General features: G+C 57.8%; 42 protein-coding genes and 1 pseudogene. 19 read left to right on the plus strand and 24 right to left on the minus strand.

Going from position 1 to position 47282, the window contains the following annotated elements:
- Positions 1–469 precede the first annotated feature (469 nt).
- The 11 genes from BBA01S_RS35965 to gltP form a co-directional block, all read right to left on the minus strand.
- Positions 470–931 carry a hypothetical protein gene (locus BBA01S_RS35965; protein WP_245641696.1) on the minus strand — a complete coding sequence of 154 codons (462 nt, stop codon included), beginning with the start codon at positions 929–931 and terminating at the stop codon, positions 470–472.
- An 8-nt stretch (positions 932–939) separates the two neighbouring features.
- Entirely contained in the window at positions 940–1257 is a 318-nt protein-coding gene (locus BBA01S_RS46335; RefSeq protein ID WP_084162749.1) for an H-NS histone family protein, read from the minus strand.
- Between the two features lie 234 nt (positions 1258–1491).
- Complete coding sequence (locus BBA01S_RS47275; RefSeq protein ID WP_156966204.1) at positions 1492–2034, minus strand: hypothetical protein; 543 nt, start codon at positions 2032–2034, stop codon at positions 1492–1494.
- Positions 2035–2153: 119 nt separating this feature from the next.
- Positions 2154–2342 (minus strand): hypothetical protein, encoded by a 189-nt coding sequence (locus BBA01S_RS35975; RefSeq protein WP_027820657.1) that lies wholly within the window; start codon positions 2340–2342, stop codon positions 2154–2156.
- Positions 2339–3172 carry a hypothetical protein gene (locus tag BBA01S_RS35980; RefSeq protein WP_245641697.1) on the minus strand — a complete coding sequence of 278 codons (834 nt, stop codon included), beginning with the start codon at positions 3170–3172 and terminating at the stop codon, positions 2339–2341. The genes BBA01S_RS35975 and BBA01S_RS35980 overlap by 4 nt, the downstream gene beginning before the upstream one ends.
- Positions 3173–3282: 110 nt before the next feature.
- Positions 3283–4167: a hypothetical protein gene (locus BBA01S_RS35985; protein WP_042298458.1), complete on the minus strand. Its 885-nt coding sequence runs from the start codon at positions 4165–4167 to the stop codon at positions 3283–3285.
- A 220-nt stretch (positions 4168–4387) separates the two neighbouring features.
- Positions 4388–4570 carry a hypothetical protein gene (locus BBA01S_RS35990; protein ID WP_027820660.1) on the minus strand — a complete coding sequence of 61 codons (183 nt, stop codon included), beginning with the start codon at positions 4568–4570 and terminating at the stop codon, positions 4388–4390.
- 236 nt (positions 4571–4806) lie between these two features.
- Entirely contained in the window at positions 4807–5901 is a 1095-nt protein-coding gene (locus tag BBA01S_RS35995; RefSeq protein WP_156966205.1) for a DUF3800 domain-containing protein, read from the minus strand.
- A gap of 38 nt (positions 5902–5939) precedes the next feature.
- Positions 5940–6641, minus strand: coding sequence for a hypothetical protein (locus tag BBA01S_RS36000; RefSeq protein WP_027820662.1), 702 nt, complete (start codon positions 6639–6641; stop codon positions 5940–5942).
- 635 nt (positions 6642–7276) lie between these two features.
- Entirely contained in the window at positions 7277–8566 is a 1290-nt protein-coding gene (locus tag BBA01S_RS36010; protein WP_027820663.1) for an aminotransferase class V-fold PLP-dependent enzyme, read from the minus strand.
- Positions 8567–8614: 48 nt separating this feature from the next.
- Positions 8615–9940, minus strand: a complete 1326-nt coding sequence (gene gltP, locus BBA01S_RS36015) for a glutamate/aspartate:proton symporter GltP (RefSeq protein WP_027820664.1) — start codon at positions 9938–9940, stop codon at positions 8615–8617.
- A gap of 147 nt (positions 9941–10087) precedes the next feature.
- On the opposite strand from gltP, the gene BBA01S_RS36020 reads away from it, so the two are divergent.
- From BBA01S_RS36020 to BBA01S_RS36035, 4 genes are all read left to right on the plus strand, one after another.
- A complete protein-coding gene (locus BBA01S_RS36020; RefSeq protein ID WP_027820665.1) occupies positions 10088–10996 on the plus strand; it encodes a LysR family transcriptional regulator in 909 nt (302 codons plus the stop codon).
- Between the two features lie 842 nt (positions 10997–11838).
- Entirely contained in the window at positions 11839–12585 is a 747-nt protein-coding gene (locus BBA01S_RS36025; protein ID WP_027820666.1) for an SDR family oxidoreductase, read from the plus strand.
- A gap of 152 nt (positions 12586–12737) precedes the next feature.
- Positions 12738–13592, plus strand: coding sequence for a DJ-1/PfpI family protein (locus BBA01S_RS36030; RefSeq protein WP_027820667.1), 855 nt, complete (start codon positions 12738–12740; stop codon positions 13590–13592).
- A 124-nt stretch (positions 13593–13716) separates the two neighbouring features.
- Entirely contained in the window at positions 13717–14199 is a 483-nt protein-coding gene (locus BBA01S_RS36035) for a YybH family protein (RefSeq protein ID WP_027820668.1), read from the plus strand.
- A 55-nt stretch (positions 14200–14254) separates the two neighbouring features.
- On the opposite strand, the gene BBA01S_RS36040 is transcribed toward BBA01S_RS36035, so the two are convergent.
- From BBA01S_RS36040 to BBA01S_RS36095, 9 genes are all read right to left on the minus strand, one after another.
- Complete coding sequence (locus tag BBA01S_RS36040) at positions 14255–15202, minus strand: GlxA family transcriptional regulator (protein ID WP_027820669.1); 948 nt, start codon at positions 15200–15202, stop codon at positions 14255–14257.
- Between the two features lie 10 nt (positions 15203–15212).
- A complete protein-coding gene (locus BBA01S_RS46340; RefSeq protein WP_156966206.1) occupies positions 15213–15587 on the minus strand; it encodes a hypothetical protein in 375 nt (124 codons plus the stop codon).
- A gap of 127 nt (positions 15588–15714) precedes the next feature.
- Positions 15715–16257 carry a hypothetical protein gene (locus BBA01S_RS47280; protein WP_156966207.1) on the minus strand — a complete coding sequence of 181 codons (543 nt, stop codon included), beginning with the start codon at positions 16255–16257 and terminating at the stop codon, positions 15715–15717.
- A 141-nt stretch (positions 16258–16398) separates the two neighbouring features.
- Entirely contained in the window at positions 16399–17091 is a 693-nt protein-coding gene (locus tag BBA01S_RS36050) for a M15 family metallopeptidase (protein ID WP_027820670.1), read from the minus strand.
- Positions 17092–17383: 292 nt separating this feature from the next.
- Entirely contained in the window at positions 17384–19630 is a 2247-nt protein-coding gene (locus BBA01S_RS46345) for an nSTAND1 domain-containing NTPase (protein WP_156966208.1), read from the minus strand.
- A gap of 779 nt (positions 19631–20409) precedes the next feature.
- Entirely contained in the window at positions 20410–21129 is a 720-nt protein-coding gene (locus tag BBA01S_RS36075) for a hypothetical protein (protein ID WP_027820673.1), read from the minus strand.
- 185 nt (positions 21130–21314) lie between these two features.
- Positions 21315–22466, minus strand: coding sequence for a PDDEXK nuclease domain-containing protein (locus BBA01S_RS36080; RefSeq protein WP_027820674.1), 1152 nt, complete (start codon positions 22464–22466; stop codon positions 21315–21317).
- Complete coding sequence (locus BBA01S_RS45420) at positions 22463–23200, minus strand: hypothetical protein (protein ID WP_156966209.1); 738 nt, start codon at positions 23198–23200, stop codon at positions 22463–22465. The genes BBA01S_RS36080 and BBA01S_RS45420 overlap by 4 nt, the downstream gene beginning before the upstream one ends.
- A 1441-nt stretch (positions 23201–24641) precedes the next feature.
- Positions 24642–24887: a hypothetical protein gene (locus BBA01S_RS36095; protein WP_245641699.1), complete on the minus strand. Its 246-nt coding sequence runs from the start codon at positions 24885–24887 to the stop codon at positions 24642–24644.
- Between the two features lie 3540 nt (positions 24888–28427).
- Here BBA01S_RS36095 and BBA01S_RS36100 point away from each other — a divergent pair.
- From BBA01S_RS36100 to BBA01S_RS36110, 3 genes are all read left to right on the plus strand, one after another.
- On the plus strand, positions 28428–29111 hold the full coding sequence (locus tag BBA01S_RS36100) for a ParA family protein (RefSeq protein WP_027820677.1): 684 nt from the start codon (positions 28428–28430) through the stop codon (positions 29109–29111).
- A gap of 9 nt (positions 29112–29120) precedes the next feature.
- Positions 29121–30218, plus strand: a complete 1098-nt coding sequence (locus BBA01S_RS44325; RefSeq protein ID WP_084162753.1) for a ParB/RepB/Spo0J family partition protein — start codon at positions 29121–29123, stop codon at positions 30216–30218.
- Between the two features lie 282 nt (positions 30219–30500).
- Entirely contained in the window at positions 30501–31508 is a 1008-nt protein-coding gene (locus BBA01S_RS36110) for a hypothetical protein (protein ID WP_027820678.1), read from the plus strand.
- A gap of 213 nt (positions 31509–31721) precedes the next feature.
- On the opposite strand, the gene BBA01S_RS36115 is transcribed toward BBA01S_RS36110, so the two are convergent.
- Positions 31722–32939 (minus strand): RepB family plasmid replication initiator protein, encoded by a 1218-nt coding sequence (locus BBA01S_RS36115; protein WP_407668368.1) that lies wholly within the window; start codon positions 32937–32939, stop codon positions 31722–31724.
- Positions 32940–34349: 1410 nt separating this feature from the next.
- On the opposite strand from BBA01S_RS36115, the gene BBA01S_RS47290 reads away from it, so the two are divergent.
- Positions 34350–34598, plus strand: a complete 249-nt coding sequence (locus tag BBA01S_RS47290; RefSeq protein WP_156966211.1) for a hypothetical protein — start codon at positions 34350–34352, stop codon at positions 34596–34598.
- A 148-nt stretch (positions 34599–34746) separates the two neighbouring features.
- Here the strand turns inward: BBA01S_RS47290 and BBA01S_RS47295 are convergent, their stop codons facing one another.
- A complete protein-coding gene (locus BBA01S_RS47295; protein ID WP_156966212.1) occupies positions 34747–35376 on the minus strand; it encodes a hypothetical protein in 630 nt (209 codons plus the stop codon).
- A gap of 459 nt (positions 35377–35835) precedes the next feature.
- Here BBA01S_RS47295 and BBA01S_RS36120 point away from each other — a divergent pair, with 459 nt between their 5' ends.
- The 7 genes from BBA01S_RS36120 to BBA01S_RS36150 are packed head-to-tail and all read left to right on the plus strand — an operon-like array spanning position 35836 to position 41765.
- Positions 35836–36540 (plus strand): type IV secretion system protein, encoded by a 705-nt coding sequence (locus BBA01S_RS36120; protein WP_027820680.1) that lies wholly within the window; start codon positions 35836–35838, stop codon positions 36538–36540.
- A complete protein-coding gene (locus tag BBA01S_RS36125) occupies positions 36537–37406 on the plus strand; it encodes a TrbG/VirB9 family P-type conjugative transfer protein (RefSeq protein WP_027820681.1) in 870 nt (289 codons plus the stop codon). Before BBA01S_RS36120 ends, BBA01S_RS36125 begins: the two co-directional genes overlap by 4 nt.
- A gap of 2 nt (positions 37407–37408) precedes the next feature.
- Positions 37409–38689: a TrbI/VirB10 family protein gene (locus BBA01S_RS36130; protein WP_027820682.1), complete on the plus strand. Its 1281-nt coding sequence runs from the start codon at positions 37409–37411 to the stop codon at positions 38687–38689.
- Positions 38682–39515 (plus strand): transglycosylase SLT domain-containing protein, encoded by an 834-nt coding sequence (locus BBA01S_RS36135; RefSeq protein ID WP_407668367.1) that lies wholly within the window; start codon positions 38682–38684, stop codon positions 39513–39515. Before BBA01S_RS36130 ends, BBA01S_RS36135 begins: the two co-directional genes overlap by 8 nt.
- Positions 39512–40747 carry a TrbG/VirB9 family P-type conjugative transfer protein gene (locus tag BBA01S_RS36140; RefSeq protein WP_027820684.1) on the plus strand — a complete coding sequence of 412 codons (1236 nt, stop codon included), beginning with the start codon at positions 39512–39514 and terminating at the stop codon, positions 40745–40747. The genes BBA01S_RS36135 and BBA01S_RS36140 overlap by 4 nt, the downstream gene beginning before the upstream one ends.
- Positions 40747–41175, plus strand: a complete 429-nt coding sequence (locus BBA01S_RS36145; RefSeq protein WP_174479200.1) for a lytic transglycosylase domain-containing protein — start codon at positions 40747–40749, stop codon at positions 41173–41175. The genes BBA01S_RS36140 and BBA01S_RS36145 overlap by 1 nt, the downstream gene beginning before the upstream one ends.
- Before the next feature lie 29 nt (positions 41176–41204).
- Positions 41205–41765 (plus strand): toxin co-regulated pilus biosynthesis Q family protein, encoded by a 561-nt coding sequence (locus tag BBA01S_RS36150; protein WP_042298464.1) that lies wholly within the window; start codon positions 41205–41207, stop codon positions 41763–41765.
- 51 nt (positions 41766–41816) lie between these two features.
- Here BBA01S_RS36150 and BBA01S_RS48705 read toward each other — a convergent pair whose 3' ends face one another.
- On the minus strand, positions 41817–42824 hold the full coding sequence (locus tag BBA01S_RS48705) for a hypothetical protein (RefSeq protein WP_167336082.1): 1008 nt from the start codon (positions 42822–42824) through the stop codon (positions 41817–41819).
- Positions 42825–42828: 4 nt separating this feature from the next.
- Here BBA01S_RS48705 and tnpB point away from each other — a divergent pair, with 4 nt between their 5' ends.
- Together tnpB and BBA01S_RS47305 are read left to right on the plus strand one after the other, a co-directional pair.
- On the plus strand, positions 42829–43272 hold the full coding sequence (gene tnpB, locus BBA01S_RS48710; RefSeq protein ID WP_156966214.1) for an IS66 family insertion sequence element accessory protein TnpB: 444 nt from the start codon (positions 42829–42831) through the stop codon (positions 43270–43272).
- 32 nt (positions 43273–43304) lie between these two features.
- Positions 43305–44353, plus strand: a pseudogene (locus tag BBA01S_RS47305) (IS66 family transposase); the annotation flags it as partial.
- 239 nt (positions 44354–44592) lie between these two features.
- On the opposite strand, the gene BBA01S_RS36165 reads toward BBA01S_RS47305, so the two are convergent.
- The gene (locus BBA01S_RS36165) at positions 44593–45489 is read right to left on the minus strand and encodes a LysR family transcriptional regulator (protein WP_027820687.1); all 897 of its coding nucleotides are present in this window, start codon (positions 45487–45489) and stop codon (positions 44593–44595) included.
- Positions 45490–45647: 158 nt separating this feature from the next.
- Here BBA01S_RS36165 and BBA01S_RS36170 point away from each other — a divergent pair, with 158 nt between their 5' ends.
- Positions 45648–46469: an enoyl-CoA hydratase/isomerase family protein gene (locus BBA01S_RS36170; protein ID WP_027820688.1), complete on the plus strand. Its 822-nt coding sequence runs from the start codon at positions 45648–45650 to the stop codon at positions 46467–46469.
- 16 nt (positions 46470–46485) lie between these two features.
- Positions 46486–47282 (plus strand): alpha/beta hydrolase (locus BBA01S_RS46370; protein ID WP_042298470.1); only part of this gene is annotated, 797 nt, incomplete at its 3' end.

Here is a 47282-nt window from a genome sequence, read left to right on the forward strand (position 1 = left end):
ACGCTTTTATTGCGCTTGGAGTGGAAGCAAAACTGTCACTTCGGCGACTCGGGAAGCCGTCCGGTCAATCCGGCGCCGGTGACACATTTATTGCGTCCTACGGGTGTCCGCATCGCTCACGTCCGCGCTCGATCCGCTTTCCGTGGAAGTTGTGCCCAGTGCACTGACGGCGAAGGGCTGACTCGAAACCTGGGGCGCAAGATGGAACCAGCCAACGTTTGTAACAATATCGCCGGCGCTCTGCGCGAAAGTCGACGTGCTTGAAATGAGCGCAGCGGTCGCTGCGAAAATGTGGCGCTTGGCCATACGTCTCCTCTTCTTTTGTTGTGGATGCGAAAACGATTTTATTCGCTAAGCGTTCCATTCAAAAGGAGATCGTCTGGTAGGGATACTCTGGAATTCTGGAAGGCCTTTCGTGGTAACCGGCGCTGTCCGTTCAGCTCAACGGTGCATTTCGCCGTCGTATGTTTCAGCTGGTAAGCGCGGCGCGTATGCAGACTGCGGTGCCGTTGGTATCGTCGCACTCCCAGAATTCCACATCCGGCGGCACCAGATGCGCATACGTCCGGAGATAGTAATCAGCCAGCGTCAAGCCACGTTTCCGGCATTCATCGCGAAGAACAAACATTACCTTGCGATATTCACCCGGAGCCAGACTGAAGTAATACATCGCCTCGTTCCAGACCGTCAGCTTTGCCACGGGAATCCGGGCGCCGCGGGTCCATCGATGGGACTTGCACTCGACCAGAATCTTCTGCTCCTCGCATCCGAGATCAAACGCATGATCCTTCTTCGTCATGCCGATGCCCAGCATGACCTTGAGGCTGCCTGGCAAGGCGACTCCCTGTCCCGCAAAGAAGTGCCGCGCCATGACCTCGAAGTCGCGTCCCGCATGGGCATTTGAGCGGGCACCGACACGCTGATGGGTCATGTCACGCGTCATTTTTCGCCCGGCCACCAGGGTTGAGGCTGAGGCGCGTCGATCGCGTAATCCTCAAGACGTTTGCCCGCGAGCCACCTGGGGCGCGGTCCCCTTCCAGACCATTTGTGACCAGTCGCGGGATCGTAATATCGAGCGGGCGCCCGCTCCGGCTTGTCGTAACCTAACGCCCGGCGTACTTCCTGTTCTGTAATGCAGAGAAGCTTGACGTCCTCCCGGAAGCGAGCCAGTGCGGCGGCAACTTCTCGCGCTCGGGCATCGGCCAGCAGTTCGTTGACGTGACCGAGTTCGGCACGCAGGGTCTTCAGTTCAGACATGGTCCGTGGGATGAATGCCGGCAAGGCGGCGACGGGAAGATTCTATCGCTGCACGGGGGCGTCAACGCTGACACGCAACCACAGCGTCACGCCTGGAGATATCGCTGAATGGCGTGATTCGCGAGACCGTCCGCCGTGATCTCGCGATGCTTCTACGAGGTGTTCTCCGCCGTCCGGCCGCGAATCTGGACGGTGGGCGGCGCCGGCACAGCGTTCAAGGCACGGACGATCCGGCTACCCGGCATCCTCCGGCGCGTCCAGCAGGCCAAGTCGAGGGAGCGCCCGCGACCAGATGTAATCCAGCAGGAGGACGAGGCCAGGGCCGGATATGCTGTTGTGTGGCGTCCGGACCATGATTTCATCCTGTCCGCGCAGTTCGTGAACCGTAGTTTCGGGATCGACCTGAAACTCGATACGGGTCAACACTTCGAGTCCGGTGTCGTGTCCAACCTCGAAATGTTTGGCCGCGGTTGCAAGCTGAAAGCACACATTCATCCACGGGCTGTTGTCGATCAGAAACGTGCCGAAGTCTTTCGGACCACGGATAGTGCGGCCGGCGAACTCGTCAAGGCGATTAAGCGCGTGTACCTGACGAAGTGCTTCGTAGACCCAATCCTTCATCTGCCACGCGGTGGTCACCGCGTTCATGACCGCATAGGCCCGGTGCTCGAGGTCAGCAGGTGGATTGTGGTGAAGCGCCAGTGCTTCAAAGTTGAGCTTTCTGTAGAGGTCGGCAGGTGTCTGGAGTGAAAATGTTCGACGATTGGACGTAACCATAACGAATCAGGCTCCGTTTCGCATGCGAAATCACTGATCGGATCAATACGGCACGCGATACCCGGATGGTAGTGAGTCCAGAAATAGGAAACGGGCCTTACGGCCCGCTTTCCTGTCGTTCAGTATTCCAGACGCCACTCAGGCAGTTCCGGGAAAGAGCTACGAGTCGATGTCTTCGCCTTTGCGCGCAACCGCTCCTTCATGGCGGGCGTCACGACCGGCATCGTCTTCGAACGGGCACGGCGCACGACCACCTTCGGCTGCTTGGCAGCGTCAGCCGGTTTTTTCGCCTTCAGTGCTTCGCTCATATCAACTCCTTCTGTTGCAGGTAGTCTAGCAGTTTTTCCCAGCAGCGGCTGTCGGCCCCCAGATCGAACTCCATCAGGCGCTGGGAGCCATTTTCCCGCCACCAGGTCTCGTCGATCGCGATCACATCCTGCACCGTGATACAGGCTGCGAGGTCAGGCTGTCCATCGGTTTCCCCGTGATCGAGTAGGGCGTCGAACCCCAATTTAGGCCAGACAAAATAGCCAATCATCCGCGGGTCATGTCCACGTCCCCCACCGGCGATCAGCGAGATACGGGTGTAGCCCATGCGGTGCGCGGTCATCGCGCAGAGCGCAAACGCAACGGTGCCTAGCCCTTCGGGCGCCTGATGACGCAGATAGAAATGATCAACGTGAACGGCACGCGGCGGCCCGATCTCCTGGGCAGGAAAGGCATCATCGTCGCCAGCCAGGACATCATCAAGAAACAGTGCCTCCCCGGTGCCCTCCTCGTCATAAATGCCAACGCGGTTCTTGTGCCCTTCATGGACCAGTTCGGGATGGATCGTCGTGAAGTAGGTGCCCGGCGGTGCGTCATCGTCGCCGTAGTCGTACTGGTCCTGCTCGTGCACGCGGGCGCCGTCAAACACCATCAGCAGCTGGGCGGCCTCACGGCTGGATATCACCACCCCGAACAGTTCGAACACATCGCCTTCTTCGAGTTGCACCCCGTCGTAGCGGAATGTCCCGTTCAGGTGAGCGATCGCCTGTGGTGTGCTGCACAACGCGTCGTACGGTTCGCGCAGCACGCGGTTGAAGAAGTCGGTCGTTGGAAGCGGCATGGTGCGGTATTCAGTAAAAGTGGCCTGCAAGACATCGTGTGCGCGCCGCGTTATGGGCGACGGCGGCACCGTGGCCACCATCCTTCTGAAACTGGGCCGACGCCGCCAGTATGGCTCGACAGGCGCCGCCCCGATTCCTTTTAGCTTGGCGCCGCGGCGTTCTCCGTCGATCCGGCCGGACTCATGGCATTCGCGCCTTCCTCCGGTTTGACGACGGGGGGATCGAGCAGCGACGGGTCCAGGACCGCCTGTTCCAGAACGAGTTCGGCTGTCTTTTGTGCGGCGCTCACGTCCAGAATGACTGACTCGCCCGCGTGCGACAGGTCTGAGCGAACTTTGTACAGATCACGGGCTTGTTTGTCCCAGTTCTCGATTTCCTCCGGCTCGTATCCCTGCGCCTTCGCCGCGCGTGTCACGAGCGCGCGCACAGCGGCCCCGTGCGAAACCTTCTTCAGGTTGCCCAGCGCACCTGACAGCGACTTATCGTTAACAGCGACCGTCTCCTTCCGCTTTTCGTTAATCCAGGCAATGGCCGCCGCGTCACGGGACCATTGCACCGCGAGGGAGTCGAGGATGGTGAGATAGGTCAGGAACTTCGAGCGCGGCAGTGCTTCATCCTTTGCGCTGACATAGAGGCTGAGTGCAGCGAGCAGCCCCTCGTCCCTGATTGCCGGGCAATTGTCCAGCCAGTCCTGCCAGCCAACCTGCTCACTCGTCATTGACGCGTCCATCCACAGCGGGGTAGGCCGGAAGCTTGCGGGGATAAGCGTCGGTGCCGGACCGTTATACGTTTCCACATTCGTTGTAGCGAGTTCTGTGTAGGGGCCGATGCGGAACGAGGCCCGCATGCGCAGGGACAATACCGGCAGTCTGGCTTTCAGCTCCTCGAACAGGGTCTCCGCCTCAGCCTTTTCCATCGGGTTGAAGAGGAGCCACTGGTGCGCAGCAGCCGCACTCACCGCGCCATGCTTCTGCGGAATCGGATCGCGCGTGTGCAACTGGGCCGTTTTGCCCAGAACGACCATGGAGTTTCCCTCCTTGCCGAGCAGGTTTCCCCGGCTCGCAGTCAGGGGGACGTGAAGCCAGTACAGATCTTGGGTTTCCGATATCGATTCAGACACAATTCCTCCAGGCGTAGTGTCAGGGACTAGGGGTGAAAGAATATAACGCGAGTGCTTTTAAAAGGGACTTAAAGCCCGAAGCACCCATCCGGATACCTACTCCCGTCTCGCGTTCAGGTGAGCGTCATTCTTCTTCCCGCCAGGCCCCTGCGTCCGGTTCCTTGCCGTTCAGGGGCGCTCCAAACGACTCGTCGCACGCATCGAGGTCAGCGATCTGCCTGTCGTCAAGTCGTCGAGCCTGGCCCGCACCGATGGCCCATTCACTCCGGTTCGCGAGTCGCGCGATCAGCATGCCGTACTGGCCCATGTCGAGCGGACGCCTACACAACGACGAACGCGGTGGCCACCTGTCCAAACTGCCATCGTCGCGCGCACTACAGACGCGCCGATCAGGCAGCTAGGACAGGGGCATAATGGCCGCCGACCAGCAGAGTTCGGCGAGCGCTGTCCGGTTGGAGCGGGGTCACCTCGACGGGCTGAAAGGAAATGGACATTCCGGTTATCCAAACCACGTGACGCCCGCTATCTTTGGACTCATCCTGCTCAGCCTGTATCACCCCAGGATGCCTGTTCGAAATAGCCGATTTCTTTCAGAAAACGGGCTTTGCCATCAACAAGGCTGAACTGCCCGGGCTCACGTTCATTGTTCCTGCGAACGTTTTCCGGCGAGGGCAACATGCCGTCGACGACGAGATCGGCCAGCCGGGTGTTTCGCATGGACTCGTGAAAATCGGTTGCTGCCTTGCGGCCGGACCACGCGAGCAGACAGTCGATCGTTGCGCCCGCAATCAGGTCGGCGACCTGAAGCTGTGGGTGCGTAACGGAGTTGGAAAAGGTCAGTTTGCGGATTCTCAGCGGTAATTCGGTCTGCCGCGCCCCATAGCCAATAATCCTCGGTGCCGCCGGCGTCATGAGTGCCCGCAAGAATGGCTCGCTTCTCTTCAAGGGCTTTGACTGGTCATGCGTAACGTCAAAAAAGCCGGTTTCTTCCTTCATCCACTTGTCGATCATCATGGAGAACAGGTCCGGGGCAGGATCAAAGGTCTGGAGCGGGAACGGCGTAAGAAATTCACGCATACGTCCGTATGCAAGAGCGAGTCCTGTCGCAAGATCACGGTTTCTCTCAGGAGCAGCAAGGAATGCGGTGCGAAGTGTCTGGTCGAAGCTGGAATATGCAACCGAGCTACGTTCCCGGATCGCGCGAAGAAATGCATGTAACAATTTTTCCCAGCCGCCATTCGGGAAAATCGTGTGTCCAGCGTAGTACCAGACGTTCGCCAGTCCGACATGACCGTCCCCATCATAGAGATCGAGGCCGTTCTCATAGACGGGCGGCTCGATCAGCTTGTCGACGAGCTGCGCGATCAGGTAGAACCGCTTGTCCACCACCAGCGCTTTTGCGGTCGCCGTCGTGAGATCGGGTAAGGAAAAAAACTGCAGCAACGCCGCCTGCCCTTCACGGCTCCCACGGAGCTTCGTGTACTTTGCCTCAACCTGCTTCTGGCGCAGGAGTGGTCGCACCATCTCAGCAGCGCGATCGCTGTCCAGACACGCGCTGGCCAGTGCAAACAGAGGCTGCTCGGCGTTAAGCAGGTCAACGCCCGTGTTGCCCGATTCATCACAAAACAGCTCCCGCATTTCTTCTCCCAAGATCGACGCGTCAACGGCCACGACTATTACGCGAGTGCGTCTGCAAACTCGTCCCAGAATGCAATCGCCGCGTGGCCGTACTCACGCAGATCGGTGAGCGTCAGATACAGGTCTTCGCCGGACATCGGATAGTAGACACGACGCGGATAGGCAGGAGTCGTCAGGTTCACCCCCCTCGCGCGATTGATCTGGAAGAGATCCGGTCGCGCGGTCTTCAGTCTGTCAGCCGATTCGCCGTCTGCGTGTTTGACCGTATTCGCCACCAGCTTCAATTCCTCGAGAGTCGACCAGGACTGCAACCGGCGGATATCCAGTCCAGCGTCCATCAGGCGCTTCTGCAAAACCTTGACCTGAAGAAGCCGGTTATCGTTTTCCTCCTTCGGTCCCAGTACCTCTTTGCGGTGAAAGGCGATGAGTTGCTGTTCCCACGTATGGTAAAGCAGTGGAGCAAAGGCGTTGATAAGCGCCTGCCGTACGGTGTCCATCCCGGAATAGTGATCGTAGCCGGCTTCAAACGCTGCTTCGGCAAGCATGCTCTCATCCGTCATGTCGGGATCTAGCGGTAGGGACATCAGATCCGCATAAGCCTTTTCTTCTATCGCTTTGGCTTCCGCCTCAATGTCATCAAACGTGGGGAGCAGACGTGTTTCAAGCACCTGAAGTGTGCGCTCCAGATGGGGCTGAAACATGCGCCTGAAGTAGCCGCTCCAGAATAATTCATTGTGCATCGCTGCTCCTTTCGCTGTGCTGTACGTTGAATGTCTGATGAGTTGTGCACATACGATGCACCCGGTGTTCCGAGCCATCAATTAAGCAGGGCTTTATGTATCTCGACTTGGTTCCCCGTGCCCAGAGTCTGATGGAGCAATCGTGCCACCGCGCGCATGAACTCGGACTCGGAACTGAACCCGCACGCGAGAGCCTGCCGCTCGGCCGACTCATCAATCGCCAACGCATTGAGCGCTGCCCGCGCCATTGCTTTGGCTTCATTCGCGTTGTGCGTGAGATTGCCATTGAATACGACGCTCTTCGAAAGGCGACTGCCGTAGACCGAAATAAAAGTGACACCGTTGCGACTATAAATGTGTCACAACGCGGCGGACACCCGGCCCGGTGCCGAAAGATTAGCGCTGAGGCGACCCCAGCAAGCACATCGCCGCTCTCTGCGAACTTCCGGTATCGACCCTTAACTGCCCCTCGGCGCGCCGTGTCGGCAGTCGGGTGTTGGCTGGAACTCGGCCATTCGTTTGGAAGCGATACCTGTGAATCTCCCAACATGCAAACTAGCGGCCCCGCCGACGTGGCTATGGGGACGCACCGAGCATCACAATAAAATCTCGATGCGTCTCTGTCTCACCCTCCGCTATCCGGCAAGCCGACTCGCGATCGCAATGTCCTCCGTCACTGCCAGGAACCTCGCAACGTCACTCGGCGCATGGCAATGCAACGGAGAGATGCGCACCGCACCGTCGAGGTTGAACGATTTCAACATCCGCCCCGAGTAAAGGCTCGTCGCAATCCGCTCATAGACGATCACGCCCCGCTCTTCATAGGCGCGTACGGCGGCGGTCGGGTCAAGGTTATCGAAGCCGATACCTGCGATCAGATCGCGGCGCGTCAGATCGTCGTGATCCCAGAACACGCGTACGCCTTCGATCGCTCGCAGCCCGCGCTGTCCGTCAACGCCGTCGAGCAACAACGAAAGCAGCGCGCGCTCGTGCTCTTCGATGCGCTGCATGCCTTGTACGAACCGTTCGCGCCGGTCTTCGGCGTCGCTAAACTGGGCGCCGATCCACGCGACATAATCGACGATCGCGCTCACCACGGCGAATTGCGCGGGCGCGGGGCTGCCGAGTTCCCAAACCCCTTTGTCCTTGGCCGCGAGCCGATGATGCGGAAGTTCCGCAAGCCGTTCGGACAGCCATGACACGCCCGAACCCCGGCACCCGAAGAACTTGTACGGCGCGAAATTGATGCCGTCCACAGGGGTCTTTTGCAGATCGATAACCGCATGTGGCGCATGCTGAACCGCATCGACGATGATAAAAAGATCCGGCTTGCGCGCCCGCGCACGTTCGACGATGGTCGCAATATCGAGCTTCGCGCCCGAGATATTCGATGCGTACATCACGCTCAAAAGTGCCGTATCGTCGTCGATGAGCGCGACGATGGCATCGGTATCGACGCCGCCGGTTTCGGCATTGCTCGGTGCGATGCGAAGCTCCTTGCTCGTACGCTCGCAGTACATCGTCATCGCATCGAAAGACGACGGATGCTCGAGAATCGTGGTGACGGCGTTCGTGCCCGGCACGTTCTCCATCACCGTGCGGACCATGTCGAACATCGCCGCCGAAGCGGTCAGCGAGAGGTACACACTTCCGCCACGCACGTTGAGGATGCGGCGCACGTCGTCTTCGCCGCGCGCCTGAATACCCTGCAGAAACAGCGCGCGCTCGTGGATACGCTCGGGACAGTCCGGCAGCGCATCGATTTGCGCGAATGCTTCCAGTGCCGATTTCAGTCTGAACGATCCGCCTGCGTTGTCGAAGAAAAGACGTTCACGGTTGTCGATATCGCGATCGACGTAATGAAAGCGCTGCTTGATGGCTTCCATCATCGATGCTGAAAACAACTGCCCGCGATTGCTGCTCATCGGATCTGTTCCTCGTTCCATGTTAGTCATTCCTGAATTCAACGAATCTCATGCGTCCAGCGACGCGATATACGCCTTGCCTTTCTCCGCGTCGTACTGGCCTTCCCAGCGGGCGATGACGAGCGGTGCGAGCGCGTTGCCCACCACGTTCAGCGCGGTGCGTCCCATGTCCATGATGCGGTCAACGCCTGCGATGAACGCGAGCCCTTCGAGCGGCAGTCCCGCGCTGGCGAGCGTCGTGAGCAGGATCACGAACATGAAGCCGGGCACGCCTGCCGCGCCTTTGGAGGTCACGACCATCGTGAGCACGAGCACGATCTGTTCTTGCAGGCCCAGATGCACGCCATAGAGCTGTGCGACGAACAGCGTGCCGATGCCGAGATAGATCGACGCGCCATCCAGATTGAACGTGTAGCCTGTGGGCACCACGAACGTCGTGATGCTCTTCGGCACGCCGAAGTCTTCCATCTTCTTCATCAGTTGCGGCAAAACCGTCGCCGAACTGCACGTCGAGAAGGCGATGATCAATTCGTCCTTGATGACGCGCACCAGCGTGAAAATGTTGAAGCCGAAGAGGTGTGCCGTAATGCCGAGCACGAACACCGCGAACAGCACGATCGCGAGATACGTCACCGCAACCAGCTTGATGAGCGGCAGCAGCGAACCGAAGCCGAAACTCGCGACTGTCACTGCGATTAGCGCACACACACCGAACGGCGCGTAACGCATCACCATGCCGGTGACCTTGAACATCGCGTCGCTGATGCCTTTGAAGGTTGCGAGCACCGGCTGGCGATATTCGGCAGGCACGGATTGCAAGCCCAATCCGAACAGCACGGAGAAGAAGATCACCGGCAGCAGATCGCCGCGCCCCATCGCCATGACGATGTTGTCGGGAATGATGCTCAGCAACAGCGCCATGAAGCCGTGATGACCCTGCGTTTGCTGCGTGGTCTGCTGATAGCGCGAAATATCGGTGTGTCCGAGTTGGGACAGATCCGTGCCCAGCCCCGGATGCAGCACGTTGCCGAGCACGAGTCCCAGCACGATGGCGATCGTCGTGATGACCTCGAAGTACACGAGCGTCTTCAGGCCGACGCGCCCGAGCGAGCGCCCGTCGCCGACGCCCGCGATGCCCATCACCATGCTCGTGAACACGATGGGTACGACCACCATCTTGATCAGACGAATGAAGATATCGCCGGCCGGTTGCAGGAAGCCGTTGATGGCGGACTCGCGAAACTCCGGGAAACGGTTGAGGACCAGCCCGACCCCAATGCCGGCGATCAGGCCGATCACAATTTGCCACGCGAGCCCGATGCGAGGCTTGCGCGCCGCGCGCTCGGGGTGAGGTGTTTCCATGACGGATTCCATGCGCTCTCCAGACACGTATCGGTTGATATAGATGAGTCGAGCCTCTGCAGGGACTCGTTAGGGGGAAAAGTACCCAGTCAAAATGAACTAAAAAAGCGATTTTTTTCTATGAGAAACTATCGCTTTTAGTGATGTGAGTCCGGAGCCATGCTGACGTTCAAGCAAATGGAAGCCTTGTACTGGATCGTCCAGCTCGGTTCGTTCGAGGCGGCCGCGACGCGCCTGAATACCACGCAATCGGCGATCTCCAAGCGCGTGCAGGAACTGGAGCGGGCTTTCGACATGGCGGTGTTCGACCGCGCAAATCGCAGCGCGCGCCTCACGGAGAAGGGCGCGGAATTCTTCGAGCACGCGAGGGAATTGCTCGAGCGGCGCGACCAGATCGTCGAGCGCATGAGCTCGAAAGAGGCGCTGGTTCGACAAATTCGCATTGGCGTGACGGAACTCACGGCCCTGACGTGGCTGCCGCGCCTCATTGCCGCGATTCAGGCCGAATATCCTAAGGTCAAGGTCGAAGCGGAGGTCGATCTGAACGCAACCTTGCGCGAGCGGCTGGCGGCGGCCACGGTGGACGTGATCATCGTGCCGCAGATGCACGAGGTCGAGCCGTATGCATCGACGCTCGTCGGTCAGGTTCGGAATGCGTGGATGTGCGCGGCCAGTCTCGCGCCGGGAAAGCGTGCGATTCCGCTTGCCGATATCGCGAAGTTTCCGCTGATTTTGCAGGGCGGCCTGTCGGGTACGGGCTACGTGTATAGCCGGTTTCTCGAGGAGCAAGGGGTCGCGTTGCAGAAAGTGCTGGCGAGCAACAGCCTGATTGCGCAGATTGGGCTCACACTGTCGGGGCTTGGCGTTAGTTACCTGCCCGAAGCCTGTCTTGCGCGCATGGTCGAGCGACGTGCGCTCGTCGTGGTGCCGACGCGGCCCGCGCTCCCGCTAGTGCGGTACGTCGCCATGCATCGGGCGGAACAGTCACATTCGCTCAGTGCCGCCGTGGCGCGACTTGCGGCGCAATCGTGCGACTTCTCCTCTAATCTGCTTGATCCGGGAATCTAGGCATCAGCAAAAGCGGTCGAAGTCGTTGACTCGTAGAATCGAACGTACGCGGCGCTCGAAAGCACTTGATCTAGAGCTGGCAGCCATTGCTCTCCAGTCTGGCGGAGCGAGCCGCTTTCGTGTGTCTTCAATCGGGACTGGACCGGCCACTTGGTCCTTGCATCCGAAAGTCAGCTTGTGGCCGACTAGCGCCTGACGCAGCGTCAGAGAACTGCCACTGACGCCGGCATCCACTCGGCGACATCGTCATAAAAGTACAGCCCCGTCGCTAATCGGCGATTAGCGACATAGCTGCGTTTTTCAACGAAACTGCAAACACGCTGATCGAGCCGCCGGAACTCCGCCCTGCCTCACTGCGGGGCGAAGTGTCGAATTTAATACGGACTGAGCTGAAGTGACGTTTTTATTGCGCTTGGAGTGCAAGCAAAAGTGTCACTTTTGCGGGGTAAAGCGCCGTCTGGTAGGAATCGCGCCAGTGACACTTTCATTGCGTCCTACGGATTCCGTGCACCGCTGTGCCTTCTTGACACGTGGCGTCTGCTGCTTTTCGGAAGCTGCATGCCCGACACGAACGCGTCGAAGTTAATAGAAAGTGAGGCTTCGCTCGGTTTCCGGGCCAGCCGCTAGCCCCGCATTTTCGCGTACAAGGACCAGTGAACCCTAAAAGGTGTGTTCGTCATCAGATTAAATTGGATGGCGCTTTTTGAGGGTTATAAGTCCTTTGAGCCTTTCAATCAAGGTTCCATAATTTGCGCCGGAATCAGGTCGGAACACGAGCACAGACGCGATTGCGCCTTGTGCTTCCGGTTCGATCAATCTCGAGCAAAGAAAAGGAACCGAATATGAGGCTTAAAAGCAAGTCGGCTTTGATTACTGGCGGGACTAGCGGCATCGGTCTCGCGACAGCTAAGCTTTTCATTTCAGAAGGCGCCCGGGTAGCGGTTACCGGCCGCGACGAGGCCGCTTTAGAGCGTGTGAAGGCCGAGCTTGGCGAGAATGCGTTAGTTCTCAAGGGCGATGTGCGATCGATCGAGGACATGCGGGCGATTGCAGCTGAGATAAAAAAGAAGTTCGGCGGCTTGGATGTCGTGTTCGCCAATGCGGGCTGGGCATTTCCTTCCGCACTCAACGACATCGACGACGACCTCTACAGCGAGATCATGGACATCAACGTCAAGGGCGTGGTGTTCACGGTTCAAGCGGCGCTGCCGGTCTTGCGGGATCACTCATCAGTTATCCTGAATACGTCGTTCGTCGCCCAGACCGGCAAGCATGGCGTCTCGTTGACTGCAGCGGCGAAGGCCGCCGTGCGATCGCTTGCCCGCAGTTGGTCCTACGAGTTCCTCGATCGCAAGATCCGCTTCAACGCGATCGCGCCAGGCGGCATGGAAACGCCCCTGCTCAGCAAGTGGGGGATGTCGGACGAGGATGTCCACAACTTCAAAAGCGAGTTCGCGAAGACCATCCCGGTTGGCCATCTGGGAAAGGCAGAGGACATTGCCTACGCGGCGCTCTATCTCGCCAGCGACGAATCTTCCTACGTCGTCGGCACGGAACTGATTGTCGACGGCGGCGCCTCGCAGCTCTAAGCCTGCGCTTTCCGATTCACGAACGCTATAAGTCCTTCCTGCTCATCTACACCGTGATCCCGTGTCCACCACGCTTTCCTGTCGTGGTGGTTTTCCATCCGGCTCAATCTGGTTGCGCACGCGGAGGGGCCGAAACGCAAGGAGAAATGATTTTGACCGACAGCAGCGAAAACAATGCCTCCGGAAAGCCACTCACCGGAGCAGGTCGCTCGCGCCGCGATATTCTCAAGTTCGGAAGCATCGCCACACTAGGCGCCGTGCTGGGTGGCGGAGCCCTGCTTGGCCACACGTCGCCTGCTCTTGCGCAGGCAGCAAGCAAGCCAGAGCTTGCTCCGAACGACCCACTCAACATTTTGATCGTCAATTACGACGGCGGGACGCTTCTCGACTTCGCCGGCCCCAGCGAGATTTTCCATCGGTTGCCAAATACCAACGTTCGCTATGCGAGCCTCAATGGGGGCAACGTGACTCTTGAATTCGGAGTCGTGTATGGAAAGACTGAACGCCTGGCCGATATCGATAATACAGACCTGATTCTGTTGCCCGGTGGGTCCGATTTGACGGCGCCGATGCGGCCCGAGTATCAAGCGCAGATCCGGCGTCTGGCGGAGAGCGCCAAACATGTGACGTCGGTTTGCAATGGATCGCTAGTGCTCGCTGCGACGGGCATTCTCAAGGGTAAGCGAAGCGCCTGCCATTGGGCCTTCGTCAACAAGCTGTCCGAATATGGCGCGATTCCCGTACCAGATCGATTCGTGGAAGACGACCACGGCCGCTTCATGAGCGGCGGCGGCGTGACGGCGGGTATCGATTTCGCACTTCGCGTCGCCGCGAAACTGCGCGGCCAACAGGCCGCCGAATTCACGCAACTCGTGATCGAATACGATCCCGCTCCGCCGTTCCACTCCGGTCATCCCAGAGATGCACGGCCAGAAGTCATCGCGATGGTCGACAAAGAACTGCCCGGTGCATCAAGGGGGCTCGCACGAATTCCAGGCGTACGCTGAAATGCCCGCGGGCAATGTCTGCGAGGACTTTCACTGGTTTCGATGAAACTGCAGCCGACGTTGCTTGCCTCGCCTGCCCAATCGGGCACAGCCCTTTCAATTTAAACTGATCGGAAATCCTTAAATGCAACAGATTCGTCGTTTTGCAGGAGCCCTTGCAGCCTGCTTTTCCTTTTTCATGTTTGCCGTGCCAGCCATTGCTGGCGGTCTGCAGCCTCAAACCGAAGCGGCCATCAAAGCCGAGAACGCGCGATGGGCGGATGCCTTTGCGCGAGGGGACTATGAGGCGATAGGCCGTCTGTATACCAACGAGGGCGCACTCCTGCCGCCCGGCGGCGACCGGGTGACGGGAGGCAGCGCGATTGCCGCGTACTTCACCAAGGGGTATGCCGGGGCAAAACCCGACACCGTATCGTTCAGCAATTACGAGTTCTACGGTAACGACCGGACCGTGACGGAAGTCTCGGATGCGGAAATCCGTGACCATGCTGGAAACCTCAAATACCGCGGCAAGCAGATCCTCCTCTTTCTGAACGAGGGCGGCGCGTGGAAATTGCATCGCGACATCTGGAATGATTACGCTGCCCAGAAATCCGATGGCCGTTGAGCGCCTGGTGATGTAGGTAGCCCCGTACGGCGAGCGCCGATACGGCGGCGCACGATCAGTGCGCAATGTTCCTTCTGCTCTCGCGCCGGATCGCCTGCGGAGGGTGGCCATGCAGTTTGATGAAGGCCCTCCGCATCCGTTCCGGATCAGTGAATCCCACGGCCAGAGCGATCTGTTCGATCGGTTCGCTGCCATCCTGCAGGCGCAGCCTCGCCGCTTCGACGCGCAAACGTTCGACCGCCTTGGCAGGTGTTTCGCCGGTTTCCCGGCGAAATGCCCGTCCGAACTGCCGCGGACTTAATCTTGCGGCATCCGCGAGTCGTTCCACAGGTAGCGCTTCAGCCAAGTGTTCTCTCGCGAAGTTCAGGGCGATGCGGATACGATCCGATTCCGGCTCCATTTGCGACATGGCGGAAAATTGGGACTGCCCGCCCGGTCGACGATACGGAACAACCAGAAGCCGGGAAACAGCGCGCGCGACTTCTGCACCCATGTCTCTTTCGATCAAGCCGAGCGCCAGGTCGATTCCGGAAGCGATGCCCGCCGACGTCCAGATGTGGCCCTCCACGATATAGATGCTATCGCCTTGGACGCGGGTACGAGGGAAACGCGATTGCAACTGTGCGGCGTATCGCCAGTGCGTAGTCGCTTTCACGCCGTCCAGCAAGCCGGTTTCCGCAAGCAGAAACGCTCCCGTACACACGCTTGCCACCCGAGCCGCCCTGGCGCCCAATTTCCTGGCAGCGGCGATGTTCTCCGGTGCCTGCATCGGCTCTATATCACCGCCCACGAAAACGACGGTGTCAAATGTGCGCCTTCCAACCGGCATGGTCTCGATCACAAGACCTGTATTGCCACGAACCGGGCCTCCGGACTGCGAGATGACATGAAGATCGTACGGAGTATGGCCAGCGGCTGCGGCCACCTGATTAAAAGCCGACAGTGGCCCACCAAGATCGAGAGCGTCGTGGCCACTGCATACAAAGAATCCAATTCGATGCATGACGGAGTCGTTAGCCGAATATCCAGAGAGGACGCATTTTATGGGAATCCCACAAATCGCGCCATCCCGGCGGCAATGAGGAGCGAACCGTCATTTGCCGCTCATCCATCAGCTGTACAGCCGATGGTAGTAACGGCATAGGCAAGTCATCGGCATCGGCATCGGCATCGGCATCGGCATCGGCATCGGCATCGGCATCGGCATCGGCATCGGCATCGGCATCGGCATCGGCATCGGCATCGGCATCGGCATCGGCATCGGCATCGGCATCGGCATCGGCATCGGCATCGGCATCGGCATCGGCATCGAAGAGATTAAAGTTCATTCTGGCCGTCATCGCAGCTACCGCCTCAGGACGAGAAAATGCCCGCTCGATGGCGGGCATCAGGTACGGAGATCGAGCGCTGTTGGCGACAGCCCTTCATGGCATCAACACGACTGGCCGAGTGCGACCCTTTACAGATATTGAGAGATGACAGCCGAGCGTCCGCTTCGGAACGCATAACCGGCATCTATCGCGACAGCGATAGGAGGTAGTCGGCTCCACCACCGTCATCGGTCCACGCGTCTGTCGCCGCGCGGTCGATCCATGCTTCGCGAGCCCTATCACGCGTTCGTAGCGTCCTTCCCTCTGGCGCGCTTTCGATCCAAGGCGTATTTTCAAGCTGAATCCGAGTGACCCGCCAATCGATAAAGAGATCCGGCATGCCTTGCATTCGATGCAAACGCTCCTTGTAAAAATACGGGTCGACACCGATCCATACTTCGCCTTGCACCCACTGTCCGACAGTTGCAAACTTTGGCGGTCTCGATTCGCAAAAAACCTTGACTCCGAAGTCGATGACCCACACTTGAGGCGTCGAGAAAATAACTTTCGCAACCACGTCGTATTCCGAAGTGCCTTTGTATTGGCACCGTGTTGTGGTCTCATCTGAAGGAATTAACGCCGAACCACCAAACTCCAGTGCAAACCTGCATGAATCGCCGCATCTAAATTCGCCATAGTTTCCATCTTGGATAATCCACGAATTGAGTCCAACAACGAGCTCGTTCATATACAGGTGGCGATCAGCAGAATTCGGTCATTGTAAGTCCAATTCCGTCCGATTCTCTTATGCAAGCGGACGCTCAGCGATAGCCAGCCTTATGATCAGTACTGGCCGCATTCGGTCTGCCACCTTAGCTCGACTGATCAATCAAGCGGTGCTTGTTTCCGCGTCGGCTACCTGCCCATAGACCGCATGAGGTTGCTGCTTCACCACGGCCCAATACCGATCGCCATATGACCAATGCCACCACTCGAACGGGTAGTTTACGAATCCAGCACGCTCTAACGCTGCAAACATCGTTGCGCGGTGCGCGCGTGCGATCGGATTGAGGCCGGCGAACTGAGAAAAACATGCGCCGCTCGATGTGGCTTCGTCTTCGTCGTAGGCGCAACCAAGGTCCAGCTCCGCTCCATTGCAATCGCTCAACGTGAGATCGATGGCGCCACCACTTGGATGCCCTGCAACCCACGGCGGGGCAACAAATTGTGCCGTAAGCCCAACTGCATCACCCTCGTTCATCCCGGGATTCTCCGCCAAGATTCGCTTCAATCGCCGCTCAAAATAAAATTTCTGCAACGAGGTCGGACGCAAGGATTCCTTTATCAGCAGGCTATATCCTTCTGGCAAATTCGAAACCGCGTCGACCAGTCGGTGCGCGACTGTCTCCCGCACTGAAAATGTAGGCGTATAGCCAAGACAGGCGAAATTCTCGGCGGAGTCGTCAATCGATAGCCGTGGGTGTAAGCCGACGAGGGAAACAAGTTGTTCCCCACACTCCACTGTGGGCATGGCAGCAATCTGTGGGTCGGAAAGACTGAGCAGGTTCGTCGTTACAAGCATCGTTGTTTTGCTTCTGAACTTTATATCTGCGTTAATAATAGAGAATTGTCGACGAACTAGCCCTGAACATCGAATGTCCCAAACTGGCCGATGGTCGCCAGATGCGTTTCGCATGAGTCACGGACGCGCCGGGTTTGGGGCGACCGGCTGAGTGCGACCCATTCCGGCCATCCGGGCTTCTCCAAAGCGGTCATTTGAATCATAGACCGCCAAACGACGCGAAATCTCTTTGCGACATAGCAGCGGGACCAACTATCTGGTCGGCCCCGCTCCGCCGATCGTGCTATATCTGCTAGGAGACGTGGAGCGGCAGAGAAAAGGTTTTAGGCTTGTGGTCTTCCGATTGCAGCCACCGGCGTCGAGTCGGATCAAAAAACATTTTCGACACTGTGATTGCAGTCGCTCCTTTGTCGCGCAAGGGACGAATGCTGATTCGGTTGTATTGGAGAGGCTGTGAATCACGCTCACTATTCACGACCCCGGAGCTGCCACAACCAACAATTAGAAGTTTGTTACCTCCGTCTCCCGATTGATCGATCATTTCTTCGTGAGCGAAGTGCCGATGTCCATGGAGAACCAAACTGAAACCGTTCTCTAGCAGTGCTGTTTTTATATAGGCCGCGTCACGAAGCACCTCATCCGCGCGTTTGATACTTGACTCAAGGGAACTAACGGGAGTCAGATGATGATGCATCAAAGCAATTTTAAGCGGTCGCTTGTCGCCACAAAGAGTATTCATTTCCTCAATGGCATTCTTGAATTGGCTTTCTCCAATATAGCCCCTATGATCGTCTGGACCTTCCAATACTGCGGAATTAAATCCAACAATCACACAATTACATACATCCAAAAGATCCGTTATCTCGTAAAGACGCTCTGGCTCGACCTGATTGTCGATATGCAAACCCAAGCTGCTTCGAAAACGTATGTATGGGGTAAATCCGAGATATCGAGCTTTTGGGTCGGCTTGTTGGATGCTCCAGTTCACATCGTGATTGCCGGGAACAATAGCGAAATTTTTTCCGGCATTGCGGCCGCCATCGTTGAGCGCATTTGCAATGATTTGAATGCAAGTGGCCGCATCTTCGAATTCTTCTGTAAGCGCCATTTGCGTTACATCGCCAGTTACCGCCAAAAAATCACCGGGATTGGTGGAGCTGACTAAAGACTCGACAAGATATTTCGCAAGGCTTGGCTTATCTGAATCAGGAATTCCATCGCCTGCCAGGGGGAGGTTGGAGAAATAATGCTTCGATCCGAAATGAATGTCCGACATCTGGACGATTACGAATTCTTCATCTTTCTTTGCCCCATTGGATTCAGCCACAATGGCTTGATCAGTCAGACGAGGTGGGGTCGCCGACACATATGCTCGGAACAAAGGATCGGCCACTTTATAATATTGATCCGCAACTTTCTCGAGTTCAGCACCGAAGGCGTCCTTTTGAAGATCGGCTACCCAATATGAGGGATTGCTAACCTGCAGCTTTTCCGCTTCTGGGTACGCTTGAGAAGTGTGTATGACTTCGGCGGAAGCAGACGCAAATATGCGTAACACGGCCTCACGTTGCGACGAGTTACCAATTGCTTTGAGATATCGGTCCTCAAGTGATCGATCTGCACGCCCAGAAGCTATCTGCTGAAGAGCGACGTTCAGGATTTCGGTAGTAATTACGTTCTTTTTTTCTTTGAAGGCGTGCAGAAGAGCATGCTTCCCGACCAAGTGAAGAAGGTATGGGTGGCCTTTGACGATCTTTACAAGATAATCTACAGCATTTTTATCGAATGAAATTTCATTCGAGATGTATTCCTGAGCCTTTGAAATTATTAAGCGAAGTTCATCTTCACTCATATTTGGGACTTCGAGCTTGCCGGTATCAAGCTGGCGCTCGATGGATTTGTGGTCGCGAACTAAATCTTTTTCTGTTTGCCCAATCCCCGTGATAATAAAAACACAGTTCCCAGGATTGGCTTTTATTAGAGAAGCGAAGCCTTCCTGATTCTCGATTAATTCGAATTCATCGATAAAAATTGCTACACCGAATTCGGCCAACGACGCGCACTTCGCGACTCGATTCCAAAAGTCCGAGACAAGTTTTGGATTGAGGCTTCCCGTTAAATCGTAGGTCCCGACCTCGTTGAATCCGAGAAGTTCGTTCCATTGTGCGAGCGCATTTTCGTCAATGAGAAGGCGATAAAGTAGCTGATTAATGTTCTGAATTGACGAATCACGCGTTAGAAAGCATGTGACGTAATCGAACTTCTCTCCGGCCAGCCCCGAGCCAATCGATTCTAGGAGGTCGTTTTTCCCAGATGCAATAAGTGCCAGTTGGCGTGCCAGGGACGATTTCCCGATGCCTCGGACACCATGGATGAACGTATGATCCCGTGCTAAAAGCAGTTCAGCGCCGCGCTCAACTTGCTGCTTTCGGCCGGAAAAACGGCGTGGATCGGAAATCTCTTTCGCTGGTTGAAAGGCATCGAGAATGTTTTTATATAAGATCGCCATTTTGATTTCACGATTGATTGCGAGAGACACTCACTACTCGTAGCCAGATGTTCATCGCAAAGAAAATAGTATGCGCTGCGCCAAGTTTCGTGGTGGAGATTGTGCGGCATTGTAGCGCTTTAAACTGTTTCAGGCGCGCTTTGCGCGTCAAGTCTAGGGCTTGTTTATGCGGATAGCATAAGCAAGGGGTTTCGTTGATTTTGGCGGGAAACTATCGTTCGGCGCGAGTTTGGAACTGGCGCCAAGTGTCAACGATCCAGGAAACTATATCGACTGACCGTTCCTGGCCGGCTTGCGCCTGACGCATCTCCCGAGAACGGTCATTCACGGCGGCATGCACGCGGCGAGACTGCCGCGAACCGCGGCTGTGTCGCTAACCGCTGTTAGCGATATAGCTGCGTTTTTCAACGAAACTGCACTCGCGCCGATCAAGCCGCGGGAATTACGGTCGCCGCTACTGCGATGCGAAGTGGCAGATTTAATGCGGACTGAGCCGAAGTGACGCTTTTATTGCGCTTGGAGTGGAAGCAAAACTGTCACTTCGGCGACTCGGGAAGCCGTCCGGTCGATCCGGCGCCGGTGACACATTTATTGCGTCCTACGCGTCGCGAAAGCTTCGGGCTGAACGCCTCAAGGCGGTGAGCGCCACGAGGCCTAGCCAACGCGACCGGTTCCGAGATTTTAAGGAAATGTTCCATAAGATCAAAACCTTACGGACGGGATTCGAAGTCTAGGAGGCGAAGTGACGAATTTAATGCGGACTTATGCGAATTGACGCTTTTATTACGATTCAAAGGTAAATAAAAGTGTCACCAAGGTCGCGCTTTGCCGTGCGCCGTCGTGCTGGTGGCAGTGACAGAATTATTGCGGTCTACGTCATGCACGTTATCGAACAACTCGCCAATCATTGTGAGCATCGTCGTGACGTGCATCTCGCCGGCCACCTCCTTGAATCGCTCCATCAACTGTTCGGGCACGTCATCATTGCGGACGTCGAGAGAAATCTCGGCGAGTTCCATCACCCCCGAATTACCTCCCCTGTGAATCTGGGCAAGGGAGGTTTGCGGACGTTCAGGAAAGACAGTAATGACAGGCGACAGCAGATCAAAGAAACCTATGCGGCTCAAATAGCTCGCCTTATCCTTGCAACTGCTCAGATCAATTGTGACCGCTTTGCCCTTGTCGGCAACTTGGTTACTGATAGCGAGCAACCGCGCAAGGGCGTCAATCAGGAGCCTCGAGGTAAGTCGAAAAACGATATGCCCAGCATCAGACTCAAGCGGCGAGCCGATGTCGCATAGTGCCGTCTCGAATTGCTCCACTGTGAGCCACTCGACGTCTGAAAAGACGACGACCAGTTCCTGTTCCTCGGCCAAGGACCATTCGAACGCTGCGTTCTGTGTGAAAACGTCTCGATTTCTGTCCAGGAACGCGTTGACAGCACTACGATCATGGCCAGTTCGCTTGGCGATCTCCCTGATTTTTAATGGCTGCTCCAGGCGAAGTACTCGCTTCACGTCTTCTTTCATTTGTTGGAGCTCAGAGAACCGGGTAATGTACGAGTATGCAAATCCCCGCTACTCGAAAGACCTCACGCCCACATTATATCTTGTGCCTCACGGGGGATCCTCCAGTGGAGTCTGTTTCATGTTGCATGATGATAATTTATGAAGCCAATCAGCCATTAAAACCTGGCGAGCGATTTAGGAATGCCCTATTTACCCCTTTGTTCGAGTTCAGCACGGGTCCGTTCGAGTTCCAGCGCAATTGTCTTCTCATCGGGCAGCACTGTCTGATATTCGGCCGCGAGAATCTTGTTGGGCAGGTTGTCGAGCGCGTAATGCGCTTCAGCAGCCCCCTTCTCTGCGCACAGGATCAGGCCGACAGGAGGATTTTCTCCAGGCTTCATCCAGTGCTCACGGGCATAGTTCAGATAGAGATGCATCTGGCCTGCATCGGCATAGCTGAAGCGTCCCACCTTCAAGTCGATGATGACAAGGCATCGCAAGCGCCGATGGAAAAAAACGAGGTCGACCCGAAACCAGGTATCGTCGATTCTCAAACGGCGCTGCCGTCCGAGGAATGCAAAGTCATCGCCTAGCTCCAGCAGAAAATCCGCGAGATGCTGGATGAGGGCAGCTTCAAGATCGGACTCCGAATACTCGTCCTTCATGTCGAGAAACTCGAGGACAAACGGATCACGTATGGCCTGCTCCGGTGTAAGCAGATCATCGGGCTGAACCTGTGCAGCTTTGCCGAGCAGCGCCGCCTTGTTGTGCGAGAGTGCCAGACGTTCGTAGAGTTGGCTCCCGATCTGGCGGTCAAGCTGACGTACCGACCAGCCCTCCCGTAACGCTTCGGTTTCGTAGAAGACGCGCGCGGCCTCGGTCTTGACGGAAAGCAGCCGCACATAGGCAGACCAGGGCAGCGGAAAGGCCTGGGCGACGACGGTCAGTTCCAGCGCCCTGACTTCACCCGCGCCAGTTGTTGTCGGCATCTGAGATTGTGCAGACGCTGCCTGCACAATCCAGGGGTCGGGAGATTGTGCAGACGCTGTCTGCACAATTCGCTCAGCCGGCCAGGCAAGATAGAACGCCCGCATCTGCGCGAGGTTGCGCGCACCGAACCCACGACCGAACCTGCCGGACAGATCCGTCCCCAAACGCCTGATCAACGCCTCTCCGTAGGCCGCCCGCACCTCACCGCCCTGCTCGAACTCGACGATCCGGCGGCCGATCTCCCAGTACGTGGCCGTCATCAGCGCATTGACGCTGCGCGCCGCTGTCGACCGCGCAGACTCCACCACCGACGCGATTTCGCGATGCAATTCGACGTAATCCGGCTGCGCAAGATCCATTTTCGTCATGGTACGTTCACTTCATCCTTGTCTGCGAAGGTGGCCGCGAGACTATCCAGTTGGGACAGTACTGCTGCCCCGTCACGCTCGATCCGCAACTGTCCATTCACAAATCCGCCACGACCGTCATCATCTGGGTCAGCTGCCTCGACATTCCCCGAATCCTGCGTCCAGAAATGCAGATGCGGCCAACCCACCACGCCACCGCGATCCCGGATCGAGCAGAAGCCGGCGTTGGCAAGTCCATGCACGCCACTATAGGCGCGCATGTATAGCGCCAGACGGATTGCCTCGCCCTCAGCACTATATTCGTCATTGCGGACGATCTCTTCACCCGGCAACCCGAGCGCAGCGCCCTCCGCCCAGGCCCATGCGGTTGCCTCCGGGTTCGAACACTGGATCACCGCGCGATATAGTGGGTCATCCGGATGATGTGTGGTGTCACAGACAGCATCCAGCATTGCGCGCTGGCCCGCATAAAGATTCCCGTCCATCCATGACCGGAAGCAGCGTGGTGTGATCGCGAGATGTCCCGCCTCATGGAGCAGCGTTGAGATTCGACATGCCGGATCGACAGCGAGCGTAACCCTATCAATCCTGCATCCAACGGAAAACCCGCTCGCCCAACTTTCATACCGTGCGGCAATCCCGGTCCAGTTCAGAAAAGCCATCTTGCGATCTCGGCTATCCGCTGCATCGACGACATAACCTGAAATTGCCGAGCCAGCCGAATATCTGCTCATTAAGTAACCCTTCTCCTTTCCAGTGAGCGTGCCACCCGTTGGATGCGCCGCGCCGCGGCTAGCCGCGTTCCGGCTACGCAGGTCCAGTCCTCGTGCCACCACGCAATCACGCCCCCGCCCCAAGTTCAGGGTCAGCCGACGGGACTCTACACACCTCTTTGGCCACAGCGCCCCACCACGAGTGGGACTATCCGTCGCTGGCGCGTGCGTCAATTGCACACCCATAGGCCTCCCTAGCTGCATCCAGAGACTCGATGGCCTGCATGTTTTGCTCCGCATTGTCTGCGCAGGAAAATTGCCGGGCTATCCACCCGGCTCGCTCCCGCCTGAAGTTGAAACCGGCATACGCATCGTTGGATATCCCGACCGCTTTGCCGCGGCCCCGGACGATGATGTTCACGCATGCCCGTTCGCAACACGCCTGCCGATTAGTAGTGCCGTGTCCAGTCGCCGGAACCAACCACACCGCAATCCCTGCGGGGTGGAACGCGCGGCTCACTAGGTCTCCTCACGGGCGACCTGCCTGACTGTAGCCCCTCATTCTATCGGGCCATGTGCGAAATCGAGTCAGCAAGTCCGACGCGCGGTTTGCCGATCCACGCCAGACATCGCAGCGAGAGCGTCGTCTCTGTCCGAACAACTTGACGAGTGTAAGAGTACGGCCTCGAGCATACGGAAGAACGGGAACGGTGATGCCACGACGCAGTGGCGATAGTTGCGCGTGTCGACTTGTCAAACTGTGTGGCGCAGTCACACAGGCCATGAGCCAAAGTTGGGGACGACTGGCGCCACTGCTAGCGTCATATCAATGCCAGCCCAACAACCGAACAATGACACTAGCAGGCCACGTTCGCACACTTCCCGGCACGGACCAGGGAGGCGCCGTGGTGGGCCATGCTCGCTGGAAACCTTCCCGAAACGTCAGGGCTATATATCTCAGGATTCGCGTCCCATCTCGCACGCAGAGATCGAATGTAGACCGTCAACTACTTCGGCCGAACAGACGACCACTATCTTGGGCGGCGGCCAAGATGATTGGCGCCGTCTATCGAAGCCGGCTGCCCGCATCACATACCTCCGCAACCACATTGACTCGTAGTCCTAATCACAGCCCTTCATGGAATCGAGATATACGTCCAAGTTGGCTCCCAACATGCAGCGCAGCCCCGGGCTGACGCTGAAGTAACGCCAGACCGGTTAGAGAATGTCCAACTCTCGAATTCGCTATGAGCCCGCGCTCGCAAGGGCGGTAGCGCGTGCAGATGCGCGGTGGACATTCATGGAAATCTTGCAGACCTGACCCAATGCGAACTGCAGACGACGCCAGCTCAAGCCCAAGCGTTGTGCCTACGCCGGGATCGCCAAACGATGCATAAATGTACCCGCTCGCTTAAACAGGTACTCACTGAATCTACGTTTGAGATAGTCACACTGAGGGCGACTAGAAAAGGCCTCCCTGCCGTACATCCCTGGGGGGCGGCAGCGACACCTGCGCGCGGCGCGCTCCGCGGCGGCGCACCACGCGCCGCACGTGCGCCACGAGCACGACCTGAATGTCCTGCGCGACCAGCACGAGCACATGCCGGCGCACACCTTCCGGTCCCGCGATGGCTGGTTCCTTTAACGCGCGCAGCGAGGCCCGCAGGGCCAGTCGCCGTGCGCGGTCCAGCAGCTGGGCGCGGCTCATTCCACTCCAGCACGCCGCGATAAACTCCGCGATGCACGCAGGTAGGGATTCCGGCGCACAGTCTGGCGGCAATGCCAGGGCAACGAGTTCGAAGCGGTCCGCCATTGTGCTTGTGACTCTCTCCAGATATGGGGCGATGGGGGGGCCGGGGTGAACAGGGCCACCTAGGTAAAAGTATGACCGAGGGAACCCAATCCGTCACGGTGCCGGGCGTACAAATTCCCTCACCTTTGGATGACGACCCTACGCTCCCTGCTCGTCGCCCGACCAACGAGGCTGCGGCGCATCGAACGCATAGTCCTCGGTCCGTTTGCCCGCGAGCTACCTGGGACGCCCCTCCCTGCCCGACCACTTCTTCTCGGTCGCGGGATCCTTATATTTCGCGGCCGCGCGCGGAGACCGGGCATAGCCCAGCGCTCGCCGTATTCCCGGCTCGGTGATGCCCAGAAGCGCGGCGTCTTCCCGCAACCGCGCGAGCACACTGCGGCGATTTCGCGCACGCGGGCATCGGTCAGCAGGTCGTTGACATGGCCGAGTTCGACGCGCAGGGTTTTTTGGTCGGACGTGGCAGCGGCTGACGTAGCGGCGATGTTTCTGATGTTAGCGAGCGAAATTTGACGACGAAGCTAAGGCGCTGCGCGTCTCCCGGCTCCATCCAAGCGGCAGTGCGCAGACGGACGTGACGCGAAACGGCTAGAACACTCCACCACGATATAATTACGAAATACGTATCAAAACGCACATTGACCATACGGAGACGCGGAGGGAATATTAGGGCACGAATTAGGCTGGTTTGTGCCTTAGTATTCTTCGACACGGCCGTGAAACAATGGCAAAAAACCAACAAATTAACACTATTAATCAATAACTTAGCATTACCAGAAACCGCTCCACCTTTGTTTCACGGCAAGGGGGGGGGGGGAACTCAGCAACACACCCAAATGCGATCCAGTTTGCGCAGCGCTTCATCGCTCCAACTCGTTCTTTCTTCTTCCGCAGCCCGGGAATTGTGGGTGATGCTTCTGACAAACTGCGACGTAACGTTGTCGACCGCAGGTTAGCCTTTTTGCCAAGGTTATTTGGCTCTCTTAGGTGAGAGAATTGCCACGGCGCAGTCGTCGCCCAGTGGCTCGCATTGAAAACGTGGGGATGCTCATCAGCTGATCCCAAATGCCTCCACTCGCCCGCCCGGAGCAGCGCTTTGCGCTTCACGTTTAACGGGTTACACGAATACGGCTCACACGGCTGGCTCTGCGAGACAAAAGCAAGGAGGGCCTTTCGAATTCCATTGACCCATCGCGTAACAAATTTCGGCGGAAAAATCTTCTCAGAACGGACACATGTCTTCTCGTAGACGAATATCGTTCGCAGCCGAACCTCAGCCTTCTACGCGCGCGATTTCCGCTCATATCTTGAGCACGTTCACGACGATCGGGTTTCCCTGTTCGACACAGCTGTTCGAGACTATTGAATCCAATCTACCGACACGTAGGTGGGCAGTAAGGACGCGTCCGCTTCTGCTTCGACCGGAACTGTCATGAGCGGCAGGTCGCGATCGCGGATTGGCCTACCGCGCATTGAGCCCAAGAACAACCCACAACTGACCTCTATCCAAGCAAATCGATTACCTCGACGCCGTTAGTGTCAGCCGGAACGGAGTTCGACATAACCTTACGAGCAATTAGAACGTACCAAGCGGCTATCGCTAGTGATCCCTCTGTCGCTCCACCGCCGCCTGCGAACGGCCGACTGCCGCGACCGAAGCTTATGGGCTACGCCTGATCATTGCAGTGCGCAGGGCTAACGGGGGTCGCCGTCAAATTCTTACCTTCCACTGGGTAGCCCAAATGAAACTTTCACCGCTCAGTTCCGGAGTGCTTCTCGCAGCAAACCACTTGGCTCGCCAATCTCGAAACAACGCAAGTCCTCCCGGCGCGTAGGGTGAAATACTGCACGACTTGGTACGTACCAACCGTGCTGCTGCACCGCTGTTGAAGTACGTCGTGCAGAAGCGCAGAGCAAAGACTCTTCTCACTGCAGCACTAAAAGCCATCAAAACGTCCGCTGCGAATTGGTACGTACCAAGCCGCAACACAGACCAGTAATTTAGAGTCGCGTTGACGCAAGCCCGACGAAGTTGTCATTTGCCAAGCTCGGTCGACTGGCCCGTAATAGAAAGGTTAAGTCTCAGTGCATGCAAACTATCAGGCCGGAAAAGGCTCTGGAAAGTGTTGACGACTCGCTGTTCACGCCTTCTGGTGGAGGCGTCAGCTTGGTTCAGTCGCCTTAAAAAGACGATTGAGACATGATTCCCGAGTTGAGATTATCCGCCTCGATAACGTCGTGCGCTCTCGACTGAGGCTTTAGGCGCGGCACAATTTTCGGTCATAGCACCGACGCCGGTTCGGTAGTTGGTACGTACCAACTGGCAGTCCTGTGGCAACTTTACATTTTCTCAATCTCATCAACACTCTCGCCAATGGGCATCCAGCTTTGACGTATGACCCTCCGCCTTCTGGACGTCCTCGGTACTCGTCTTGCCGGAAAAAGCGATTGAGTACTCAATGATCGGTCATCACTTCCAAACTGCATACCTAAGGCCGTCCAGTTTTAAACATCAACGACAATCGTGTTCCCAGCAGGTTGGCATTACAACAGTGCACGACGATCCACTGCGGTCATGCCAAGTGTCGGTGGGGATGGTGTTTCATGTTTGGCCAAGGCCAATAGATGGAGCATGACTTCTAGGTGTTTGGCGCTCATCCCAAGCCACTCGGTCAAAACGGCAATCTGCGGAGATATTCAATGGCCGCGGTTTCCGGCCTGCAAATTGGTACGTACCAACACCGATGGTAGTACTCGAAACGAGTTGCTCGCACGCGTCTTTCAAGGATGCGCCTCTACAAGTCGACTTATCGGGGCACTCCCACGGTTCGTTGCGGATACACTCCACGAACCCGTTACAGCCTCGATCGAGCGGAGCTGGCCGCTTATGAAAGCATAAGTGCGTGCAGGGCGTTGCCATTCGCCTCAGAAAGTTTGGAGCGAGAAGGCAGCGGATTTTTCCCAAATCGTGGGCCCCTTGGTACGTACCAATCTACGTTCGAACATGACAGCGGCGCGCTTCGGCGACAAGCTGTTTGCCGTGCCTTCAGGCTGCGAGCTTGTGCTCGTCGTAAGGCCGGTTCGTGTCACCGAGGATGACCGTTCAGTTACCGTGATTCGTACGCGACGATGCGTGGCCCTGAACGTCTGTGCTGCAGGCGACATCGCCCGCTTTCCGTTGGCTTGTGCCAGCGTGACAACCCGCATCGAGCATTGGCGTGTTACGCAACAGCAGGCACGACCAAAATTAGCGCTCTGTGGAAACTTCTTTTATTCGCTTGATAGTCAAGTCTTCTAGATTTTTCGTGAAAATTTCACTTAATTCTTGAAGTAAGAACATTCAACGTTTAAAGTTCCGATTGACTGCCCAGTTACTTGGTACGTACCAAGCGGTGCGTCTTACGTAATTCTCACCTAAATTCCGAACAGACAAGGATGACTATGGGCGACGCCCCAAATCTGAAACGCACGCAAATTGTCTTGGTCACCAATCAGAAGGGCGGTAGTGGCAAGACCACGACCGCCGGGAATCTGGCGGCCGGTCTAAACAAACTCGGTAAAAAAGTAATCCTCGTTGATTGCGATCCTCAAAACAGCGTCGTGCTTTGGTTTCAGAACGGGAACGGCGAAATCCCTTTTCCTTACACCGACTTGTCAGGAGCAAAGCAGAATCTCGCGTCGGAGATTAAAAAGCTTACTGGTACCTACGAGTACATAGTGATCGATGGCCGTCCTAGCCTCGAAGGGGATATCGAGGCTCTAATTGTGATGGCTGACCTCGTCGTCCTTCCGCTCAGACCTTCACTTGCAGACTTTCAGGCCATGCGTCCGACGGTCGGCTCCATCCAAGAGGTGCAGAAAAAAGTCAATCCCGAACTTCGTTTCGGCTTGCTGTTGAACCAGGTGCTTGGAGAATCGCGGGTGCTCACGAAGTCGTGCATCGAGGCGATTGAGCATTTCGACTTTCCTCGCTGTGCCACCCTCATCGCTTTCCGTGAAATCTACGCGCAAGCATACGCGCAAGGGATGACCGTCTTTGAATGCAAGGGAAAGACGGCGCGCGAGGCATCGCAAGAAGTCCTGGCTATGACTCAAGACGTTCTCTCGTTCTTGCACTGAGGAAATTCAATGAACAAGCCAAACCCCTTCACAAGCAAATTCACGCAACCTCTTCCGGCCTCACGGTCCGAGTTGAATTCGCAGCTTGCTTCTGCTGATCGTCGGTTCACGATTGCAGCCGGAATGCTTGACGATGAGACGTCCGTGCAAGAAAAGTCCGCTAGCACTGAGCGTGGCAACGGCTTATTTGACGAGTCAAAGCTCAGCGACGAGCTCTCAGAGTCTTACCGGCACTGGTGCGTTGAGCATCGATATGTACCGGGCCAGACACTTCTCGCACCGGTGAGTTCTTTGAAGGTCACAGCTTTCAATCCAAGGCATTTCTACAACGAGGCCAAACTCACCGAGTTGTCCCAAAGCATTCTGGAAAACGGTCAGCAGCAAGCTATTCACGTCGTCCCGGACTATCTGAATCCAGACACCTATTTTGTCGCTGACGGCGGAAGCAGAATGCGGGCGCTGCAAAAGGCACGTATCCGTGATGCGCTCATCACCGTAGTTGACCTCGAAATCGGCATCCAAAGCTACAAGCTTGGGTACGAGCTAAATAGTCAGCGGGCGTCCCAAACGCCGTTCGACAATGCGGTGGTATGGAGCAGGATGCTTGATGGCGGACAATTTCCTACACAAGCTAACTTGGCAGAGGCATTACGCATCGACGCGGAGAAGGTTTCGCAGACGTTAGCGCTGCGGAGGCTCCCTGACGGTCTTCTTCAGGAAATGGTCGCAGCCCCAGAGCGATTCGGAACACGAATGGCCTATGAGATTGTGCGCTATTACGACAAAACGTCGAAAGACGACGACGCTACGCTGAAGCTGATCCGTCGAGTTATCGATGGCGAACTGCGGGTTCGCGATGTACAGGCAATAGTGAACCACGCCGGCGAGAACCGCGCCGATGGGAGAAAAGTTCGTCAAAGCGCAGTTCAACGCTTTCGTTTCAAAGACCATGCCGGCCAGTCACTGGGTGAATTGAAGACTTACGGCGAAAACCGGATTGATCTGAAACTGGTCAATCTCCCTCAAGACACACGGGACCGACTTGAGCGTGCGATTAGAGAAGTATTGCAACCTTTCAGCGGTAAGCCAGGTACAGCGAAAGAATAATTTCCACTAACGGTGAAATATCGGTCTATGACTGTAGGAAACCTCGCGAATTGCGCCAAAGCACGTGGCCGCGTACCCCCGACGCCTCAATTCGGCGAACGCGCCTCACGTTTGATCGCGCTGGTTCTAGGGCTTATCGCCACGTGCAGTTCGGCGATGGTCACGGTTCTAGCTGGAGCAGAGCGGGGCGGCAGCAGAATTGAGAAATGCGCGTGGGTTGCAATAGGCCTTACGTTGCTTTTGAGCGCGCATTTCATGCCGTCTCTCGCACGTCGACGGCAAATGCATACCCGCATCGCAGTGGGAGTACTCTGGATTTTCTCTCTGCTGGCTACCGGCTACACCCACGCGACATTCTTTGTGAACTCGCAACGAGATGCCGGGCTAGAACGCTCACAACAAATTCCGTTGTCCCCGCTACCGTCCATAAGCAGTGCAGGCCGGACACTCAACGATATCGCTTTAGAGCGCGCGAGCGTGGAGACGGAAGTGGCGAGCGCTCGGCTTGCGAAATGCACAAGCGATTGCCGTTGGCTCACGCTGAGGCGAAGCAGCCTTTCCTCAAAATTGACTGCCTTAAACATTGAATTCGCCGAGGCGCGACGGCGTGAACAGATCATCGACAACCAACTGGCAGAAAGGCGAGGCGTGCTGGCAAAAAGAGAAGCTGCCGAGGCGGATCCGGTCTCAACTAGACTCGCACGTTTGATCCATATCGATGACAAGGCCGTGAGTTTTGTGCTCGCGATTAGCTTGGGTCTGCTACTTGAAGCCGTCGCCAGTATGAGTTGGGTTCTCGCTTGCCACGGTAATCCGCAGCACTCCAGCGAACGACGAAGTGACGCCGCAGAATACAATGAATCCGAGCCCTCCGTTCACGAGATGCTGCAAGCTGCTCGTGACAAGGAGTCTCGAACGCATGTTGCGGCGGTCCACTGGCATAGCACGTGGCCAGTTGCTGCGAACGCTACCACCGATGGGGTGGCCCCTCTACCTAGGCCCTCCGAAAACACCGGCGAACTAACTCGGATGACTGTGGACCTTCAGGTCGACCTGTCCGGCTCGAAGCCTGGACAAGACGGCGGACTGAAATCGAAGGTCCTGCCTCTTAATGACGAAGAGATGCTTGAAGAGCTCGTACTAGCGATTAGTAACGGCGAGACTCGCTCCACGCTTAACGCCATCAAACGATATACGGGATTCGGCGATGCTCGAGCGATGGCGCTTCGTAGCAGGTTAGTAGTGCAGCATCCCGAATTTTTTCGCGAGCCGCTGATTGCCATCACATAATGACTTCAGGATCCTTCGAGCCACGTATAGAACAAGCGTCGATCCACCGTTTTGATTCTAGTCATCCCTTACTCCCAGATCAGGAACGACGAATTTGACGCAGCGGGCGCGGTCGAGGGCAATGAAAAGCATCGATCGACGAGTGTTGTTCGCGTGCCTGCCTAAATGCACAAGGACACGTATTCGTACGAAGCGCCCCCCAAAACCGATCGCTCAGATGGTGACCTTGATCTTGGTCATAATGAACTTGAGCAGATCGCTATCCGTTGAAGCGCCCCACGTATCGTCCGCCAACCACGTGAAGAAGGCTGTCGAAGCGAGCTTCTTCATTTTGTGCTCGTCAGCGATCTTCAAGTCAGTATTGATTTGTAGATCGTTGTACCGCTCGACGAGCGCCGTTCGATCCGAAGTATCAAGCTCGGCGAAATAGCCTTTGCTTTCAGCAATACGATCCGCGATGAAAAGCGCTCTCAAATCCGACGGAGACGCTACCGCACTGCCTGGCGCCGGTAGCTGGGACTTCTTCTCTTGAGCAGGCTCTTCGTTAATCGTCCACCCCATCTTCACGGCATTGCGGAAATAAGCCGACACGTTTTCGAGCGGCGGCAGCTGTTTATTTGCCAACCGTTTTTCCACGTAGAGTACCGCTCCAGAAACCTGCTCCGCGCCGTGCCGTGCAAGAAGCTTGCGCGCTTCGGATAACGGCACACCGAGTGTAGTGACTGAGGACAGTACATCGAGATCCGGTGCCGCAGCCACGTCTGGGCGCTCCTTCTTCTTGATAATGAATTGAAGCGAAGAGACTGCTCGTCCACCTTCTTTCAGTTCCACGAGTTCGAAGACGTGATCCGCGTTGCGGTTGATGTCATCTAGGGCTTTTTTGAGGACTGTACGCTTGAACTCCTTGTAGACGGCATACGAGCCTTTGCGCCAATTCATTCCAACGATGAGATCGCGCCATACATCCACAGAGAGAACAGGCGTCTGCCCCAGACCTTCGTACCTTAGGACGTTCTGATAAAGAGGTGCAGAAAAGGCATGACTGAGCCGCTTCATAATCCGGAAATCCACCATGGCCCAAATTTCCGGTGTTACGAACAACTCACGAAGGTTCTCAGCATAGTGGTAACTAAGTAGGCCGCCTCTGCTAATCTTTGCTGCAGCGAGGAGAGCGCTCGCATTCCACTCTCCTTTCTTGAGCCCAACCAAATAGTCCCAATTGACCCCGAACGTCGTGAGGTCGTTGAGGATGCCCTTGAAATACGCCGTGTTGTTCGAACTCTCAAGTCCAATCTTCTCAGAGAGTTCAGAAACCTGGATGGTGTACCAAACGCGTTTGGGATCTGCCTTGTGCTGATCCATCGCGTGCTTTAGCAGTGCATCAAAGACGCGGTATTGATTGAGCGTCATTGGCCCGTCCTTTGGCGCCATGTGCACCGCTGATACAGCCTTCTTATACGTATCCGGCAGTTCAACGTCCGGAAACAGGCCGAATTGGTCTATCCCAAGCGCTTCTCGGGTTGTTTTTCGTCTGCTAGTCGCCACAGTTTTCCCTCGGATGTTCCTTCGATTCTACCGAAAGGTGGAAATTAGGCCACAAATTTTCCACCATTCGAACCGAGGGGAAGTACGGCCGGGGTAACCGCAGAGAGCACGCCCAATAGATTTTTGTCGGCACTTGTTCAAGTGCGCAGCTCGGACCTCCCAACGGACATCAGCCGCTCACCATATTCGTCCACATCTGGCGTTGCCGAAAGGCTAGCGAAGAGCATAAGCATTTGATCTGCGATCCCATTTTCGTACACCTTTCGGCTCAAAGTCAGATCGCCTAGGTATGCCCTAGACCTAATGTAAATCGCCTATATCATTGAAATATATACGAATTTACAGAAGTGATTACTCACATCATTGCCGAAATTTCCCAGATCCTTCCACCGTGCACCTGGAAGTTAGGCGCCAGACCGCGCAAACCAACGTCGATCCCAAATCTTTACACCTCATGCGCGCGAACGATTTGCGGCTCTCTGTCTTACTACGCAAACCCAATTGTCGAATTCAACAATTTGATTTATATACATTTTTTTGTAAGTGAGTGCACACATCCACCAACACCAAATCCCAAATCTTTACACCGTCGGTTTCGAAAGTAGGGGGTTTGCAGGCACCATTCTGGCCATGCTCCCAAAACCTTCCACCTTTGCGCTCAACAACCGAAAACCGGTAGCCCATTCCGGCGGGGATCGCAAGACCGACGCACGACACTCGATCATCTGTTGCCTCCAAGCCGGAACGGGCCGCTCGAAGGAAGGATCAAAGGCGTCCCAAAATCATCCACCTAAGGGAACCTCGACTCTGAACCGCCTCATTTCCCAAAACACGGCTTGATCGAAGGGGGAGGGAAATAACTCACCAGGCACCAAAACCATCCACCCTCCAAGTGAAATGGCTCCCATAATCATCCACCTTTGACACTTGTCGCACGCAGCCCATAAACATCCACCTTGCGCTACACGCCGACTCCCAAAAACATCCACTCCTATCCCATATCCACCCACTCAAGATCCCAGAATGTTCCACCTGACTCCCATATCCTTCCACGTCCGACCCCAAATTTATCCACTCATCATCCCAACTTCATACACCTTTGACGCCGTAAACCCATATATCAAAAGGAGTTTTGATGCCCTAAAGGTTTTAAAGAAGGAAAGTGTTTACAAGTAAACACGTAAACGAACGACTGTCACGTTCTTCACCAAAAGTATCCACCTTAAAACCATCGCTTTGTTCAGACGTCAAGCCACAGCTTAAAGTCTGTGGAATGCTCTCCACGAGAGCTATCGCTTGGCAGAAGCCGACGGGCAGGGCAGCCATCTAAGCGAAGATCTTGACCGCAGACGTTTGCGGTGGAAAAGTAAAGGCAGCTTCGCGAAGATCGCCTGTGGCCTCGAGAGCCTAGTGAAAAAGCGTCGCATACCTACCCAGATCAACGCGACGAAAGCGTTGCATTGGCCAACGATTGACGAGACATTCCGCATGTTCGTGGCTTGTGAACTACACAAGTCGAAGCGAAATGAAGCAGTTTCCAGCTAGCGAGTTGTCATGTGGGAGTCGCGTTTCAGGCCGCTGTTGCGAGCAAGCAAGTTGCTGAACGACGCGGGAAGAATGCTCTTGATATTGAATTGAGCATGACCGCACGCCGGGTTGATACCAAGAATACCGGAGAGGTTATTCTGTCCAGTCAAACGTTGCGCCCAGGTCTAGAAGGATAGAGACGGTTGACCCGGGCTTCGTGTGCTGCGATGCGTTTCTGGGAAACAAGTCTTGATTCGAACATTGCGAGCGAATCTCGTAGCCATTCCTCAAGTTGCACGAGATGAGGCGAAAAGCGTGATAGATCCCCCATCTCGACGCGTAGGCTCCGCTTATCGCGCCCGATACTCACTCTGACTGGTTTAAAGTCCTGATCGGGCAAACGGTCCGCCACAGCATATTCGAGAAGGTCACCTAACTCGCGATAGCCCGCCGTCCTCGCCTCGCCGATACGCTGGATGACAGCGTCTTCGCCGTGCCGGTCGATTGCGTGGCGAACGAGTTCGCTGGCTCGTAGAGTTATTGTGGTCGGCCCGCCTAAGGCGTCGAGGATCGCTGATGACATACGTGATAGAGAAAGCAGGCGCGACACGTGGGTTGACGAGACGTCGAGTGCCAACGCCAAATCTTTTTGAGAAGACCAAATTCGCTTGGACAAAAGAGAATCATAGAAAGCACCGAGTTGATAGTTCGAGCAGCGGCGCATGCGCATCTCGTCATGCATCAATCGGGCCGCAGATTGGTCGAGTACAGAAGGGAAAGTAAGAGGTCGAATCATGGCTGTGTTCCGAGGGGTTAAGGTCAAATCTACTCCCCTTGAGACGATGTCAAGCACATGCCTCCAAATCTCAATCCGTCTGACGTCCAAGAAGGGCACAGTTTGCGTAGAGCTTACCGTTGGAGCAAAGGTCGACTGCGAGCGCATAAATGTCGACGTGCAGGCGCCTGCAGAAAACTCAAGGGTTGGTAAATTTAAGTAATTGATGTCAAAGAGAAATGTGCCGTTCGTGAGCACGCGCAATTTGCGCAATTCAACCTACCACCAAGTTTTCTGGCAAGAAATCTCAAAAGCTCACTAAAAACAGCACCATTTCGCTGAAAACGGCGCAGGCGCCTGCAAAAATTTCTCGCGCGCTATGGCTGGCGTGAATGGTATGTAAAAACGGCGCCCTTTTGCCCCCGAGGCCCATTCCGTGGCCTGTTTCAATTGACGCGAACCCACTCGTGCGCGCGCGTCATGTCCTTATTCCGCAGGTCCAAAAAGCAGGTTGCCCTCTCCACAGCTCCGGGCGGCTACTCCGAAGAAGATCCTGAAAAGATCATCTTCGACGGCGGCACGCGCCTGCGGGTTGAGGCCAACCACTGGAAGATCGCGACGCTTGCCCTTGCGGTGATCGCGGGTGGGGCGGTGTGGACACGACAGCCGCCGCCATCAGTGGTCAAGGCATACGGCATCTCTGCCGATGCCGGCGGTCACCCCCTCATCAAGCAGTTGGCTGCGTACAAGCCGGACGATCAGGCGCTTCGCAAATCGATCGCAGATTCTGTCGGCTACTGGTTCACGATCGAACCGGTTCTCACGCCCACGATCGAAACATCCCGACTCGCGCGCAACATCAACGCCGTCAAGGCGCAGATGCTCGACAACGCCAAGAACCAGTTCGCCGACTGGCTCAAGAAGGACGCGCCGTTCCAGACCATCACCGCCAATCCGAAATACGTCCGCGAGGTGTCGGTCAAGAACGTGTCGGTGCTCGATGACTCGACCGTTGTGGCGGAATTCACCACGACCACGACCCAGTTTCCTTCTGACCGTCCCGTTGAGCAGCGCTTCGCGCTGACGCTGCGCTACCAGATCGTCCCGGCCAGTTCGGACGACGCGGTGGGCACCAACCCGTTCGGGATTTTCTTCCCGTTCTTCTCGCTCCAGAAAATCGCATGACGACTCCGGCCCGCTTCCTGCTGCCGCCTGCCGCGCTCGCCTGCGCGCTGGTGTTTTCCCATACGGCCCTGGCCGCGCCGAAGCCCTCGCTTGCGGGCGGTTCGCTGGATGTCGGCGCGATCATGGGCGACCCGATGAGCCCGGTGAATCCGTATAACGCGGGCACCGATCCGGTGACGCTGCCTAACGATGCGCGCATTGCTATTTTTCCGTACAGCCGCGACCAGATTTTCAGGATTCTCACGGCACCGGCGAAGCTCACGACGATCGAGCTCGCGCCCGGCGAGAAGCTGACCGTCGATCCGGCCATGGGCGATTCGGTTTCGTGGGCGATCGACACCGACGGCGCGAATCACGTGTACATCAAGCCGATGAAGCCGGGCATGGTCAATACGCTTCACCTGACCACGAATCTGCGCGAGTACGACATGACGCTGGTGTCCTCGCCGCTCGGTGGCCTGTTCTACCAGTCCGTGCGCTTTCGCTACACCGAATCGCTCATGGCGAAGGTGCGCGCTCGTGCCGAGGCAGCAGGCGGTGGTGGACAGAATGGTGACGGGGCAACGGACTCCGGCCCGATCGGTGTCTCGCCGGAGAAGCTGAACTTCGAATACACCATCTCGGGCTCCGCGCCGTTCAAACCTGAGACGGTTTTTGATGACGGGAAGTTCGTCTGGCTGCGCCTGCCGGCGGATGCGCCATTTGCCGTGCCGATCGTGAAGGATCACGGTGACGACGTTGCACCGAACTTCATCCGTCGCGGGCCGTACATCGTTGTCCAGCAGCTGGCCGACAAGATCGTGTTGCGTGCCCAGAGCGACGAAGTCACCATCACCCGCGGCCGACGCGGTCTCTTCGGATTCTGAGCATGTCGAGCCAGAACCCGCAAAACCTCTCGGATCAGGAGCGCGTGACGAAGGGCAAGTCGCCCCGTAACGCGCTCGTCGGCGTGGGTGTGATTTTCGCCGTGCTCATCGGCGCCCTCGGCTATTACTACCAGTCGAAGGCCGCGGATCAGGCCGATGAGGATGCGAAGGCCGAAAAGGCCGCGAAGACCGCGGCGTCCGTCGACCGCGCGCCCAGCGGCCAGGACATCGACAAGATCATCCAGGACCAGCAGGCGCGCGCCCGGGAGGATGAGCGCAAGGCCCGTGAGGCCGCTGCCGCTGCGTCAGCACCGACGGCGGCTGCGAAGCCAGGGCTCTCGCTCGACCAGTTCGGTAAGGATGTGCCGACGTCGACGCTGGCCGCGCAGGCAAAAGATGATTCGATCTACGCGTCGCCCATCTTTGCTCCTGGTCATAAGGTCAAGGATCAGGGCGACGCACAGGCCAATGGCGCGGCAGGCATCATGACGCCCCAGCAGATGATCGCGGCTCAGCAGGCCGCTGCGCAACAGGCCGCGACCGGCTCGGCCGACGCGCAGGCGCGCGCGCTCGCAACGGCCATGGGCCAGGCGCAGGGCAAGACCACGACCGCATCGTCGCAGGAGACGGATCTCCAGTTCATGCGGGATGCAAAGGCGCAGTCCGCATCGGGCGAAGGTTTCCTGAGCGCCGGCTTTGTTGGCCAGTCCGGCTCGTGCACGCTCTCGCCGCCTCACCACATTCAGGTGCTGGTGACCGAAGGCGAAAACTCGGATCGTCCTGGCTCCGCGTCGCTGATGGTTGAGCAGAACGTGTACGACAGCGTGACCGGCACGTGCCTCATGATTCCGAAGGGGACATTCATCACCGCGCCCTACCAGTCGGACATCAAGGTCGGTCAGGAGAGCATCCTCGTTGCTGCGACCGAAATGCGCCTGCCCAACGGCAAGCAGGTGCCGCTCTTCGGCGCCCAGGGCGCGGACCAGAACGGCTACGCGGGCTTCTCGGGCGACGTCAACAACCACTTCTGGAAGATTTTCGGCGCGTCGTTTATCACCGCGATCCTGGTGAACCACTTTGACGGCAGCGACACGTCATCGACCACCAGCAGCCCGTACGGCGTGACGCAGGTGGGCAGCACCGCGGGCCAGGTTGCAGCGCAGACGTCGCAATCGATCCTGAGCCGCTACCAGAACATCCCGCCGACTATCACGATCAAGCCGGGCCAGCGCTTCATGGTCAAGGTCAATCGCGACATTCACCTGGAGCCGTACCGTGGCTAGTCCTGTGCGCTGCGTACCCGGCCGTCTGGTGCTCGCATTTGCCGCTGCGTGCACGTGCGTCACTGGCGCGGCGCATGCCGCATCGATCGAACAGCTCATCAGCCCGGCCTCGCTCGTCCTTGCCTCGCAAGGCTCGCGCGAGGTGGCCGCGCTCGACGGCAAGCCGGTGCTGTATTGCGGCCTTCGTGCGTTCGAAGCGTGGGCCGCGCCGCTGGTGGGTCAAACGGTGCGCAGCACGCCTGACGCGGGGATGACCGTCTCGGTGGACGCGAAGGAAGTGTCGCTCGCGGGCCTCATGGTTCGTAGCGGCTGGCTGCGTACTGATGAGCTCGATGACGATGCGCAGGCGGCCATGACCGAGGGCCGCGGTGGCTGGGCATGTGCACAGGCTGTCACGCCATTCGAGCTGCTGCATACGAGCGTCGATCCGAAGGTGCTGGCGGGTATCGCCCTGAACGAATCCGCATACAACGGTCGCGCCTGGCCATGGACGTTGAACGTTGCGGGCCGTGGCTACTTTTTCCGCTCGCGCGAGGACGCGGTGGGTGCGATTCGCAAACTCATCGCCGCAGGTCGTTGTGACTTCGACGTGGGAATCATGCAGGTGAACTGGTGCTACCACCGGCAGCGTTTCGCGTCGCCGTGGGATGCGCTTGCGCCCGCAACGAATGTGCGTGTGGCCGAGGACATCCTCAACGAGAACTACAGCCGCACGCACTCGGTGGCGAAGGCGATCGCCTGGTATCACAGCGCGAACCCAGCTCCTGGCAGTGCCTACCTCGCGCGCTTCGTGCGACACATCAACCAGATCAACGCTGGCCTATGAAGCATTCCGTTTGCAGTCTCGCCGTCCTTTGTCTGCTCGCCGCTGCGCGCCTGTCGGTGGCCGGCACCGATCCGTTCGATTTCGACTACGAGATCGAGGGCGGTATTGCAGAGCGCCCGGCACTGATCTTCAACGACGGTTCGAAGACCTATATCCAGCCGCGCGCTGGCCAGTCGATCTCGGTTGCAGGCGGGCACCGCGAAGGCCCCTACGTGGTGGTCGACGGCACGCCGCCGAGCATCCAGTACACGGTCGCAGGTCACACCGCAACTGCGTCGTGGAGTCGGGCCAACACGTTTATCGGTGGCCACGGTCTCGTGCCGGGGGCGGGCGATGACCAGCCCGTGGCATTCGCAGGTTTCAGCGGCCGGCTTTCACTCGTTGGCGAACACGGCGCGCTCGAGCCGGTGCGCGCGCTCAATGCGAACATGCCGGTCGCGGCGGTGGTCAAGGCGCTTGTGCCGCAGGGCTGGAGTGGCTCCGCGCAGAAAGACGTGGATCTGAGCGCGGCAAGCCGTTTCGAGACCCAGCCCGGCGAAAACTGGATGCACGCGCTCGACCGGCTGATGGGCCAGACGGGTCTGTATGCGGACGTCGACTTCGACTCGCGCCACGTGCGCCTGCGCCGCGAGCTCGAAAAATCGGGTGCCCTGAACTTCGCGGTCGCGTCGACGCCGACGTCGAGCGCTGCGGTCGCTACGGTTGCATTGGGCGACGCCCCCAGCGCGCCGGTCGAGTCGCTGCTCGCGAAATACTTCGGCGCGAACGCGATCCGCGACGGTGACGATACCCACACCCAGATCCGCTTCGCAGCAAAGCCGAAAGACCTGACATTCCAGACGGCGGACGGCGTGTCGCTGCATCCGAGATGGGATGCAGACGCGGGTGTGATGAGCATTGATCGCGCCGAGCGCTTCTTCGTGTCGAATGGCACCTCGCGCGTGGAAGTCGCGCGCCGCGCCGGGACGGTCTATGACTTTCCCGCAAGCAACAGCGCCCACCTCGAAGCGGTATTCGACCAGGGCGGCGAGACGTTCTTCAAGTTCTCGCCTTCGGTCATCAACGTCTCGGTCGCGGACGTTCGCCACCTCGGCTCCGGCGAGCAGAAGGGGCGCTACTACAAGTTCAACGGCACCTCGGAGCAGTTCATCGTGACGGCCGACTGCCAGACCGTCAGCGTGCTGCGTCGCCACGACGTGAAGTACTTCGAACGTGCGGGGGCAGCATCGTGATGCGGCTCGCTCTTGTGCAAGCGGCCGTCTTCCTGGCCATCCCGGGCATGTTCCCGTCGGTTTCGCGCGCGGACTGCATCGACGATGCGGCGGCGTACCGGCACATCAACGTGCGGCTCGTGCGCGCGATCGCGCAACAGGAGTCGGGCATGCGCGCGAACGCCGTGAACCGTAATGCCAACGGCAGCGAGGATCTCGGCCTCATGCAGATCAACTCGTCGTGGCTGCCGAAGCTTGCGCGATTTGGTATCCGGCGTGAGCACCTCTTTAACGCCTGCGTGAACGCCTACGTGGGAACCTGGATTCTTGCTTCCAACATCCAGCAGTTCGGCGCGAACTGGAAAGCCGTGGGCGCATACAACTCGCCAACGACGGCACACCAGATTGCCTACGCCAATTCGATCTACCGACGCCTGCAGGGCCATTGATTATGAGCATACCTAACCGACATGGGGCCATGCCCTGCAATCGCGTCCTTATCGGCCTCGTCGCCGTGTGCGCCCTCACATTCGCGAGCGCAGCGAACGCCAGCGTTGACCCCGATCAGACCCGGGTGCCATCTCCCGCCGGAGACGGCTGGCAGGTGCTGGGTGCAGGCAATGGCGGGAAGACAGCTACGGCAGCAGCATCCGCATCGCAGGCTGGCGCAACTGCGCCCGCCGCGTTCGGCTCGCTCGCGGCGGGTACAGCATTGAGCGCGTCGACCGACGTGAAGACCATTGTCCTGCCGGGCGCGGGTACGGCGCCGCCGGCCACGCTCTCGTTGTCGATCGCACCGCAGGATTTGAACCTGCGCAACGCGCTCGACCGGTGGTTGCAGACGCAGGGCTGGCAACTCGCCTGGAAGATCGACGATGACCTGCCGGTGGAATTCAACGCGTCGTTCAGTGGCGATTTCGATGGCCTGCTCACACAGGTGATGCGGGCAACCAATCACATGCGTACGCCTGCCCGCGTGTGCGAGCACACCAACAACGTCGTTCGCGTGATCGCACGCGCGGCCAACTGCAAGGACTGACCGATGCGCCATTTCCGTTTCCGCTCCATGGTCGCCGCGGGCGTCGCCCTGTCACTTGCCGGTTGCGCTGTGACGCAGTCCGATGTGAACGACGCATACGATCAGGCCAATGCGACGGCGAGCGCCGCGCTCGACGGCGCGGGCGAGAGCGTGCCGCTTGTTGAGCACGTCGACAGCGCATTCCTTGGTGACCGTCCGGTGCCGCTCGCGTACGTCGCGACGCTGCCTGCGGTATTCCGCGACAAGAAGGTCACGTTCCCGCCCCACCTTGGGATCAAGACCCTGGGCACGCTTGTGTCCAGCGCATCGGGCTATCCCGTGCACATCAGCCCGGATGTCTACATTCCGCGTGATGCGCTGATTCCGCGCGCGAGCGGCGAGACCAAAGGCAACGCGTCCGGGGTTGGTGCGGTTGCGAATCAGGAGCCGGTGTACGAGCAGCCGTGCGAAATGTGCGGCATCGGCCAGTACATGCACGACGTCGCGGAAAACCTGGGCCTTGACTGGGAATTCGACGGTTCGACCATCAACGTCAGTCGCTTCGTCACGCGCACGTACCAGATCGCAGCGATTCCCGGCAAGGTCTCGATCGACTCGACGATGTCGAAGGGCACCGACACGTCGACGGGCAACCAGTCGACTGGCTCGACCGGCGGCACCAACACTGATACGGGCTCCTTCTCCGCTAAGACGTCGACCGGTCGCAAGGGTGACTTCGACCAGATGGACATTATCAAGTCCGAACTGACCGCCCTGAGTTCGCCGATGGGCAAGGTGCTGGTCAATCCGCAGAGCCGCCTCGTCATTGTGTACGACACAAAGGAAGCGGCCGATCGCATGGGCGAGCTGCTCAAGCGCGAGAACGCGGTCTCGACGCGACAGGTGCTGTTGCGCGTGCGCACGATCCAGATGGCGCTCAACCGTGGCAGCGAAGCGGGCGCGAACGCCGATGTCGTCTTCAACAGGATGCAGGGCGGTCTGGCGAAATGGGCCGTGAGCTTCGCTTCGCCCACTTCGCTCGCGTCGGGTGGCGGGACGGTTGGCCTGTCGGTGCTGCAATCAAATGCGTTGTATTGCCAAACGGCGTTCGTCTCGAGGTTGGGCCGGCAGCCGTGGAAGAACTGGAGAGGGTCGTCCAGATGCTCGGGAGGCTGCCGTGTTCCGGTTCGACGAAGGGTTGAAGGTGTATCTGTATCGCGAGCCAGTCGACTTCCGTATCGGCATCAACGGACTGTCGATCCTGGTCGAGCAGTCGATGCGCCTGAATCCGATGGCCTCGGCACTGTTCGTATTCGGCAACCGGCGCCGCGATCGCATCAAGATACTCGGCTGGGGCGGCAACGGATTCTGGTTGCTGCTCAAGCGACTCGAGGCGGATCGCTTCACCTGGCCATCGGGCACCGAGACTATCTCTCTGACGGTCGAGCAATTGCACTGGTTGCTCGACGGCATCGATCTGGCTCTTATCCAGAAGCACCCACGCCGGTTTTACGAACGGATCGGCTGAACGCCCGGCGCATCTGGACGGTCTAACTGGCCATGCCGAACGACATCGTCACACTCAGTGCCGAAGAGTATCAGGCGCTACTCGCCGAGCGCGACGCACTGCGTGGCGAGCTTCGGCTGGCGAAGGCTGAGCGCGACCTGGCAGAGGAGCGCCTACGTGCCTATAAACACGAGTTGTTCGGCGCGTCGAGCGAGGCTCGCGCGACTGATCAACTCGGCCTGTTTAACGAGGCCGAAGCACTCGGTACTGACGCCGCGCCCGCACGTGAGGATGAACCCGCCACGCAGGTTGCCGGGCACACGCGCGGCAAGCGCGGACGCAAACCGCTCGATCCGCATCTGCCGCGCGAGATCGTGCGGCACGAATTGCCCGAGTCGGAGCGCTTCTGCGCGCACGACGGCCATGCGCTGGTTGAGATCGGTGTGGAGACCAGCGAGCAGCTCGACGTGATTCCCGAACAGGTACGCGTCGTCCAGCATCAACGGGTGAAGTACGCGTGTCCCTGCTGTGACCTCGGCATCAAGGTCACGCCAGCACCGGCAAGTACCAGTACGGCATGCCGCTGTATCGCCAGGCAACCCTGCTGCGCCGCTTCGGCGGCGACATCTCGTCGAACACTCTGGCGGCCAGCGTTGTTCGCGTTGGTCTTGCCGCGCAGCCCGTGATCAACCTGATGCGCGATGTGCTGCTCGACTCGGAACTCATCTACGGCGACGAGACAACCTTCCAGGTGTTGAAGGAGCCAGGACGGCGACCGCAATCGAAGAGCTATCTGTGGGCGCAAGTCAACGGCTCGGGACCGCCCGTTAGGATGTTCTCGTACTCGCCGGGGCGTGGCGCCCAGCATGCGCAGCGGCTCTATGCGGGCGTGAAGCCTGGTACCGTGTTGATGACCGACGGCTATGAGCTATACAACGGCATCGCTCGTGATCACCAGCTCGTGCATCTCGGTTGCTGGGCGCACGTGCGTCGCGGATTCATCAAGGCGGAAGAGACCGTGCCGAAGCCCGCGCGCACGCCGGACCTGCTGGCTACACGGTTCGTCGGGCTGATTGGAAAGCTGTTCGCTGTCGTAGACCGTATTAAAAGTGACACCGTTGCGACTATAAATGTGTCACAACGCGGCGGACACCCGGCCCGGTGCCGAAAGATTGGCGCTGAGGCGACCCCAGCAAGCACATCGCCGCTCTCTGCGAACTTCCGATATCGACCCGTATCAGCCATTGCACGTCCAATTCCCAGTGGCCGCTAATGAACGTAATCCCGACGCCAGACTGGTCGATGCAGGCGCCATTGACCGAATGAAGACACACGGATGCCTCATGCCGCGAGACGCTGTTTCAGCCGCGGAGCTGCAAAGTCCAGAAACGCGCGCAACTTCAGCGGTACTTGACGCTGACTGGGATATATCAAGTTGATTGGTGTGATGGGTAGTTCGTAATCGTCCAGCACTGTTACCAAGACCCCGGAATTTAGTTGTTCTACGATCTGATACGACAGAACGCGGGCTATTCCACCACCTTCCTCCGCAGCTACGACCGCACCGTCAATCGAGTTGACCATCATTCGCCAGGCCACGTCGACGACGTGCGAAGCACCATTGCTTTCAAACTCCCAGCTCGTGCCAACAACCAGACCTTCGTATCCCACGCAGTCATGCGACTCCAGATCTGCGGGAGTATTCGGCACTCCTCGACTTGCCAGGTAGGCAGGGCTCGCGCAGAGCACCTGGCGCACTCGCCCGATGTGTACCGCGATCATGCTGCTGTCAGGTAACGCCCCAGTACGCAGCGCTACGTCTACACGCTCTTCAAGCAGATTCACGCTGCGATCGGCCAGCTGCGTTCGCACACGTATCTCCGGATATGCCCGTAAAAATTCAGCGATGATGGGCAGCCCGTGAAGACGTCCCATCACAATGGGGGCGGCGACCACCAACTCCCCCCTTGGAGCGTGATAATCGCCGGTCGTCGTGCGTTCGACCTCTGCGATATCTTCAATAATCCGCCGACATGAAGCGACGTATGCCTCGCCAGCCTCGGTGAGCGTCAGGCCGCGATTGCAACGCAAAACCAGCCGGATTCGCAGGTGCGATTCGAGCTCTGCCACTCGGCGGCTAACAGTCGCGAGCGGTACGCCAAGCTGACGGCTCGCTGCGGAAAAGCTTCCGCCATCTACGGCGGCCAAAAGGATAGTCATCGCTTCAAGTCGGTCCAAGCCTCTCTCCTATGGAAGGGCGCCTCTCAAATTTACCGTCTATTCGATGAATTAAAAAGTAAATACATTTCCTCGCGCACTTTGTCTCTTCCTGAAGGGTTAAAAGCGCACGAGCGTTCGCCCGCACCAATTCTTCCTCCGACATGCGAAGGTGCCCTATGGATTTCAAAACCCTAACAATCCAACGCGACGGTGCCGTGCTGATCGCGAGCATCATGGCGCCGCCGATGAATCTACTTGGCCCGGAACTGGTGCATGACCTCGTTTCATTTATCTCGCAGGCAGAGCACGACGAGACGGTAAGCGTCATCGTTTTCAAGAGCGCAGACCCCGACTTTTTCATTCCTCACGTCGACGTAACGCAGATCAAGGCTTATCGCGACGAGGCCGCGAGGTTGACCGGGGAGGCTTCGATCGCCGTGCTGTTTCGTTATCTCAGCGAGAGCCGCCTGGTGAGCATCGCGCAGGTCGAGGGGCGGGTTCGAGGTGCGGGAAGCGAGTTCGTGATGGGTTGCGATATGTGTTTCGCGGCGAAAGAGTCGGCGATCTTCGCGCAGATGGAGCCAGCCTTTGGAGTGGTTCCGGGAGGTGGTGGCGCTCAGCACCTGGTGAGGTTGATGGGCCGATCGCGCGCACTCGAGGTCATGTTGAGCGCGAATGACTACGACGCAGAGTTGGCAGAGCGCTATGGCTGGATCAATCGCTCCTTGCCGGCCGCCGATCTGGATGAGTTTGTCAGATCGCTCGCGCAGCGGATCGCACAGTTTCCCGGTGGTGGTCATGTAGCCGTGAAGCGGCGAGTCAATGCCCTGGCGCTCGCCCCGATCGAGGATTTTCGCCGTGACTCTGATTTGTTCGGCGAAGGCGTTCGAGAGCCAGCAGCCCAGAAGCGGATTCAAGCCGCAATCAAACGCGGGTTTCAGACCCGGGACGCAGAAATGAATCTCGGGAAGTTGCTCGGCGATCTGAACGACGATTGACTTAGGCGAGGACATATTGAACTACAGCAAAGAAGATATCCGCTTCCCCGTTGACGGGGGAGTCGAACTGGCTGCGTGGCTCTTTGTACCCAAGAATCGCGATGGCCAGCTGCCCGCCATCACCATGGCGCACGGTTATGGTGGGACGCGGTATCACGGCCTGGAGCGAATGGCCACGTTCTTCGCGGAAGCTGGTTTCGCGGTGCTGCTTCATGACCATCGAGGATTCGGCGATAGCGGCGGCGAGCCTCGCCAGGACATTAACCCGTGGCTGCAGATCTCAGACTGGCGAAGAGCGATCTCGTGGCTGCAGGATCGGCCGGAGGTGGACGACACCCGAATCGGACTGTGGGGTACCAGCTATGCCGGCGGTCATGCGATTGTGCTGGGAGCAACCGACAGACGGTTAAAGGCTATCGTCTCACAGGTCCCGACTATCGACGGCCACGCTGCAGGTCTACGTCGCGTCACGCCCCAAGGCGTTGCAGCGCTTGAGGCCCGTTTTGATGCCGACGAGCACGCGCAGCTTCGCGGTGAAGCCCCAACGACTCTTCAACTGGTTAGTGAAGACGCGTCCAAACCTGCCGCATACAGCGCGCCAGACGAGATCAGCTTCTATCTGCAGCCCATTCCTGAGGGTGTATGGGCAAACAGCGTCACACTGCGCTCGAGCCGATGGGCCCGTATGTACTCACCCGGCGAATACGTCGCGCGGGTGTCGCCCACGCCGCTGCTTATGGTGGTTGCCGAGCAAGATCACACGGCGGCCACTGATCTCGCGCTCAAAGCGTTCGAAAACGCACTGGAGCCTAA

This window comes from Paraburkholderia bannensis NBRC 103871, from assembly GCF_000685015.1.
GTDB classification, from domain to species: domain Bacteria; phylum Pseudomonadota; class Gammaproteobacteria; order Burkholderiales; family Burkholderiaceae; genus Paraburkholderia; species Paraburkholderia bannensis.

What these genes read in the sequence shown, in the direction of transcription:
- BBA01S_RS35965 (WP_245641696.1), bottom strand. Translation starts at nt 931, where the DNA reads ATGACCCATCAGCGTGTCGGTGCCCGCTCAAATGCCCATGCGGGACGC.
- BBA01S_RS46335 (WP_084162749.1), bottom strand. Translation starts at nt 1,257, where the DNA reads ATGTCTGAACTGAAGACCCTGCGTGCCGAACTCGGTCACGTCAACGAA.
- BBA01S_RS47275 (WP_156966204.1), bottom strand. Translation starts at nt 2,034, where the DNA reads ATGGTTACGTCCAATCGTCGAACATTTTCACTCCAGACACCTGCCGAC.
- BBA01S_RS35975 (WP_027820657.1), bottom strand. Translation starts at nt 2,342, where the DNA reads ATGAGCGAAGCACTGAAGGCGAAAAAACCGGCTGACGCTGCCAAGCAG.
- BBA01S_RS35985 (WP_042298458.1), bottom strand. Translation starts at nt 4,167, where the DNA reads ATGGTCGTTCTGGGCAAAACGGCCCAGTTGCACACGCGCGATCCGATT.
- BBA01S_RS35990 (WP_027820660.1), bottom strand. Translation starts at nt 4,570, where the DNA reads ATGGGCCAGTACGGCATGCTGATCGCGCGACTCGCGAACCGGAGTGAA.
- BBA01S_RS35995 (WP_156966205.1), bottom strand. Translation starts at nt 5,901, where the DNA reads ATGCGGGAGCTGTTTTGTGATGAATCGGGCAACACGGGCGTTGACCTG.
- BBA01S_RS36000 (WP_027820662.1), bottom strand. Translation starts at nt 6,641, where the DNA reads ATGCACAATGAATTATTCTGGAGCGGCTACTTCAGGCGCATGTTTCAG.
- BBA01S_RS36010 (WP_027820663.1), bottom strand. Translation starts at nt 8,566, where the DNA reads ATGAGCAGCAATCGCGGGCAGTTGTTTTCAGCATCGATGATGGAAGCC.
- gltP (WP_027820664.1), bottom strand. Translation starts at nt 9,940, where the DNA reads ATGGAATCCGTCATGGAAACACCTCACCCCGAGCGCGCGGCGCGCAAG.
- BBA01S_RS36020 (WP_027820665.1), top strand. Translation starts at nt 10,088, where the DNA reads ATGCTGACGTTCAAGCAAATGGAAGCCTTGTACTGGATCGTCCAGCTC.
- BBA01S_RS36025 (WP_027820666.1), top strand. Translation starts at nt 11,839, where the DNA reads ATGAGGCTTAAAAGCAAGTCGGCTTTGATTACTGGCGGGACTAGCGGC.
- BBA01S_RS36035 (WP_027820668.1), top strand. Translation starts at nt 13,717, where the DNA reads ATGCAACAGATTCGTCGTTTTGCAGGAGCCCTTGCAGCCTGCTTTTCC.
- BBA01S_RS36040 (WP_027820669.1), bottom strand. Translation starts at nt 15,202, where the DNA reads ATGCATCGAATTGGATTCTTTGTATGCAGTGGCCACGACGCTCTCGAT.
- BBA01S_RS46340 (WP_156966206.1), bottom strand. Translation starts at nt 15,587, where the DNA reads ATGCCCGCCATCGAGCGGGCATTTTCTCGTCCTGAGGCGGTAGCTGCG.
- BBA01S_RS47280 (WP_156966207.1), bottom strand. Translation starts at nt 16,257, where the DNA reads ATGAACGAGCTCGTTGTTGGACTCAATTCGTGGATTATCCAAGATGGA.
- BBA01S_RS36050 (WP_027820670.1), bottom strand. Translation starts at nt 17,091, where the DNA reads ATGCTTGTAACGACGAACCTGCTCAGTCTTTCCGACCCACAGATTGCT.
- BBA01S_RS36075 (WP_027820673.1), bottom strand. Translation starts at nt 21,129, where the DNA reads ATGAAAGAAGACGTGAAGCGAGTACTTCGCCTGGAGCAGCCATTAAAA.
- BBA01S_RS36080 (WP_027820674.1), bottom strand. Translation starts at nt 22,466, where the DNA reads ATGACGAAAATGGATCTTGCGCAGCCGGATTACGTCGAATTGCATCGC.
- BBA01S_RS45420 (WP_156966209.1), bottom strand. Translation starts at nt 23,200, where the DNA reads ATGAGCAGATATTCGGCTGGCTCGGCAATTTCAGGTTATGTCGTCGAT.
- BBA01S_RS36095 (WP_245641699.1), bottom strand. Translation starts at nt 24,887, where the DNA reads ATGAGCCGCGCCCAGCTGCTGGACCGCGCACGGCGACTGGCCCTGCGG.
- BBA01S_RS36100 (WP_027820677.1), top strand. Translation starts at nt 28,428, where the DNA reads ATGACTATGGGCGACGCCCCAAATCTGAAACGCACGCAAATTGTCTTG.
- BBA01S_RS44325 (WP_084162753.1), top strand. Translation starts at nt 29,121, where the DNA reads ATGAACAAGCCAAACCCCTTCACAAGCAAATTCACGCAACCTCTTCCG.
- BBA01S_RS36110 (WP_027820678.1), top strand. Translation starts at nt 30,501, where the DNA reads ATGCATACCCGCATCGCAGTGGGAGTACTCTGGATTTTCTCTCTGCTG.
- BBA01S_RS36115 (WP_407668368.1), bottom strand. Translation starts at nt 32,939, where the DNA reads ATGGCGCCAAAGGACGGGCCAATGACGCTCAATCAATACCGCGTCTTT.
- BBA01S_RS47295 (WP_156966212.1), bottom strand. Translation starts at nt 35,376, where the DNA reads ATGATTCGACCTCTTACTTTCCCTTCTGTACTCGACCAATCTGCGGCC.
- BBA01S_RS36120 (WP_027820680.1), top strand. Translation starts at nt 35,836, where the DNA reads ATGTCCTTATTCCGCAGGTCCAAAAAGCAGGTTGCCCTCTCCACAGCT.
- BBA01S_RS36125 (WP_027820681.1), top strand. Translation starts at nt 36,537, where the DNA reads ATGACGACTCCGGCCCGCTTCCTGCTGCCGCCTGCCGCGCTCGCCTGC.
- BBA01S_RS36130 (WP_027820682.1), top strand. Translation starts at nt 37,409, where the DNA reads ATGTCGAGCCAGAACCCGCAAAACCTCTCGGATCAGGAGCGCGTGACG.
- BBA01S_RS36140 (WP_027820684.1), top strand. Translation starts at nt 39,512, where the DNA reads ATGAAGCATTCCGTTTGCAGTCTCGCCGTCCTTTGTCTGCTCGCCGCT.
- BBA01S_RS36145 (WP_174479200.1), top strand. Translation starts at nt 40,747, where the DNA reads ATGCGGCTCGCTCTTGTGCAAGCGGCCGTCTTCCTGGCCATCCCGGGC.
- BBA01S_RS36150 (WP_042298464.1), top strand. Translation starts at nt 41,205, where the DNA reads ATGCCCTGCAATCGCGTCCTTATCGGCCTCGTCGCCGTGTGCGCCCTC.
- tnpB (WP_156966214.1), top strand. Translation starts at nt 42,829, where the DNA reads ATGCGTTGTATTGCCAAACGGCGTTCGTCTCGAGGTTGGGCCGGCAGC.
- BBA01S_RS36170 (WP_027820688.1), top strand. Translation starts at nt 45,648, where the DNA reads ATGGATTTCAAAACCCTAACAATCCAACGCGACGGTGCCGTGCTGATC.